42 protein-coding genes and 1 pseudogene (1 of these 43 running past the window's edge) are annotated in these 44062 nt (G+C 53.5%); 31 read left to right on the forward strand and 12 right to left on the reverse strand.

The annotated features are described in order from the left end of the window. Positions 1-213, reverse strand: the 5' portion of a protein-coding gene (locus tag ACLD11_RS08045) for a lysoplasmalogenase (protein ID WP_411014765.1). 414 nt of this gene lie to the left of the window's left edge; only the first 213 of its 627 coding nucleotides appear in the window; its start codon is at positions 211-213; the stop codon falls past the left edge of the window. 141 nt (positions 214-354) lie between these two features. Here ACLD11_RS08045 and ACLD11_RS08050 point away from each other — a divergent pair, with 141 nt between their 5' ends. Further along, positions 355-726, forward strand: a complete 372-nt coding sequence (locus tag ACLD11_RS08050; RefSeq protein WP_411011595.1) for a DUF2500 domain-containing protein — start codon at positions 355-357, stop codon at positions 724-726. A gap of 21 nt (positions 727-747) precedes the next feature. Here ACLD11_RS08050 and ACLD11_RS08055 read toward each other — a convergent pair whose 3' ends face one another. Together ACLD11_RS08055 and rsmD are read right to left on the reverse strand one after the other, a co-directional pair. Further along, positions 748-1017 (reverse strand): DUF1145 family protein, encoded by a 270-nt coding sequence (locus ACLD11_RS08055; protein ID WP_000906759.1) that lies wholly within the window; start codon positions 1015-1017, stop codon positions 748-750. Further along, positions 1007-1603, reverse strand: a complete 597-nt coding sequence (gene rsmD, locus ACLD11_RS08060) for a 16S rRNA (guanine(966)-N(2))-methyltransferase (protein ID WP_183059681.1) — start codon at positions 1601-1603, stop codon at positions 1007-1009. The genes ACLD11_RS08055 and rsmD overlap by 11 nt, the downstream gene beginning before the upstream one ends. A gap of 125 nt (positions 1604-1728) precedes the next feature. Between rsmD and ftsY the strand changes: the two genes are divergently transcribed. The 5 genes from ftsY (at position 1729) to livJ (ending at position 7448) form a co-directional block, all read left to right on the forward strand. Then, a complete protein-coding gene (gene ftsY, locus ACLD11_RS08065; protein ID WP_001118686.1) occupies positions 1729-3204 on the forward strand; it encodes a signal recognition particle-docking protein FtsY in 1476 nt (491 codons plus the stop codon). 2 nt (positions 3205-3206) lie between these two features. Further along, the gene (gene ftsE / locus ACLD11_RS08070) at positions 3207-3875 is read left to right on the forward strand and encodes a cell division ATP-binding protein FtsE (RefSeq protein ID WP_000617729.1); all 669 of its coding nucleotides are present in this window, start codon (positions 3207-3209) and stop codon (positions 3873-3875) included. Further along, complete coding sequence (gene ftsX / locus ACLD11_RS08075; protein WP_001081707.1) at positions 3868-4923, forward strand: permease-like cell division protein FtsX; 1056 nt, start codon at positions 3868-3870, stop codon at positions 4921-4923. The genes ftsE and ftsX overlap by 8 nt, the downstream gene beginning before the upstream one ends. 245 nt (positions 4924-5168) lie before the next feature. Beyond that, complete coding sequence (gene rpoH, locus ACLD11_RS08080; RefSeq protein WP_000159621.1) at positions 5169-6023, forward strand: RNA polymerase sigma factor RpoH; 855 nt, start codon at positions 5169-5171, stop codon at positions 6021-6023. Between the two features lie 321 nt (positions 6024-6344). Continuing rightward, positions 6345-7448 carry a branched chain amino acid ABC transporter substrate-binding protein LivJ gene (gene livJ, locus ACLD11_RS08085; protein ID WP_411014766.1) on the forward strand — a complete coding sequence of 368 codons (1104 nt, stop codon included), beginning with the start codon at positions 6345-6347 and terminating at the stop codon, positions 7446-7448. Positions 7449-7531: 83 nt separating this feature from the next. On the opposite strand, the gene ACLD11_RS08090 is transcribed toward livJ, so the two are convergent. Next, entirely contained in the window at positions 7532-7663 is a 132-nt protein-coding gene (locus ACLD11_RS08090; RefSeq protein ID WP_411011598.1) for a hypothetical protein, read from the reverse strand. A gap of 73 nt (positions 7664-7736) precedes the next feature. On the opposite strand from ACLD11_RS08090, the gene ACLD11_RS08095 reads away from it, so the two are divergent. Together ACLD11_RS08095 and ACLD11_RS08100 are read left to right on the forward strand one after the other, a co-directional pair. After that, the gene (locus ACLD11_RS08095) at positions 7737-8006 is read left to right on the forward strand and encodes a DUF1778 domain-containing protein (protein WP_156010418.1); all 270 of its coding nucleotides are present in this window, start codon (positions 7737-7739) and stop codon (positions 8004-8006) included. Between the two features lie 3 nt (positions 8007-8009). Beyond that, positions 8010-8528 carry a GNAT family N-acetyltransferase gene (locus ACLD11_RS08100; RefSeq protein ID WP_000369560.1) on the forward strand — a complete coding sequence of 173 codons (519 nt, stop codon included), beginning with the start codon at positions 8010-8012 and terminating at the stop codon, positions 8526-8528. Here ACLD11_RS08100 and panM read toward each other — a convergent pair. Beyond that, positions 8525-8908 (reverse strand): aspartate 1-decarboxylase autocleavage activator PanM, encoded by a 384-nt coding sequence (panM, locus tag ACLD11_RS08105; protein ID WP_000778873.1) that lies wholly within the window; start codon positions 8906-8908, stop codon positions 8525-8527. The two genes, ACLD11_RS08100 and panM, sit on opposite strands and share 4 nt — an antisense overlap. A 421-nt stretch (positions 8909-9329) precedes the next feature. Here panM and livK point away from each other — a divergent pair, with 421 nt between their 5' ends. From livK to ugpQ, 11 genes are all read left to right on the forward strand, one after another. Then, a complete protein-coding gene (gene livK, locus ACLD11_RS08110) occupies positions 9330-10439 on the forward strand; it encodes a high-affinity branched-chain amino acid ABC transporter substrate-binding protein LivK (protein ID WP_000822968.1) in 1110 nt (369 codons plus the stop codon). Between the two features lie 59 nt (positions 10440-10498). Further along, positions 10499-11425, forward strand: coding sequence for a high-affinity branched-chain amino acid ABC transporter permease LivH (livH, locus tag ACLD11_RS08115; protein WP_000003007.1), 927 nt, complete (start codon positions 10499-10501; stop codon positions 11423-11425). Continuing rightward, the gene (livM, locus tag ACLD11_RS08120; protein WP_000803766.1) at positions 11422-12699 is read left to right on the forward strand and encodes a branched chain amino acid ABC transporter permease LivM; all 1278 of its coding nucleotides are present in this window, start codon (positions 11422-11424) and stop codon (positions 12697-12699) included. Before livH ends, livM begins: the two co-directional genes overlap by 4 nt. Next, entirely contained in the window at positions 12696-13463 is a 768-nt protein-coding gene (gene livG / locus ACLD11_RS08125; protein WP_000082083.1) for a high-affinity branched-chain amino acid ABC transporter ATP-binding protein LivG, read from the forward strand. The genes livM and livG overlap by 4 nt, the downstream gene beginning before the upstream one ends. A gap of 1 nt (position 13464) precedes the next feature. After that, positions 13465-14178, forward strand: coding sequence for a high-affinity branched-chain amino acid ABC transporter ATP-binding protein LivF (livF, locus tag ACLD11_RS08130; RefSeq protein ID WP_000416114.1), 714 nt, complete (start codon positions 13465-13467; stop codon positions 14176-14178). Between the two features lie 163 nt (positions 14179-14341). Further along, the gene (locus ACLD11_RS08135) at positions 14342-14620 is read left to right on the forward strand and encodes a hypothetical protein (RefSeq protein ID WP_000621260.1); all 279 of its coding nucleotides are present in this window, start codon (positions 14342-14344) and stop codon (positions 14618-14620) included. A gap of 232 nt (positions 14621-14852) precedes the next feature. After that, positions 14853-16169, forward strand: a complete 1317-nt coding sequence (gene ugpB / locus ACLD11_RS08140; RefSeq protein ID WP_000624747.1) for a sn-glycerol-3-phosphate ABC transporter substrate-binding protein UgpB — start codon at positions 14853-14855, stop codon at positions 16167-16169. Positions 16170-16279: 110 nt separating this feature from the next. Further along, the gene (gene ugpA, locus ACLD11_RS08145; RefSeq protein ID WP_000099303.1) at positions 16280-17167 is read left to right on the forward strand and encodes a sn-glycerol-3-phosphate ABC transporter permease UgpA; all 888 of its coding nucleotides are present in this window, start codon (positions 16280-16282) and stop codon (positions 17165-17167) included. Beyond that, positions 17164-18009 carry a sn-glycerol-3-phosphate ABC transporter permease UgpE gene (ugpE, locus tag ACLD11_RS08150; protein WP_000572196.1) on the forward strand — a complete coding sequence of 282 codons (846 nt, stop codon included), beginning with the start codon at positions 17164-17166 and terminating at the stop codon, positions 18007-18009. The genes ugpA and ugpE overlap by 4 nt, the downstream gene beginning before the upstream one ends. A 268-nt stretch (positions 18010-18277) precedes the next feature. Further along, positions 18278-19348 (forward strand): sn-glycerol-3-phosphate import ATP-binding protein UgpC, encoded by a 1071-nt coding sequence (locus ACLD11_RS08155; protein ID WP_001646570.1) that lies wholly within the window; start codon positions 18278-18280, stop codon positions 19346-19348. After that, entirely contained in the window at positions 19345-20085 is a 741-nt protein-coding gene (gene ugpQ, locus ACLD11_RS08160; protein WP_411014767.1) for a glycerophosphodiester phosphodiesterase, read from the forward strand. The genes ACLD11_RS08155 and ugpQ overlap by 4 nt, the downstream gene beginning before the upstream one ends. A gap of 12 nt (positions 20086-20097) precedes the next feature. Here ugpQ and ACLD11_RS08165 read toward each other — a convergent pair whose 3' ends face one another. Then, positions 20098-20514 carry a DUF2756 family protein gene (locus tag ACLD11_RS08165; protein WP_000826042.1) on the reverse strand — a complete coding sequence of 139 codons (417 nt, stop codon included), beginning with the start codon at positions 20512-20514 and terminating at the stop codon, positions 20098-20100. A gap of 125 nt (positions 20515-20639) precedes the next feature. On the opposite strand from ACLD11_RS08165, the gene ggt reads away from it, so the two are divergent. Next, the gene (gene ggt / locus ACLD11_RS08170) at positions 20640-22382 is read left to right on the forward strand and encodes a gamma-glutamyltransferase (RefSeq protein WP_411014768.1); all 1743 of its coding nucleotides are present in this window, start codon (positions 20640-20642) and stop codon (positions 22380-22382) included. A 44-nt stretch (positions 22383-22426) separates the two neighbouring features. Here ggt and ACLD11_RS08175 read toward each other — a convergent pair whose 3' ends face one another. The 5 genes from ACLD11_RS08175 to yhhY form a co-directional block, all read right to left on the reverse strand. Then, complete coding sequence (locus ACLD11_RS08175) at positions 22427-23461, reverse strand: phosphotriesterase (RefSeq protein WP_000675710.1); 1035 nt, start codon at positions 23459-23461, stop codon at positions 22427-22429. Next, on the reverse strand, positions 23458-24429 hold the full coding sequence (locus ACLD11_RS08180; protein ID WP_411014769.1) for a DMT family transporter: 972 nt from the start codon (positions 24427-24429) through the stop codon (positions 23458-23460). The genes ACLD11_RS08175 and ACLD11_RS08180 overlap by 4 nt, the downstream gene beginning before the upstream one ends. A 53-nt stretch (positions 24430-24482) precedes the next feature. Then, positions 24483-25244, reverse strand: coding sequence for a glutamine amidotransferase (locus tag ACLD11_RS08185; RefSeq protein ID WP_001066509.1), 762 nt, complete (start codon positions 25242-25244; stop codon positions 24483-24485). Between the two features lie 15 nt (positions 25245-25259). Continuing rightward, entirely contained in the window at positions 25260-26474 is a 1215-nt protein-coding gene (locus tag ACLD11_RS08190) for a PfkB family carbohydrate kinase (protein ID WP_000667440.1), read from the reverse strand. A gap of 264 nt (positions 26475-26738) precedes the next feature. Then, entirely contained in the window at positions 26739-27227 is a 489-nt protein-coding gene (yhhY, locus tag ACLD11_RS08195) for an N-acetyltransferase (RefSeq protein ID WP_411014770.1), read from the reverse strand. 467 nt (positions 27228-27694) lie between these two features. On the opposite strand from yhhY, the gene ACLD11_RS08200 reads away from it, so the two are divergent. The 5 genes from ACLD11_RS08200 to gntU all read left to right on the forward strand — a co-directional run bounded on the left by ACLD11_RS08200 (position 27695) and on the right by gntU (position 32685). Then, positions 27695-28732 carry an oxidoreductase gene (locus ACLD11_RS08200; protein WP_411014771.1) on the forward strand — a complete coding sequence of 346 codons (1038 nt, stop codon included), beginning with the start codon at positions 27695-27697 and terminating at the stop codon, positions 28730-28732. 123 nt (positions 28733-28855) lie between these two features. Continuing rightward, the gene (locus tag ACLD11_RS08205; RefSeq protein WP_000639789.1) at positions 28856-29551 is read left to right on the forward strand and encodes a pirin family protein; all 696 of its coding nucleotides are present in this window, start codon (positions 28856-28858) and stop codon (positions 29549-29551) included. A gap of 129 nt (positions 29552-29680) precedes the next feature. Then, positions 29681-30676 (forward strand): gluconate operon transcriptional repressor GntR, encoded by a 996-nt coding sequence (gntR, locus tag ACLD11_RS08210; RefSeq protein WP_183059674.1) that lies wholly within the window; start codon positions 29681-29683, stop codon positions 30674-30676. A gap of 138 nt (positions 30677-30814) precedes the next feature. Further along, entirely contained in the window at positions 30815-31348 is a 534-nt protein-coding gene (gntK, locus tag ACLD11_RS08215; protein WP_411014772.1) for a gluconokinase, read from the forward strand. After that, complete coding sequence (gntU, locus tag ACLD11_RS08220) at positions 31345-32685, forward strand: gluconate transporter (RefSeq protein WP_411014773.1); 1341 nt, start codon at positions 31345-31347, stop codon at positions 32683-32685. Before gntK ends, gntU begins: the two co-directional genes overlap by 4 nt. Before the next feature lie 114 nt (positions 32686-32799). On the opposite strand, the pseudogene ACLD11_RS08225 reads toward gntU, so the two are convergent. Further along, positions 32800-32874: pseudogene (locus ACLD11_RS08225) on the reverse strand (MarC family protein); the annotation flags it as partial. A 234-nt stretch (positions 32875-33108) separates the two neighbouring features. Here ACLD11_RS08225 and asd point away from each other — a divergent pair. The 6 genes from asd (at position 33109) to glgP (ending at position 43962) form a co-directional block, all read left to right on the forward strand. Further along, positions 33109-34215, forward strand: a complete 1107-nt coding sequence (asd, locus tag ACLD11_RS08230) for an aspartate-semialdehyde dehydrogenase (RefSeq protein ID WP_000799939.1) — start codon at positions 33109-33111, stop codon at positions 34213-34215. A gap of 377 nt (positions 34216-34592) precedes the next feature. After that, the gene (gene glgB, locus ACLD11_RS08235) at positions 34593-36779 is read left to right on the forward strand and encodes a 1,4-alpha-glucan branching enzyme (protein ID WP_000098543.1); all 2187 of its coding nucleotides are present in this window, start codon (positions 34593-34595) and stop codon (positions 36777-36779) included. Beyond that, entirely contained in the window at positions 36776-38752 is a 1977-nt protein-coding gene (gene glgX / locus ACLD11_RS08240) for a glycogen debranching protein GlgX (RefSeq protein ID WP_411014774.1), read from the forward strand. Before glgB ends, glgX begins: the two co-directional genes overlap by 4 nt. Positions 38753-38766: 14 nt before the next feature. After that, complete coding sequence (gene glgC / locus ACLD11_RS08245) at positions 38767-40062, forward strand: glucose-1-phosphate adenylyltransferase (protein ID WP_411012409.1); 1296 nt, start codon at positions 38767-38769, stop codon at positions 40060-40062. Next, positions 40062-41495, forward strand: coding sequence for a glycogen synthase GlgA (glgA, locus tag ACLD11_RS08250; protein ID WP_411012408.1), 1434 nt, complete (start codon positions 40062-40064; stop codon positions 41493-41495). Before glgC ends, glgA begins: the two co-directional genes overlap by 1 nt. A gap of 19 nt (positions 41496-41514) precedes the next feature. Then, positions 41515-43962, forward strand: a complete 2448-nt coding sequence (gene glgP / locus ACLD11_RS08255; RefSeq protein ID WP_411014775.1) for a glycogen phosphorylase — start codon at positions 41515-41517, stop codon at positions 43960-43962. Positions 43963-44062: the final 100 nt, after the last annotated feature.

Raw genomic sequence — 44062 nt, forward strand, 5'->3', positions numbered from 1 at the left:
TAAGAGCGTTAACGCATCGCCGACCAGCGAGGCGCACAGCCCGGCCAACACAAGATAACTGATGGCGTCAAACATCGGCGCTTGCCAGGCCAGCAATAGCAACAGTAATAGCGTGACGGGCTTAAAAACCCAGCGTTGCCAGGCTGGCCCGCGATAGGAGGCGTCCACATACAGCCATGCGGACAGGCAGACAGCGATAAACGACCAAAGCATCTTAATTCCTTGAATTCGTTATTTTTTCGCAAACGGTATGCTTGCGGCTCTATTATTCAGTGTAGAGGCCGTGACGGTCAGATGACAACACTATAACGGGCAGGGTATGCTTATTTCCGCATTTTCTGACAGGTTAACATTATGAGTAAGCCACCGCTTTTCTTCATTATAATCATTGCATTAATCGTGGTTGCCGCGTCGTTTCGCTTCGTTCAGCAACGGCGGGAAAAAGCCGCTAATGAGGCGGCGCCGTTACAGCAAAAGCTGGTCGTGGTCAGCAATAAACGGGAGAAGCCGGTTAACGACCGACGCTCTCGCCAGCAGGAAGTGAGCCCGGCAGGAACCAGTATGCGCTATGAGGTCAGTTTTAAGCCGCTCAATGGCGGTCTGGAAAAAACGTTCCGTTTACAAGCGCAGCAGTACCACGCTTTGACGGTGGGCGATAAAGGTACGCTGAGCTATAAGGGAACGCGGTTCGTCGGGTTTGTTAGCCGTACCCCGGATAACGAATAAACCGTCATCCGGCAGCAAACGTTATTTTTTGTTCTTAAACTTCTTCTGCCAGACCAGCAGCTCAAACACGCCGAACAGGAAAATGCGGATTTTTTCTCCCGTCGTCATCTGCGGACCCTCTTTCGGTATCGTTGATTTCAGCAACGCCAACTGCATACCGTGCATCAGCGCCATGAACACCAACGCCACGTTGACGAAGATATTGAGCGGGCGCGGGAAGGGATGCACCAGATTAAGAATCAAAAATGCCCACACGAAGAGCATTAATAAGCGGCCCAGATTAATCAACATCATTTTCTCCTTGCGTGTCGCGCTGATACAGACGATAAGCGACCTGTCCGGCCACCTTTTCTCTATACAATGCCCAGTTCGCCGGAACGGGCGGCAGACCGTTTTCCACCTCGCTTTCTACGTAGATTAGCGCGTCGTCGGCCAGCCATCCCTGGGTTTCCAGCAATTGTAACGTCTCTTCCAGCAGCCCTTTACGAAACGGCGGGTCGACAAAGACGACGTGATGCGGCGTTCCCGGCTGGCTGAGGAAGGCCAGCGTATTGGTATTGACGACGCGAGCATTGTTGGCTTTCAGCGTTGCCAGATTTTTTTGCAACTGCTGCGATACGGCGCGATCCATTTCCAGTAACGTTGCCTGGGCCGCATAACGTGATAGCGCTTCCAGGCCCAGAGCGCCGCTGCCGGCAAAGCAATCCAGACAATGGGCGTCTACCATTACCGGAGCCAGCCAGTTAAATAACGTTTCGCGCACGCGATCGGTGGTGGGACGCAGACCCGGGCTGTCCGGAACCGGTAATTTACGGCCACGCCATTGCCCGCCAATAATGCGGATTTGGCCGCTGCCAGAGTGAGTCGGTTTTTTCATTTCTCTTGCTCGAACCGCCTGTTGCAAGTTATTCCAGGCGGTGATGTGAATTAAGTTAAGTGATAGACTATTTCATCATTTTTTTAGCTTCCATGTATATAGCGCCGCGAGGGGTGTAGTCGCAGATGGCAAAACAGAAAAAACGTGGCTTCTTTTCCTGGTTGGGCTTCGGTGATAAAGAGCAGAAGCAGGAACAGACCGAAGAACAGCAGATTGTTGAGGAACAACGACCGGTTGAGCCCCCTGTTGAAACGGCGGCAGACGTAGACGCGCAAACGCCCGCGCACAGCAAAGCAGAAACCGAAGCCTTTGCGGAAGAGGTGGTGGACGTTACTGAGAAAGTTCAGGAGAGCGAAAAACCGCAGCCGGTAGAGCCGGAGCCCGCGGCGGCCATTGAGACGGCAGCGCCGCAGATCGCGGTGGAACGCGAGGAATTGCCGCTGCCGGAAGAGGTCAAAGACGAGGCTATCTCGCCGGAAGAGTGGCAGGCCGAAGCGGAAACCGTAGAGGTCATTGCCGCGGTAGAAGAAGAGGGTGAAAACGCGGCGAAATTCACCGACGAAGAGCTGGAAGCGCAGGCGCTGGCTGCTCAGGCGGCGGAAGAGGCGGTGATGGTTGTTCCGCCAGCGGAAGAAGACGCGCCGGTGGAAGCGATCGTTCAGGAGCAGGAAAAACCGACTAAAGAAGGTTTCTTTGCCCGCCTGAAACGCAGCCTGCTGAAAACCAAAGAAAATCTCGGTTCCGGATTTATCAGTCTGTTCCGCGGCAAGAAAATCGACGATGATTTGTTCGAGGAGCTGGAAGAGCAGTTGCTCATCGCTGATGTCGGGGTGGAAACCACGCGTAAGATTATTGCTAATCTGACGGAAGGCGCCAGCCGCAAACAGCTTAAAGATGCCGAGGCGCTGTATGGTCTGTTGAAAGACGAGATGGGCGAGATTCTGGCGAAGGTAGACGAACCGCTTAATATTGAAGGTAAAACGCCTTTTGTTATTCTGATGGTTGGCGTGAACGGCGTGGGTAAAACCACCACTATCGGTAAACTGGCGCGCCAGTTTGAGCAGCAGGGTAAATCAGTGATGCTGGCGGCGGGGGATACTTTCCGCGCGGCGGCGGTCGAACAGCTACAGGTCTGGGGACAGCGTAACAACATTCCGGTTATCGCCCAGCATACCGGTGCGGACTCCGCCTCGGTGATTTTTGACGCAATCCAGGCCGCGAAGGCGCGTAATGTGGATGTGTTAATTGCCGATACGGCAGGGCGTCTGCAGAACAAGTCGCACCTGATGGAAGAGCTGAAAAAAATCGTTCGCGTCATGAAAAAGCTGGACGAAGAAGCGCCACATGAAGTTATGCTGACCATTGACGCCAGCACCGGACAGAACGCGGTAAGCCAGGCCAAACTGTTCCATGAAGCGGTAGGCTTAACCGGTATTACCCTGACCAAGCTGGACGGTACGGCGAAAGGCGGGGTGATTTTCTCGGTAGCTGACCAGTTTGGCATTCCTATCCGTTACATTGGCGTGGGCGAACGTATCGAGGATTTGCGTCCGTTTAAGGCGGACGATTTTATTGAGGCACTTTTTGCCCGAGAGGATTAACAATGATTCGCTTTGAACATGTCAGCAAGGCCTATCTCGGCGGGAGACAAGCGCTGCAGGGAGTGACATTCCATATGCGGCCAGGCGAGATGGCGTTTCTGACCGGCCACTCCGGCGCGGGGAAAAGTACCCTGCTGAAGCTAATCTGTGGGATTGAGCGGCCCAGCGCCGGCAAAATCTTCTTCAGCGGGCATGATATTACGCGCCTGAAAAACCGCGAAGTGCCGTTTTTGCGCCGCCAGATTGGGATGATTTTCCAGGATCACCATCTGCTGATGGATCGCACGGTCTATGACAATGTGGCGATACCGTTAATCATTGCCGGTGCCAGCGGCGATGATATCCGTCGTCGTGTGTCGGCGGCGCTGGATAAGGTTGGACTACTGGACAAAGCGAGAAACTTCCCGATTCAACTCTCCGGAGGCGAACAACAGCGCGTGGGCATCGCCCGCGCGGTGGTCAATAAGCCAGCGGTATTGCTGGCGGATGAACCGACCGGGAACCTGGACGACGCGTTGTCGGAAGGGATTTTACGTCTGTTTGAAGAGTTTAACCGCGTAGGGGTGACGGTACTGATGGCGACGCACGATATTGGACTTATCTCCCGTCGTTCCTATAGGCAGCTCGTCCTGAGCGATGGACATCTGCATGGAGGGCTGGCCAATGAATAGGCGCGACGCGATTAACCAAATCAGGCAGTTCGGCGGACGGCTGGATCGACTGCGTAAGTCTCGCGGCGGAACAGGCGGCGGGCGCAACGCGCCAGGACGCCAGAAGCCGACGCCGAAACCGAACTCACGTAAAACAAATGTCTTTAATGAACAGGTGCGCTATGCCTGGCACGGCGCGCTGCAGGATCTGAAAAGCAAACCGCTGGCGACGTTTCTGACGGTGATGGTGATCGCCATCTCCCTGACGCTGCCCAGCGTCTGTTACATGGTCTATAAGAACGTCAACCAGGCGGCGACTCAGTATTATCCGTCGCCGCAGATCACCGTTTATCTGCAAAAAACGCTGGATGATGACGCGGCGGCACGGGTTGTTGGGCAGCTTCAGGCCGAGCAGGGCGTTGAGAAGGTCAACTACCTGTCCCGTGAGGACGCGCTGGGAGAATTCCGCAACTGGTCGGGTTTTGGCGGCGCGCTGGACATGCTGGAAGAGAACCCGCTACCGGCGGTGGCGGTGGTGATCCCCAAGCTGGACTTCCAGAGTACCGCCTCGCTTAATACGCTGCGCGACCGTATCTCGCAGATTAACGGCATTGACGAAGTCCGCATGGATGATAGCTGGTTTGCGCGCCTGGCGGCGCTCACCGGACTGGTGGGCCGCGTGTCGGCGATGATTGGCGTGCTGATGGTCGCGGCGGTCTTCCTCGTTATCGGCAACAGCGTGCGCCTGAGCATTTTTGCCCGTCGCGACACCATTAACGTGCAAAAGCTGATTGGCGCGACCGATGGCTTTATCCTGCGTCCGTTCCTCTACGGCGGCGCGTTGCTCGGTTTTTCCGGCGCGTTTCTTTCACTGATATTGTCTGAAATTTTGGTGATGCGTTTATCATCGGCGGTGACTGAAGTGGCGCAGGTCTTCGGCACGAAGTTTGATCTCAATGGCTTATCGTTCGATGAGTGCCTGTTGCTGCTGCTGGTCTGTTCCATGATTGGCTGGATCGCCGCTTGGCTGGCCACGGTGCAACATTTACGTCACTTTACTCCCGATTGATAAAATCGTGGTATAATCTTTCCCTGCAATGGGCTTCCGTTCGCAGGGAAAGAGTCTCTGTTGTCTCTTCCCCGCGCGTCATCTTTATGTCACAAGATTTGTGCAAATTATGCACATTGTTACATTGAACTTGTGGATAAAATCACTGTCTGATAAAAGAGTGGATGATATTCTCGTTGCTCATCGGCTTTGGCACGGTTGTTGCTCGCTGACGGTGCCAGGCAATACTGATTGAGAGGATTTGAATGACCAAAGAAATGCAAAATTTAGCTTTAGCCCCTGTTGGCAACCTGGAATCTTATATCCGGGCGGCGAACGCGTGGCCGATGTTATCGGCTGACGAGGAGCGGGCATTGGCTGAAAGGCTGCATTACCAGGGCGATCTGGAAGCAGCTAAAACGCTGATCCTGTCTCACCTGCGCTTTGTTGTTCATATTGCTCGTAACTATGCGGGCTATGGTCTGCCGCAGGCGGATTTGATCCAGGAAGGCAACATCGGCCTGATGAAAGCCGTACGCCGTTTTAACCCGGAAGTAGGCGTGCGCCTGGTCTCCTTCGCCGTACACTGGATTAAAGCAGAAATTCACGAATACGTGCTGCGTAACTGGCGTATCGTTAAAGTCGCAACCACGAAAGCGCAGCGTAAGCTGTTCTTTAATCTGCGTAAAACCAAGCAGCGTCTGGGCTGGTTTAATCAGGATGAGGTTGAAATGGTGGCGCGCGAACTGGGTGTTTCCAGTAAAGATGTGCGTGAGATGGAGTCGCGTATGGCGGCGCAGGACATGACGTTTGACATGTCTTCGGACGATGAGTCCGACAGCCAGCCAATGGCGCCGGTGCTGTATCTGCAGGATAAATCGTCTAACTTTGCCGACGGCATTGAAGACGATAACTGGGAAGAGCAGGCCGCCAACCGACTGACCGATGCGATGCAGGGGCTCGACGAGCGTAGCCAGGATATTATCCGCGCTCGCTGGCTGGACGAAGACAATAAGTCTACGTTGCAGGAGCTGGCCGATCGTTACGGCGTCTCCGCTGAGCGTGTGCGCCAGCTTGAAAAGAACGCCATGAAAAAGCTTCGCGCTGCGATCGAAGCGTAATCTTCGCGAATTGCCAATGAACCCTCGAATGTGAATTCGGGGGTTTTGTTTTTTATAGGCCGGATAAGGCGTTTACGCTGCCATCCGGCAACACGTAGTCCCGATGGCGCTTCGCTTATCGGGCCTACGGGCCCTTCCTCTCCCCCACCGACACAAATCTGTTATCTGGATGTAAATTTAGCTATTCCAAAATAATAAAAATCGGGTATGTTTTAGCAGAGTATGCTGCTAAAGCACGGGTAGCTAGCCAATAATCGAAATAAAGTGCTGAACAATAACACCACAACATACGTAACAACCAGAATAATGGGGATTATCAGGATGAATATGAAGGGTAAAACGTTATTGGCAGGATGTATCGCCCTGTCATTAAGCCATATGGCATTCGCCGACAACATTAAAGTCGCGGTTGTCGGCGCGATGTCCGGTCCGGTGGCGCAGTATGGCGACCAGGAATTTACCGGTGCGGAGCAGGCAATTGCCGATATCAATGCGAAAGGCGGTATTAAAGGCGATAAGCTCGTCGCGGTGAAATATGACGACGCCTGTGACCCGAAACAGGCGGTAGCTGTCGCTAACAAAGTGGTGAACGACGGCATCAGGTATGTTATCGGTCACTTATGCTCCTCTTCCACACAGCCAGCGTCTGATATCTACGAAGACGAAGGTATCCTGATGATAACCCCGGCGGCGACCGCGCCGGAGCTGACCGCGCGCGGCTATAACCTGATTTTGCGCACGACCGGTCTGGACTCTGACCAGGGGCCAACGGCGGCAAAATATATTCTGGAGAAGGTAAAACCGCAGCGCATCGCAATTATCCACGATAAGCAGCAGTATGGCGAAGGGCTGGCGCGCGCAGTGCAGGACGGTCTGAAGAAAGGCGGCGCTAACGTTGTATTCTTTGACGGCATTACCGCCGGCGAAAAAGATTTCTCCACTCTGGTAGCGCGTCTGAAAAAAGAGAATATCGACTTTGTCTACTACGGCGGTTATCACCCGGAAATGGGGCAGATTTTGCGCCAGTCCCGCGCCGCAGGGCTGAAAACCCAGTTTATGGGGCCGGAAGGGGTGGCGAACGTCTCGCTGTCTAACATCGCCGGAGAGTCGGCGGAAGGCTTACTGGTCACCAAACCGAAGAACTACGATCAGGTCCCGGCGAACAAACCGATTGTGGATGCTATCAAGGCCAAGAAACAAGATCCTAGCGGCGCATTCGTGTGGACCACCTACGCCGCGCTGCAATCGTTGCAGGCGGGCCTGAACCAGTCTGACGATCCGGCGGAAATTGCCAAATACCTGAAAGGCGCCACGGTCGACACCGTAATGGGACCGCTGTCGTGGGATGAGAAGGGCGATCTGAAAGGATTTGAGTTCGGCGTGTTTGACTGGCATGCGAACGGTACGGCGACAGACGCTAAGTAATTTTCCTGGCGTCTTTCGCGCTGCAGGTGCGTTGGCTACGTTATTCAACCCCGGTCACTTACTTATGTAAGCTCCCGGGGATTTCATAACTTGCCGCCTGCCTGCAACGCGAAATTCTTGGAAAATTGCGAGGTGGTTTTTATCTTTGCTCCCGGCATGTAGGCCGGATAAGCGTCAGCGCCATCCGGCTTTCTTACGCCTGTAATCCGCCCGATGTTGAAAAAAATATCACGACGAAATACACTGTATGTACGGTGTATTACCGTACATTATCCAGGAGTCTCTTTCATGTCAGCCCTAAAAAAACAGCGTATCGATCTGCGGCTCACAGACGGCGATAAAAGCATGATTGAAGAAGCGGCCGCCATTACTAATCAATCAATCACGCAATTTATGTTGAATAGCGCAGCGGAGCGAGCCGCAGAAGTGCTTGAACAGCACCGTCGGGTTATCCTTAATGAAGCATCCTGGGCGCGAGTCATGGATGCGCTTAGTCATCCTCCTGCCCCCAATGAGAAATTAAAACGCGCGGCGCAACGTCTACAAGACATGGAGTGAACCGTGGACAACCTGACAATAGAGATTCTGGCTGATAACGCAGAATACAACTGGCGGCAGTTCGACTGCGGTGAGGCATCATTAAACCTTTTTTTAACGCAGCATCTTCAGCGCCAGCATAACAACAAAATCTTGCGCGGCTATGTACTCAGAACCACTACGCCAGAACGGCGAGTGTTAGGGTATTACACCCTGTCAGGAAGCTGCTTTGAACGCGCGTCGTTGCCTTCCAGAACCCAGCAAAAGCGCATCCCTTACCAGAATATCCCCAGCGTTACGCTGGGCCGTTTAGCGGTCGATCTCTCATTACAGGGAAAAGGGTGGGGAGCCATATTGGTCACGCATGCGATGAAAGTGGTGTGGTCGGCATCACTGGCCGTTGGGATTCATGGCATCTTTGTGGAAGCGTTAAACGAAAAAGCCCAGGCCTTTTATCAGCGGCTGGGCTTTATTTCTTTATCCGGAGAAAACGAGCACGCGCTGTTTTACCCGACAAAGTCGATTGAGCAACTTTTTGGCTAGCGCTTCTCCCAGCCGTCATGCTGGGCGGTAAAGCCTAACGCCTGCATAAACGCGGCCATCACGCTGCGGTCTTCAACACCGACATCTGCCATCCACCACGACGAGACGTTGGGATTATCGCGGATGACTTCTTCTACCAGGTATTGTCCGACGCCGCGACGACGGGTGATTTCACGCACGCGTAAGGAATCCAGCGCGCCCTGCGTTCCGCTCAGCGTCACTCTTACGGCACCCAACAAACGCTCGTTAAACCGCGCGGCATAAATCCGGTGCGTTTCATCTACGCTTAATGAGGAGGCGGAATATTCCGGCCAGATTTTGCCCAGATCGATCTGATCCTGAGCGCTAAAGTGTTCTAAACGAAGAATGGTCAGCTTCATCGACGGCTTGTCCCGATTTCAAAAGATGCGATCAGTGTACCGAAACAGGCAGGCCAGATGCTTTCTCTTTTTTGTGTCATTTACCAGGTTATTAATTTTTTAACAACGATAATTATAGTTTGAAGCATTAGAGAATGGAAAACAGGCAGCATAATTCCCTGAATGCTAGTGAATTATTCCGCTTAATATGCCGTTATTTTATGCTGACAAGTGTGCTTTTTTTTGTTTATCTATAGCGAAAAGCAGAATATTATCTTTTCTTAATAGACTGAAAAATAGAGATTTTAATCTTATTATGCTTTAAATGCTGCGCTAACTCATTAATGAGTCAGTAAAAAGCGCATCATTTATAAAAAGTACAGTCTGCTTTTTAACCAGCAAAAAACAAAACATATAACATCACGAATGGGGATACAGGCACATGAAACGGAAAGCGAAAACAATAATCGCAGGGATTGTTGCATTAGCAGCCTCGCAGGGGGCAATGGCAGATGATATTAAAGTCGCCATAGTCGGGGCGATGTCCGGCCCGGTAGCGCAATGGGGCGATATGGAATTTAACGGCGCGCGCCAGGCCATTAAAGACATCAACGCTAAAGGCGGGATTAAAGGCGATAAGCTGGTCGGCGTAGAGTACGATGATGCCTGCGATCCAAAACAGGCGGTGGCGGTGGCCAACAAAATCGTTAACGACGGTATTCAATACGTTATTGGTCACTTGTGTTCTTCTTCTACTCAGCCAGCATCCGATATCTATGAAGATGAAGGTATTCTGATGATCTCCCCGGGGGCGACTAACCCGGAGCTGACCCAGCGCGGCTATCAGTACATTATGCGTACCGCCGGCCTGGACTCCTCCCAGGGGCCAACGGCCGCGAAATACATCCTGGAAACGGTGAAACCGCAGCGCATCGCTATCATTCACGATAAACAGCAATACGGCGAAGGACTGGCGCGCTCCGTGCAGGATGGCCTGAAGCAGGGCAATGCCAATATTGTCTTTTTTGATGGTATTACCGCCGGCGAAAAAGATTTCTCCGCCCTGATTGCCCGCTTGCAAAAAGAGAATATCGACTTTGTGTATTACGGCGGCTACTACCCGGAAATGGGGCAGATGCTGCGCCAGGCGCGGGCTAATGGCCTGAAAACGCAATTTATGGGGCCGGAAGGCGTGGGTAACGCGTCGCTGTCCAATATTGCGGGCGGTGCGGCGGAAGGCATGTTGGTGACGATGCCAAAACGTTATGACCAGGACCCGGCGAATAAAGCGATTGTTGAGGCGCTGAAAGCCGACAAGAAAGATCCCAGCGGTCCGTATGTCTGGATCACCTACGCCGCCGTCCAGTCGCTGGCGACCGCAATGACGCGTAGCGCCAGCCATGCTCCGCTGGATCTGGTGAAAGATCTTAAAGCTAACGGGGCTGATACCGTTATTGGGCCGCTGAAATGGGATGAAAAAGGCGATCTTAAGGGATTTGAATTTGGCGTCTTCCAGTGGCACGCCGACGGCTCGTCAACCGTCGCGAAGTAATGCCAGAAGATAAGTTATCCCACCGCCCGCACGCCGGGCGGGTTTAAAAAGGTTACCTTATGTCCGAGCAGTTTCTCTATTTCTTGCAGCAGATGTTTAACGGCGTCACGCTGGGGAGCACCTACGCGCTGATTGCTATCGGTTATACGATGGTGTACGGCATTATCGGCATGATCAACTTCGCTCATGGCGAGGTGTATATGATCGGCAGCTACGTCTCTTTTATGATCATCGCCGCGCTAATGATGATGGGAATAGACACCAGTTGGCTACTGGTGGCCGCCGGATTTATCGGCGCGATTATTATTGCCAGCGCCTACGGCTGGAGTATCGAGCGAGTCGCTTACCGGCCTGTGCGCAACTCCAAGCGCCTGATCGCCCTGATTTCCGCCATCGGGATGTCCATCTTCCTGCAAAACTACGTCAGCCTGACGGAAGGTTCGCGCGACGTGGCGTTACCCAGCCTGTTTAACGGCCAGTGGATTGTGGGCAGCAGCGAAAACTTTTCCGCGTCCATCACCACCATGCAGGCGGTTATCTGGATAGTCACCTTTCTGGCTATGCTGGCGCTCACCATTTTCATTCGCTACTCCCGGATGGGCCGCGCCTGCCGCGCCTGCGCGGAGGATCTGAAAATGGCCAGCCTGCTCGGCATTAATACCGACCGCGTCATTGCGCTAACGTTTGTTATCGGCGCGGCAATGGCGGCGGTGGCGGGCGTGCTGCTCGGTCAGTTCTATGGCGTAATTAACCCCTACATCGGTTTTATGGCCGGGATGAAAGCGTTCACCGCGGCGGTGCTGGGCGGTATTGGCAGCATTCCGGGCGCGATGATCGGCGGTCTGATTTTGGGCGTCGCCGAAGCGCTCTCGTCTGCATATTTAAGTACCGAATATAAAGATGTCGTATCGTTCGCTCTGCTGATTCTGGTACTGCTGGTGATGCCGACCGGTATCCTGGGGCGTCCGGAGGTAGAGAAAGTATGAAACCGATGCATATTGCGATGGCGCTATTCTCTGCGGCGATGTTCTTCGTTCTGGCTGGCGTCTTCATGGGCGTACAACTGGAGCTGGACGGCACTAAACTGGTGGTGGATACCGCCGCCGACATCCGCTGGCAGTGGATCTTTATCGGTACGGCAGTGGTTTTTTTCTTTCAGTTGCTGCGTCCGATGTTCCAGAAAGCGGTGAAGCACGTCTCCGGACCGAAGTTTATTCTGCCGGCGATCGATGGCTCTACCGTTAAGCAAAAGCTGTTTCTGATGGCGCTACTGGTTATCGCCGTGGCGTGGCCGTTTATGGTGTCGCGCGGTAGCGTCGATATCGCCACTATGACCATGATTTATATCATCCTCGGTCTGGGGCTGAACGTGGTGGTGGGGCTGTCCGGCCTGCTGGTATTGGGCTACGGCGGCTTTTACGCCATCGGCGCTTATACCTTTGCGCTGCTCAACCACTATTACGGTTTGGGTTTCTGGACCTGCCTGCCGCTGGCGGGACTGGTCTCCGCCGCCGCCGGTTTCCTGCTCGGCTTCCCGGTACTGCGCCTGCGCGGCGACTATCTGGCGATTGTGACGCTCGGCTTCGGCGAAATCGTCCGTATCCTGTTGCTCAACAACACTGAAATTACCGGCGGCCCGAACGGCATCAGTCAGATACCCAAACCGACGCTGTTTGGTCTGGAGTTTAGCCGCAGTACCCGCGAAGGCGGCTGGGATACCTTCAGCAATTTCTTTGGCGTGAAGTACGACCCATCCGACCGGGTCATTTTCCTCTATCTGGTGGCCCTGTTGCTGGTGGTCTTGTCGCTGTTTGTCATTAACCGCCTGCTGCGTATGCCGCTGGGCCGGGCGTGGGAAGCGTTGCGTGAAGATGAGATCGCCTGTCGCTCATTAGGTTTAAGCCCGACGCGCATCAAGCTAACCGCTTTTACTATCAGCGCCGCGTTTGCCGGTTTCGCCGGGACGTTGTTTGCCGCCCGCCAGGGCTTTGTCAGCCCGGAATCCTTCACCTTCGCCGAATCCGCTTTCGTGCTGGCGATTGTGGTGCTGGGCGGAATGGGCTCGCAGTTTGCGGTGATCCTGGCGGCGGTTCTGCTGGTGGTGTCGCGCGAGTTGATGCGCGATTTCAACGAATACAGCATGTTGATGCTCGGCGGTTTGATGGTGTTGATGATGATCTGGCGCCCGCAGGGATTGCTGCCGATGACGCGTCCGCAGTTGAAGCTGAAAAGTGGTCAGGCGAAAGGAGAGCAGGCATGAGTCAGCCATTATTAGCGGTTAACGGCCTGATGATGCGCTTTGGCGGTTTGCTGGCGGTCAACAATGTATCGCTGGAATTGCGTGAGCGGGAAATTGTGTCGCTGATTGGCCCTAACGGCGCGGGTAAAACGACGGTGTTTAACTGCCTGACCGGTTTTTATAAGCCGACAGGCGGTACGATCACGTTGCGCGAGCGGCATCTGGAAGGGTTACCGGGCCAGCAGATCGCCCGCATGGGCGTGGTACGCACTTTCCAGCATGTGCGCCTGTTTCGCGAAATGACGGTGATTGAAAACCTGCTGGTGGCGCAGCACCAGCAACTGAAAACGGGCCTCTTTTCCGGCCTGTTGAAAACGCCCGCTTTCCGCCGCGCGCAAAGTGAAGCGCTGGACCGCGCGGCGACCTGGCTTGAGCGCATTGGCCTGCTGGAACATGCCAACCGCCAGGCCAGTAATCTGGCCTACGGCGACCAGCGCCGGCTGGAGATTGCCCGCTGCATGGTGACGCAGCCAGAAATTCTGATGCTCGACGAACCGGCGGCTGGCCTTAACCCGAAAGAGACCAAAGAGCTGGATGAGCTGATTGCCGAACTACGTAACCATCACAACACCACCATATTACTGATTGAACACGATATGAAGCTGGTGATGGGCATTTCCGATCGCATTTACGTGGTGAACCAGGGCACGCCGCTGGCGAACGGCACGCCGGAAGAGATCCGCAACAACCCGGACGTCATCCGCGCTTATCTGGGTGAGGCATAAGATGGAAAAAACGATGTTAACGTTTGAAAAAGTCAGCGCCCACTACGGCAAGATTCAGGCGCTGCACGACGTCAGTCTGCACATCAACCAGGGGGAAATCGTTACCCTGATTGGCGCTAACGGCGCGGGGAAAACGACGCTGCTTGGCACCTTGTGCGGCGATCCGCGCGCCTCCAGCGGACGGGTGGTGTTTGACGGTAAAGACATCACCGACTGGCAGACGGCGAAAATCATGCGTGAAGCGGTGGCGATAGTGCCGGAAGGGCGGCGCGTCTTCTCGCGGATGACGGTGGAAGAGAACCTGGCGATGGGCGGTTTTTTTGCTGAGCGCGATCGGTTTCAGGAGCGTATCAAATGGGTGTACGAGCTGTTTCCGCGCCTGCATGAACGCCGTATCCAGCGAGCGGGCACCATGTCCGGCGGTGAACAGCAGATGCTGGCGATTGGCCGCGCGCTGATGAGCCAGCCGAGGCTATTGCTGCTGGATGAACCGTCGCTGGGGCTGGCGCCGATCATCATCCAGCAGATCTTCGACACCATTGAGCAGTTGCGCGAGCAGGGTATGACCATCTTCCTTGTCGAGCAAAACGCTAACCAGGCGCTGAAGCTCGCCGACCGCGGTTATGTGCTGGAAAACGGCCACGTGGTGCTATCCGATACCGGTGATGCACTGCTGGCGAACGAAGCGGTGCGCAGCGCCTATCTGGGCGGATAAGGCGCAGTTTACAGCTGCCATCTGGCAAACGCGCCCGGTGGCGCTACCGCTTACCGGACCTGGCGGATTACTCGGCATTCGGCAAATCAGTAGAACATTTTTCGTACCAATATGTTATAGTTGAGAATAGTTATCAACTATAACCACCAAAGAAGGAGCAAGGATGATACGTTCAGGCGCCTGCATAATGGGAACGCTGTTGTTCGCGGCTTCGTTCAGTGTTAACGCCTTAACCTCAAACGATTTTGATCCCCGCGATCCTGCTATCTGGCAAGAAGAAACCGCAACGCCTTATCCACTGGCCGCAACGACCTGCGAAGTGCGTCATCATCCGGATTGTGCAACGTGGGAGGATGAAAAATCCGACATTCAGCGTGAACGCGAGCGGCGAGATCAGCGGCGCTTACAAAATCTGTACAAAAAGTATTCTCATCGTGATTAACTGCTGACGCCAGCCAAATAACGCATGTCTGGTCAGCATTACGCTGTCAGACGTGCCGTAGCTCCCACTTTTCTTTTCCGGCGCTTTCACTGCCTTGCCATCTCTCTGTCGCCTTACTATCTTTTTTTTGTAATAAAAAAGTTATTTTTCTGTCATTCGAGCATGTCATGTTACCCCCGCGAACATAAAACGCGTGATATCGCGCATCCCGGCACAAAAAGAGAGATAACCGATGATATCGTTACGACATACAGCTTTAGGACTGGCGCTGAGTCTGGCATTTACGGGTCAGGCGTTGGCCGTCACCACTATTCCATTCTGGCATTCAATGGAAGGGGAGTTAGGCAAAGAAGTTGATTCACTGGCGCAACGTTTCAACCAGGCCAATCCGGATTACAAAATCGTTCCGGTCTATAAGGGGAACTATGAACAGAACCTGAGCGCCGGGATCGCGGCATTCCGTACCGGCAACGCGCCGGCAATATTGCAGGTTTATGAGGTTGGGACAGCGACCATGATGGCCTCGAAAGCCATTAAGCCGGTTTATGAAGTGTTTAAAGACGCCGGTATTAACTTTGACGAGTCCCAGTTTGTACCGACCGTTGCAGGCTACTACACCGATGCTAAAAGCGGGCATCTGCTCTCCCAGCCCTTTAACAGCTCCACGCCGGTACTGTACTACAACAAAGACGCCTTTAAGAAAGCCGGTTTAGATCCGGAACAGCCGCCGAAAACCTGGCAGGAGCTGGCTGACTATACCGCGAAACTGAGAGCGGCAGGCATGAAATGCGGTTACGCCAGCGGCTGGCAAGGTTGGATCCAACTGGAAAACTTCAGCGCCTGGAACGGTCTCCCCTTCGCCAGTAAAAACAATGGCTTTGACGGTACAGATGCGGTGCTGGAGTTTAATAAGCCAGAGCAGGTGAAACATATCGCGCTGCTGGAAGAGATGAATAAAAAAGGCGATTTTAGCTATGTTGGGCGTAAGGACGAGTCTACCGAGAAGTTTTATAACGGTGACTGCGCGATGACAACCGCGTCCTCCGGTTCGCTCGCCAATATCCGCCAGTATGCCAAATTTAACTATGGCGTGGGTATGATGCCGTACGACGCTGATATCAAGGGCGCGCCGCAAAACGCCATTATCGGCGGAGCCAGCCTATGGGTCATGCAGGGTAAAGATAAAGAAACCTATACCGGCGTCGCCAAATTCCTCGACTTCCTGGCAAAGCCGGAAAACGCTGCTGAATGGCATCAAAAAACCGGCTACCTGCCGATTACCACTGCCGCCTACGAGCTGACCCGCGAGCAGGGTTATTACGATAAAAACCCCGGTGCGGATATCGCCACTCGGCAGATGTTGAATAAGCCGCCGTTACCCTTCACCAAAGGCTTGCGTCTGGGCAATATGCCGCAGATTCGTACCATCGTGGACGAAGAGCTGGAAAGCGTCTGGACCGGGAAGAAAACCCCACAACAGGCGTTGGATACCGCGGTGGATCGCGGGAATCAGTTGCTGCGTCGTTTTGAGAAAGCGAGCAAATCTTAAGTGTATAAGTGCCTGATAGCGCTGCGCTTATCAGGCCTACAAGTTCGTAGTTTGTAGGCCTGATAAGGTGCTTGCACCGCCATCCGGCGCCTTCCAGGAAAAGAATCTTCATGTCATCATCCCGTCCGGTGTTCCGCTCGCGCTGGCTGCCGTATTTACTGGTTGCCCCGCAGTTGGTTATCACCGTTATTTTCTTTATCTGGCCTGCGGGCGAAGCGCTGTGGTATTCGCTGCAAAGCGTCGATCCGTTTGGTTTTTCCAGCCAATTTGTCGGGCTGGAGAATTTCGTCGCGCTTTTTCACGACAGTTATTATCTCGACGCCTTCTGGACGACGATTAAATTCAGCGCGCTGGTCACGTTTAGCGGCCTGCTGGTCTCGCTGTTTTTCGCCGCCCTGGTGGATTACGTGGTGCGCGGCAGCCGTTTTTATCAGACGCTGATGCTGCTGCCTTATGCCGTCGCGCCCGCCGTCGCCGCCGTATTGTGGATTTTCCTGTTTAACCCGGGGCGGGGATTAATCACCCATTTCCTCGGCGAATTCGGCTATGACTGGAACCACGCGCAAAACAGCGGTCAGGCGATGTTCCTGGTGGTATTTGCGTCAGTCTGGAAGCAGATTAGTTACAACTTTTTATTCTTCTTTGCCGCGCTGCAATCCATTCCCCGCTCGCTGGTGGAAGCGGCGGCCATTGACGGCGCCGGGCCGATTCGTCGTTTCTTCCGGCTTTCTTTGCCGCTTATTGCGCCGGTCAGTTTCTTCCTGCTGGTGGTCAACCTGGTGTATGCCTTTTTCGACACCTTCCCGGTGATCGACGCCGCGACCGCCGGCGGGCCGGTACAAGCCACTACGACGCTGATTTATAAGATTTATCGCGAAGGGTTTACCGGCCTGGATCTCTCGGCGTCCGCCGCGCAGTCGGTGGTGTTGATGTTCCTCGTCATCATTCTGACGGTGGTGCAGTTCCGCTATGTGGAAAGTAAGGTGCGTTACCAATGATAGAGAATCGTCGCGGGCTGACAATATTCAGCCATACCATGCTGATTCTGGGGATCGCGGTCATTTTGTTTCCGCTGTATGTCGCGTTTGTCGCGGCGACGCTGGACGACCGCGCGGTGTTTGAGACGCCGATGACGCTGCTTCCCGGCACGCAGTTACTGGAGAATATCAAAACTATTTGGGTCAACGGCGTCGGTGTTAATAGCGCGCCATTCTGGCTGATGATGCTTAACAGTTTCATTATGGCGTTCAGCATTACGGTAGGCAAAATCACGGTATCTATGCTTTCCGCATTCGCCATCGTCTGGTTTCGTTTTCCCCTGCGTAACCTGTTCTTCTGGATGATTTTTATCACCCTGATGCTGCCGGTTGAAGTGCGTATCTTCCCGACGGTGGAAGTGATCGCCAACCTGAAAATGCTCGACAGCTATGCCGGTCTGACGCTACCGCTGATGGCGTCCGCTACCGCCACTTTCCTGTTTCGTCAGTTCTTCATGACGCTTCCGGATGAACTGGTGGAGGCGGCCCGTATTGACGGCGCGTCGCCGATGCGCTTTTTCCGCGACATCGTGTTGCCGCTGTCAAAAACCAACCTGGCGGCGTTATTCGTCATCACCTTTATCTACGGCTGGAACCAGTATCTGTGGCCGCTGTTGATTATCACCGACGTGAATCTTGGCACTGCCGTAGCGGGTATCAAAGGGATGATCGCCACTGGCGAAGGTACCACGCAATGGAACCAGGTGATGGCGGCAATGCTGCTGACCCTTATCCCTCCGGTTGTCATCGTTTTAGCCATGCAGCGCGCGTTTGTGCGTGGTTTAGTGGACAGTGAGAAGTAGGTTGTATCCCTTGATTATTCGTGACGTCGACGCTGAGCCGAAATCGCGTAATCAAGGCGGAGGATGATGGACATAGTGGGCCTATGTCCAAATCCGACAACGCAGAGTACGCGATTTCGGCACGCGTCCCAAAGGGCTGGGGCTATTTTTGCCCAGTGCCGCGTTACTCGCGTCTAATTTGGGCCCACCAAACTTCGTCGCTCGCGCCTTGCCCTGGGCAAAAATAGCCGCCAGCGACGTTCATGAATAATCAAGGGATGCAACCTCTATGGCTGGTTTAAAACTACAGGCAGTAACCAAAAGCTGGGACGGCAAAACCCAGGTCATTCAACCGTTAACGCTGGACGTGGCGGATGGCGAATTTATCGTGATGGTCGGGCCATCCGGCTGCGGCAAATCAACGCTGCTGCGGATGGTGGCTGGTCTGGAACGCGTGACCAGCGGCGATATCTGGATTGATCGCAAACGGGTCACCGAGATGGAGCCCAAAGATCGCGGCATCGCGATGGTATTTCAGAACTATGCTCTCTATCCCCATATGAGCGTAGAGGAGAATATGGCGTGGGGACTAAAAATTCGCGGTATGAGCAAAGCGCATATTGAAGAACGCGTGCGGGAGGCGGCGCGCATTCTGGAGCTGGACGGCCTGCTTAAACGCCGTCCACGCGAGCTTTCCGGCGGTCAACGGCAGCGCGTGGCAATGGGGCGCGCGATCGTCCGCGAGCCGGCAGTCTTCTTATTCGACGAACCGCTCTCTAACCTCGACGCCAAGCTGCGCGTGCAGATGCGTCTGGAGTTACAACATCTGCATCGTCGCCTTCGTACCACCTCGCTCTATGTTACTCACGATCAGGTAGAGGCGATGACGCTGGCCCAGCGGGTGATGGTGATGAATAAAGGCGTCGCAGAACAGATTGGCACGCCGGTAGAGGTGTATGAAAAACCGGCCAGTCGCTTTGTGGCGAGCTTTATTGGCAGCCCGGCGATGAATCTGTTAGATGGCGTTATCAGCGCTTCCGGCGACCGTTTCGAATTGCCTGGCGGTCTGGCGTTGCCGATTGGTGCGGGCTATCGGGGTCATGCTGGACGTAACATGACGCTGGGTATCCGCCCGGAGCATATTGCGTTAAGCTCGCAGGCGGAAGGCGGCGTGCCGTTAACGGTAGACACGCTGGAGATTCTGGGCGCGGATAATCTGGCGCATGGGCGCTGGGGCGATCAGAAACTGGTGGTGCGGTTGGCGCATCAGCAGCGCCCGGCGGCGGGCAGTACGCTATGGCTGCATCTGCCGGAACATCAGCGGCATCTTTTTGATGGCGAAACAGGACAACGTGTATGAGTAACTGGCCTTATCCCCACATTGTCGCCCATCGCGGCGGTGGTAAACTGGCGCCGGAAAACACTCTGGCGGCGATTGACGTGGGCGCGCGATACGGGCACACCATGATTGAGTTTGATGCCAGGCTGTCGAAAGACGGCGAAATTTTCCTGCTGCATGACGATAACCTGGAGCGTACCAGCAACGGTTGGGGCGTGGCGGGCGAGTTGAACTGGCAGGATTTATTGCGTGTGGACGCTGGCGGTTGGTTTAGCGGCGAATTTAAAGGCGAGCCGCTGCCGTTGCTTTCGCAGGTGGCGGAGCGCTGCCGTAAACACGGCATGATGGCGAATATTGAGATCAAACCGACAACGGGGAGCGAAAGGCTAACAGGACGCGTCGTGGCGTCGGCCGCCCGCGAACTGTGGACCGGGATGACGCCGCCGCTGCTTTCTTCCTTTGAGATAGAGGCGCTGGAAGCGGCGCAGGCGGCAGCACCTGAACTGCCGCGTGGGTTACTACTGGATAAATGGCGTGAAGACTGGCGTGAACTGACGACCCGTCTGGGCTGTGTTTCCCTCCATCTCAACCATAAATTACTCGATGAGACGCGAGTGCAAGAGATTAAGGCCGCGGGTCTGCGGATTCTGGTGTATACCGTCAATCAGCCCCAGCGGGCGGCAGAGCTGCTGCGCTGGGGCGTGGATTGTATCTGCACCGATCGCATTGATGACATCGGCCCTCACTTTCAGTTTTAAGGGCTGTCAGTTTTAAGGGCTGATGGTTTTCAGCGGGATGTCAGGCTGCGGCGTTCCGCTGCCCTGCTGCAACATTGGCTGGGAATGGTTTAACATCCGGTCCGGATTTCCGCTGCCGCTGAGCATTCCGCCCTGCGTATTGGGCAGCGTTTGCTGACCGAGCATACCGTTGCCCGGCTGTCCCTGCTGAACCCGCTGCGTATTGGCATTCAACTGCGACTGTAGATTTTGCTGCTGGCTGCGCGCCTGCGTTTGCATCTGTTGTTTCAACATACCCTGCTGCTGAATCTGCTGCGTTTGCATCTGCGTCTGCATACGCTGCTGGCTGGGGATCTGATAACCTGGCTGATTAGGATTATTCATAGTGTTAATTGGCTGGGCCAATACAGCAAAGGGTAACAAAGCCGTAATAAGTAGTAAGCGTTTCATTGTCGTCTCCTCCCGATGAGGCCTCTTTTTAAGTGTACCTCTATTTCGCCATGATGATGATTTTTTAAGCGTTGTGGACCAGGATTAAACGGGACATACACCCATTTATCTGGAGAAAAACAACGATGAAACCAACGTTTATGCGCTGGGTGGCGATCGCCGCTCTGCTGGCCGGGGGGACGTTTAGCGCGGTGGCCAATCCTCCCGTCGCGCCGCCAGTCTCCTATGGTGTTGAAGAAGATGTCTTTCATCCTGTGCGGGCGACGCAAGGGATGGTGGCCTCGGTGGATGCAATGGCGACGCAGGTTGGCGTGGATATCTTAAAGCAGGGCGGTAATGCCGTGGATGCCGCCGTCGCCGTGGGCTATGCGCTGGCTGTCACGCATCCGCAAGCCGGGAATCTGGGCGGCGGAGGATTTATGCTGCTGCGCACTAAAGATGGCGCTACCACGGCGATTGATTTTCGTGAAATGGCGCCTGCTGCCGCGACCCGTGATATGTTCCTTGACGATCAGGGTAACGCCGATGCGAAAAAGTCGCTGACGTCGCATCTGGCATCCGGTTCGCCGGGTACCGTGGCGGGGTTCTCGCTGGCGCTGGAGAAATACGGTACGATGCCGCTGAATAAAGTGGTGCGTCCGGCGATGAAGCTGGCGGAAGAGGGTTTTGTGGTTAACGATGCGCTGGCCGACGACTTAAAAACTTACGGCAGCGAAGTGATCCCTAATCATGAGAACAGCAAAGCCATTTTCTGGAAAGACGGCGAGCCGCTGAAAAAAGGCGATAAGCTGGTTCAGAAGAATCTGGCGAAAAGCCTGGAAATGATTGCCGAAAATGGCCCGGATGCGTTTTATAAAGGGGCGATTGCCGACCAGATTGCCGGGGAAATGCAGAAGAACGGCGGTCTGATGACCAAAGAGGATTTAGCCAGCTATAAAGCCGTTGAGCGTACGCCAATCAGCGGTGACTATCGCGGGTATCAGGTCTTCTCCATGCCGCCGCCGTCCTCGGGCGGTATTCACATCGTGCAAATCCTCAATATTCTTGAAAACTTCGACATGAAGAAGTACGGCTTTGGCAGCGCCGATGCCATGCAAATCATGGCGGAAGCGGAAAAATACGCCTATGCCGACCGCTCAGAGTATCTGGGCGATCCGGACTTTGTGAAAGTGCCGTGGCAGGCGCTGACCACCAAAGCCTATGCGAAAACGCTGGCCGATCAAATTGATATCAACAAGGCCAAACCTTCCAGCCAGATAAAACCTGGCAAGCTCGCCCCGTATGAAAGCAACCAGACCACCCACTTCTCGGTGGTGGATAAAGACGGCAATGCCGTGGCGGTGACCTATACCCTGAACACCACCTTCGGCACAGGAATTGTGGCGGGAAATACCGGTATTCTGCTGAATAATCAAATGGATGATTTTTCTGCTAAACCCGGTGTACCTAATATTTATGGCCTGGTGGGCGGCGATGCTAACGCGGTCGGTCCGAAGAAGCGTCCGCTGTCGTCGATGTCGCCCACTATTGTGGTAAAAGATGGCAAAACTTGGCTGGTGACCGGCAGTCCTGGCGGGAGTCGAATCATCACTACCGTGCTGCAAATGGTAGTGAACAGCATTGATTTCGGAATGAACGTCGCCGAAGCGACCAACGCGCCGCGCTTCCATCATCAATGGTTGCCGGACGAACTGCGGGTAGAAAAGGGCTTCAGTCCCGATACGCTGAAGTTGCTGGAACAGAAAGGGCAGAAAGTCGCGCTGAAAGAAGCGATGGGCAGCACCCAAAGTATTATGATTGGACCGAATGGCGAACTGTATGGCGCATCCGACCCGCGTTCGGTGGATGATTTAACGGCGGGATACTGATTTTTAATTCCAGGCCCGGTGTCAGACACTGGGCTATTTGCAGATTATGCCGTGAGTAATCGGGCTGGATTATCAATACAAAGCTTGCGCAGAGTATCGTTGTCTACTCCGCGAGCAGCCAGATAGGCGAGGAAGACATTCGGGACAAACCCCCAGCCATTTCCGCCATTTTTCGCCCACATCTGTTTGAGAAAAACATCATGGCTTAAAACGATTTGGTCGGCGTAACCCAGTGCAATCAGATTCGCTACTGCATCTGCGGTCTCCTGAACGCCCGGCGCGACACCTTCTTTTGGAAAGGTGATGTCCAGACCAATCATGTCAAATTCAAGCCATACGCCGCGGTCGAGCATTTTACGTTGATAGACGACATCTTTTCCTGAAGGGTCCGAATGCGCCAGCGAGACTTTTGCCGGAGAGACGTTCATTTCTTCCAGCACGATATCCAGCACTTCATCCCCCAGCCGCAGCCACCCTGGCATATGGATATTCATCGCCGTGTGGGGGTTGTTACATTGTGCCAGAGACGCTGCCCGCAGGCTGTTACGCTCCGCTTGGGTAAACGCGGGGGATACGCCGATTTCACCGATCATGCCAGCGCGAATATCCGTCTCGCCAATACCCTGATTCAGTTCTTTATCAATGAGTGAGGCTAACAGCTCAACAGGTTTATGGATTCGGGTGCTTTCAAATTTCTCCAGATAAGGCCCGGATGACGCAACGATATTCAAACCCGTTTTTAAGGCAACTTCTCGTAGCGCTGAGGCGTCCCGTCCAATGGATTCTGAACCGGTGGCGTCGACAATCGTCCTGCCGCCCAAAGACATAAAGTTATTGATTTCGAAGATAACATCATCAATCTCTTTTCTGTCCATGTTATCGGCGCAGCAGTATGGGTCGTGTTTCAGCCCCCACTGCAGGTCAGCACTGACTTTCTTTCCCACCAGTTGCTGTGAAAAAGCATAATGTGGCTCGTCTACGACCGAAGACAGATCGTTAAACAGATGTTCATGCGGTAGCGTCAGCCCCATATCCGTATGCGCCACCGGGCCTGTTACGGTTTGCAGGAAACCTTTCATTCTGACACCTCCATTCTTTGCGCCATTTTGGATGCTCTGTATTCAGGGATGGTGGTCACAATCGCACCGACTAACGCGAACAGCGTACCGATGATGGTGACCAGGTAGACCGTATTGCCTAATGAAGGGATCAATTCATCAATTAGCACTGAGCCAAGCAGTTGGCCTGCTGTTGACGCTACGCCCAGCATCAATAGCCCTAAGCCTCTCACCAGAATCGCCATTAGCCCGATGGACAGCAGACCCAGCGGACCACCGAGATACATCCACCATGTATCGGGTAACTGGATGGTGACATGGCCTAATGCGATACGTATCGCCAGCGCCGCGCCCAGGACACAAAAGCCGACGATGAAGTTCCATGTAATGGACACCAGCATGGAGCCCGTTACCTCGGCGACTTTAGCATTCCCCGCAGGCTGCCAGCCAGCGAGTAACCCTGCCAAAAAGGGGAGGATAGCGAGCAGGATAAACGAGGTTGAGTGCCACTGTGGCGACACGACAAAAATGGTGGCGATAACGGCGAACAATGCGCCAGTAATGCGCCATGGCGTAAAATATTTCTTCTCCTCCACACCGATGCCAAAACGGTCGCACAGCAGGCCGGAAAGGAGCAGGGCGGAAATTAATGCCGTTTGAAAGGTGGCAACGCCCAGCGCGCTGGCGGATGCGCCTTCGGAAAATACGACCATCGCCCCGCATAATCCTGCAAACCAATTCCATAGCGGGATTTTTCTCTTTTTAATCAGAGTAGGGATTGAGGCGAATTGCTGGCGTGTTTCTTTGCGCGCAATAATAATAAAAAACATGACGACCAGACCGCTGGCAAACGAGATTACTGCGCAAGCATTACCGTCTTGTAACCAATGTCCTAACTGCCCATTAACGGCAGACTGCATCGGGGAAAGCATACCGGCTAAGATGGTGGCAAGCATCAGTAAGGGGGTTGAGTACTTATTCTTGTTCATACATCAATCCTTATATTTTATAAAAGGAGTAACTTTCGTTACCCCATTATTTTTTATTTTCTGGCGATGAATTGAAGCGTGTTGACCCACAGGTCGGTATAAAATGGCCATGACATAAACTGCTGGGTTCCCCAGTGTGGGGAGCAGTCACTCATAAAGCAGGCGGTTTTACCCTGTTGGTATTCACCGAACACTAACAATGGGTCATTATTTATTGTTAATACGACATCGGCATCGTCTCTGGCGACGGCCTGGTTATATCCAAGAAATACCGGGTAATCTGAGAACCCGTTAACAACAGGATGTTCAGGTGAGACAGCCTCAGCACAAATACCCTCTGGCTTTTCTACCCGGTCATCGCCATCAAGCATAATAACTGGCAGAACCTCAGCAAGAACGGTGTTCTTATAATTGGCTTTTGCCTCAATACCCATAAATGACAGGTAACCACCAATCATGAGTAGTCCACCGCCATTTTTGACGTACTCTTTAATGGACTCCAGAGCGTTTGGTTTTATTTTTAGCTGATAAAATGTCTCGTTTTGCAACAGGAAGGTGTTACTACCAATGTCGCTAATAACAATCACATCGTAACGGTTTAATTCGTCAATACTCTCTGGAAAGGCAATTTGTACCGTGTGGGCAGGCATGTAATCAATATCAACGCCGCCTTTCCTCAAGCATTCCAGTAACCATGTAGCGCCTTCTTCATATTTACTGGAGGTGAAACTGTCATAACCTTTTGAATGAATCATATGAATATGCCAGGATTCTCCAATAAAGAGCACCTTTAGTTTTTTCTGCGTATTGTTCATAGTCTGCTCCTTGATTTAGTGAGTAGAGATAGTTTGTTTGTAATGTGAACCCTGAATACGATGAAGAACGGAGTCGTTTTCCGGCATATCAGAGGCATTAGGCGTTTCAACCGCAAGTGAGGCAAATGCGCTGGCGTAGCACAATGCGGATGCCAGTGACTTTCCTTTTGCAAGACCAGATGCGAGGGCGCCATTGAAAGCGTCACCCGCTCCCGCAGTATTTTTTACAACTGCCGGAAATGCCGGGGAATAGATGAATTGTGTGCCATCATAAGCAAGCGAACCTTTGCTACCTAATGTAATAATGGTATTTTTGACGCCTTTCTGATGAATAATTTTGGCCGCGCATTTGGCTGATTCGATATCATTAACCGCCATATTGGCCAGCAGGCCTGCTTCCGTTTCATTTGGCGTAATATAATCAATGTTATCAATGATGGTGTTAACCATGTCATTGTATGGCGCTGGATTGATGATGACCGGTATGTCATTTTTTTGTGCGAGACGAATTGTTTGCTGCAGCGCTTCGTAATTCGTCTCCAGTTGGACAAGAACAATATCTGAATGAACAATGGCTTCTTTCTGAATGGTGATTTCATCAGGGGAAATTGTCATGTTGGCGCCAGGGTAGATAGCGATGACGTTATCTCCGGTATCTCCATTCACCATGATAGTTGCTGTACCTGTTTGTGTTTCTTTGGTCTGGTAGATAACACTTTTATGGATTTTTGATGAGTTTATAAAATTAATGGCGTAATCACTAAAATGATCTGAGCCGACTTTAGTAATAAAATGCACATCAGAGTCGGCATAGCTTGCTGCTAATGCTTGATTACATCCCTTACCGCCGGGTGAAAAAATAAATTTATCGGCCAGCAATGATTCTCCCGTTGAGGGTAATCTCGGTAGATAACTGATAATATCAACATTGAACGAGCCAATAACACATACATTATTTTTCATGGCAGAGAGACCTTTTTTTATTTTCTGCGCTGATTCATATTTTTCCAGCACATAAGCAATTTCATTTTTTGCGACGTTATCAAGAGAATCAAGGGTAATAAATGCACCACCATGACAGCGAGTAAGATATCCCTGTCCGGCAAGTTCATTGAGATCTGAACGAATAGTTTCCTTTGTTACCTTGAGACTTTTCGCCAGATTTGAAACTTTTACAACTCCCGAAATACTGAGTTCCTTCAATATTCTATGATGGCGTTCAAATTTCATTTTTTACCTCACCGTGGTTAAATTAGTCCCGGGAGGAGTATATTGTTGTGATTGTCACCATAAAGTGATGGCAGAAACCAAAAAAAAACAAAAATGTAATATTGATATTGCTAAAATTACGGAAAAAACGGTGATAAAGCTTAAAGTGGTAATAACCATGAAATTCAGGTGGTTATTGTTTTGATATAGGGGAAGTAGGCTGCAATAACTGGAATGTGATGAAGGTTTGTGACGTTTCGCCCCACAGGGTGGGGCGGGGAAGCGCTATTTCACGCGCGCCATAAAGTACGCATCAACGTACTCACCGTTGCGCAGGCCGTATTTCTTACCGGTGCCTTCGATTTCAAAGCCGTACTTCTTATACACCGCCACGGCGGGCTCGTTATCAACAAACACCGTTAACTCGATACGCTCGACGCGCAGCCAGTTGTCGCACATGTCGATCATCGTGCGGATCAGCGCGCTGGCAACGCCGCGATTGTGCCACCGGGCATCCACGCAGATACCAAAATCGGCCACGTGGCTGCGGCGCGGACGTTGGGTGACCTGAATAGAAAGATGGCCAACGACGATATCATCAATGCAGGCAACCAGTTGTTTAACCCCGGCTTGCTCGGTTAGCCGCGCTTGCCACATTTCGAGGGAAGGATGAGGAACCTGTAGCGTGTTGTGGTACACCTCCGGCTGGGCGTGGATCTGACGAATGGCGTCGTAATCTTTCGGTTCAGCGTGGCGTATCACTATCTCACTCATTCCTTATCTCCTGCAGGGGTAATTGTGTATTTACACTCGCTGAGAAAGAAAATTCCGTCAACCGCATTTTTTTGCAAAAAGAAGTAGACAAGTGCGAATGAGAATGATTATTATTGCCTTGCATTCAGGGGAACCCCTGCGGAGAACCTGAAAGCACGACATTGCTCACATTGCTTCCAGTATTATTTTGGCCAGCTTTTGCTGGCTTTTTTTTTGGGGTTTGTTTCAGCCTGGCTTACTTGTCATTTTGTCCCCGGGAAGTGCTCGTGCTCCTCACGTACATTTAGTACGCTCCGGCCCCTGCGCGCTTGCCGTGAACAAACTGACCGCGACGCCGACGGCCGATCTTGAGGCATCTGCTTTTGTAGGCCCGAAAAGGCTTCTCCGCATCCGGCAAAGAATCCAACATTCAGTCTCCTCACGCTTTGCGCTATGGTGTAAACAATCATCTTCAAAAGGATCGTCTCATGACCTTACACTGCGCATTTATTGGATTCGGCAAAAGCACCACCCGTTACCATCTCCCCTACGTTCTGAATCGGAAAGATTCCTGGCATGTCGCGCATATTTTCCGTCGTCACACTAAACCGGAAGAGCAGGTGCCGCAGTATTCACATATTCACTTCACCAGCGATCTGGATGAGGTGTTGGGCGATCCGCAGGTAAAACTGGTGATCGTCTGTACGCATGCTGACAGCCATTTCGAATACGCTAAACGCGTGCTGGAAGCGGGTAAAAGCGTGCTGGTTGAGAAACCTTTCACGCCGACGCTGGCGGAGGCAAAAGTGTTGTTCGACCTGGCGCGAAGCAAAGGACTGACCGTCACGCCGTATCAGAATCGGCGTTTTGATTCCTGTTTTCTCACGGCTAAAAAAGCGATTGAGAGCGGGAAACTGGGCAAGATTGTCGAAATTGAAAGCCATTTCGATTATTACCGCCCGGTAGCAGAAACCAAACCGGGCCTGCCGCAGGACGGCGCATTCTATGGACTTGGCGTCCACACCATGGATCAAATTATTTCGCTATTTGGCCGCCCGGATCATGTCGCGTATGACATTCGTAGCCTGCGTAATAAAGCGAACCCGGATGACACCTTTGAAGCGCAACTGTTTTATGGCGATTTGAAGGCTATCGTTAAAACCAGCCATCTGGTGAAAATCGACTATCCGAAGTTTATTGTTCACGGCACCAAAGGTTCGTTTGTGAAATACGGTATCGATCAACAAGAAACCAGCCTGAAAGCGAACATTATGCCTGGCGAACCCGGTTTCGCCGCTGACGAATCCGTCGGTGTGCTGGAATATGTTAACGATGACGGCGTGACCGTGAAAGAAGAGGTGAAACCGGAAACGGGTGACTATGGTCGTGTTTATGATGCGCTGTACCAGACGTTGACCGTCGGTACGCCTAATTACGTCAAGGAATCTGAAGTTCTTACCAATCTGGAAATCCTCGAACGTGCTTTCGAACAGGCATCGCCTGCGACGATAACCCTCGCTAAATAGCCATTACAGACTCCTCTGCGCTTATTCATATTTTTTGAACAGAGGAGTCAATTTTCACCCTCTATGATCCCGGACGGAATGAGTCCACACTTATTCCATCGAAAACATCTGGGGGTGAATACAATGATCTACTTACGCAAAGCAAACGACCGCGGTCATGCGAATCATGGCTGGCTTGACTCCTGGCATACTTTTTCTTTTGCCGATTATTACGATCCGAACTTTATGGGGTTCTCGGCGCTGCGTGTGATTAACGACGATGTGATCGACGCAGGCCAGGGGTTCGGCACGCATCCGCATAAAGACATGGAAATTTTGACCTATGTACTGGAAGGCGCCGTAGAACACCAGGACAGTATGGGCAATAAAGAACAGGTTCCGGCAGGTGAATTCCAGATTATGAGCGCCGGGACCGGCGTTCGCCACTCCGAGTACAACCCGAGCAAAACGGATCGTCTGCGGCTGTACCAGATCTGGATCATTCCGCAAGAAACCGGCATCACGCCGCGCTACGAACAGCGTCGCTTCGACGCCGCGCAGGGCAAGCAACTGGTGCTTTCGCCAGATGCTCGCGATGGTTCGCTGAAGGTCCACCAGGATATGGAGCTGTACCGCTGGGCGCTGCTCAAAGATGAGCAGTCGGTGCATCAGATTGCCGCTGAGCGCCGCGTCTGGATCCAGGTGGTAAAAGGTAACGTGACCATTAACGGTACCAAAGCGACGACCAGCGACGGCCTTGCGATTTGGGATGAGCAGGCAATCTCGATTCATGCCGACAGCGACAGTGAAGTGTTGTTGTTTGACTTGCCGCCAGTCTAACGTGCTGTAACCTTTTGTAGGCCGGATAAGACGCGAAAGCGTTGCCATCCGGCTTTTCATCGTTTGTCATTAATTCCGCACGTCCGTGGTAAACTGGGCAAATCTATCCCTTTTATACCTTTCAGGACGATGAAAAAGAAAAGACCCGTACTTCAGGATGTGGCCGACCGTGTCGGCGTGACCAAAATGACGGTCAGCCGTTTTTTGCGTAATCCGGAGCAGGTTTCCGTCGCGCTGCGGGGTAAAATTGCGGCTGCGCTTGATGAGCTCGGGTACATTCCTAATCGCGCGCCTGACATTCTTTCCAACGCCACCAGCCGCGCTATTGGCGTTCTGCTGCCGTCTTTAACCAACCAGGTCTTTGCGGAAGTGTTACGCGGCATTGAGGCTGTCACCGACGCGCATGGTTATCAAACCATGCTGGCGCACTACGGCTATAAACCGGAGATGGAGCAGGAGCGCCTGGAATCGATGCTCTCCTGGAATATCGACGGCCTGATCCTCACTGAGCGTACCCATACGCCGCGCACCTTAAAAATGATCGAAGTCGCCGGGATTCCGGTGATGGAACTGATGGACAGCCAGTCGCCGTGTCTCGATATTGCCGTTGGTTTTGACAACTTCGAGGCCGCGCGCCAGATGACCGCCGCGATTATCGCGCGTGGTCATCGTCATATCGCCTATCTGGGGGCGCGCCTCGACGAACGTACTATCATCAAGCAGAAGGGCTATGAACAGGCGATGCGGGACGCAGGCCTGGTTCCTTACAGTGTGATGATGGAGCAATCTTCATCCTACTCTTCCGGTATCGAACTCATGCGCCAGGCGCGACGCGAATACCCACAGCTTGACGGTATTTTTTGCACCAACGATGACCTGGCGGTGGGGGCGGCCTTCGAATGCCAGCGCCTGGGGCTAAAAATCCCGGACGACATGGCGATCGCCGGGTTCCACGGTCATGACATCGGCCAGGTGATGGAACCGCGTCTGGCAAGCGTCCTGACGCCGCGCGAGCGAATGGGCAGCATTGGCGCGGAACGTCTGTTGGCCCGCATTCGCGGCGAAACGGTCACGCCGAAAATGTTAGATTTAGGTTTCACCTTGTCACCGGGCGGATCTATTTAGTCTGACAACTTTGAAGTAGCTCACACTTATTCACTTTTGGCACGAATGGTCATTGCGTCGTGAATGGTGCGGTTGGACAATGTTACCGATAACAGTTACCCGTAACAAATTTTGCAACTTGTAGAGTGGGGGCCCGCTTTGAACACGACTAATCATGATCACCACGTTTACGTTCTGATGGGCGTATCAGGCAGCGGTAAATCCGCTGTCGCAAGCGCCGTGGCGCATCAGCTTCATGCCGCGTTTCTGGACGGCGATTTTCTGCATCCGCGCTGCAATATTGAAAAAATGGCCTCCGGCGAGCCGTTGAATGATGATGACCGCAAACCGTGGTTGCAGGCGCTGAACGACGCCGCTTTCGCGATGCAGCGTACCAATAAAATCTCGCTGATTGTCTGTTCCGCACTGAAAAAACACTATCGCGACCTGTTGCGCGAGGGAAACCCTAACCTCTCCTTTATCTATCTGAAAGGTGATTTCGACGTCATTGAAAGCCGTCTGAAAGCGCGCAAAGGCCATTTCTTCAAAACCCAGATGCTGGTGACGCAGTTTGAAACGCTGCAAGAGCCGGGTGCCGACGAACGCGATGTTCTGGTGGTGGATATCGACCAGCCGCTGGAAGGCGTCGTGGCGAGCACCATTGAGGTCATCAATAAAGGCAGTACGCTGTGAGTACATTAACACTGGTTTTAACCGCCGTCGGTTCCGTCTTACTGCTGCTGTTTCTCGTGATGAAGGCGCGTATGCACGCCTTCGTCGCGTTAATGGTCGTCTCAATGGGCGCGGGGCTTTTTTCAGGGATGCCGCTTGATAAAATCGCCGCGACCATGGAAAAAGGGATGGGCGACACGCTGGGATTCCTGGCGATTGTGGTCGCGCTGGGGGCGATGTTCGGCAAGATTTTGCATGAGACCGGCGCGGTCGATCAGATAGCCGTGAAAATGCTTAAATCCTTTGGCCATAACCGCGCGCACTATGCGATTGGCCTGGCCGGCTTGATTTGCGCGCTGCCGCTGTTCTTTGAAGTGGCGATTGTGCTGCTGATAAGCGTGGCGTTCTCTATGGCGCGTCATACCGGCACAAACCTGGTGAAGCTGGTCATTCCGCTGTTTGCGGGCGTGGCGGCAGCCGCGGCGTTTTTGTTGCCTGGGCCTGCGCCGATGCTGCTGGCTTCCCAGATGCATGCTGATTTCGGCTGGATGATCCTGATTGGGCTGTGCGCCGCCATTCCTGGCATGATTATCGCCGGGCCGCTGTGGGGGAATTTTATCAGCCGTTACGTTGAGCTGCGTATTCCTGACGACATTACCGAGCCGCATCTGGGTGAAGGTAAAATGCCTTCTTTCGGCTTCAGCCTGTCGCTGATCCTGCTGCCGTTGGTGCTGGTAGGGCTGAAAACGATCGCCGCGCGTTTTGTGCCGGAAGGTTCCACCGCTTACGAATGGTTTGAGTTTATCGGCCACCCCTTCACTGCGATTCTGGTCGCTTGTCTGGTAGCGATTTACGGCCTGGCGATGCGTCAGGGGATGCCGAAAGACAAAGTGATGGAAATCTGCGGCCACGCGCTGCAACCGGCGGGCATTATCCTGCTGGTGATTGGCGCAGGCGGGGTGTTCAAACAGGTACTGGTTGACTCCGGCGTCGGCCCGGCGCTGGGCGAAGCGTTAACCGGTATGGGACTGCCGATTGCCATTACCTGCTTTGTGCTGGCGGCGGCGGTGCGCATCATTCAGGGTTCCGCGACCGTGGCGTGTTTAACCGCGGTCGGTCTGGTGATGCCGGTCATTGAGCAACTGAATTTCTCCGGCGCGCAGATGGCAGCGCTCTCTATCTGTATCGCCGGCGGTTCAATTGTGGTTTCTCATGTTAACGACGCCGGCTTCTGGCTGTTCGGTAAATTTACCGGCGCGACCGAAGCGCAGACGCTGAAGACCTGGACAATGATGGAAACTATCCTCGGCACCACAGGCGCGATTGTCGGGATGATTGCGTTTCAGTTGCTGAGCTGAGTCTTGTTGCCCGGTGGCGCTGTGCTTACCGGGCCTGAAAACGGGCACATATCGACACCGTAAGCCGGGTAAGGCGTAATCGCTACCCGGTTTTTTTATTGAGGTGTGCATGGCAATCGCCCAACGACGTTTTGCCTCGCCATGTTTCAGTACGCGCATAAATGCAGGCAAATTTCTACGCTGATCCATAATTAGGATCAATAAAACAGCGACGGAAATGATTCCCTTCCTAACGCAAATTCCCTGATAATCGCCACTGGACTTTCTGCTTGCGCGGTAAGGCAGGATAAGTCGCATTACTGATGGCTTCGCTATCATTGATTAATTTCACTTGCGACTTTGGCTGCTTTTTGTATGGTGAAGGATGCGCCACAGGATACTGGCGCGCATACACAGCACATCTCTTTGCAGGAAAAAAACGCTATGAAAAATGTTGGTTTTATCGGCTGGCGCGGAATGGTCGGCTCTGTTCTCATGCAACGCATGGTAGAGGAGCGCGATTTCGACGCTATTCGCCCTGTTTTCTTTTCTACCTCCCAGTTTGGACAGGCGGCGCCCACCTTCGGCGACACCTCCACCGGCACGCTACAGGACGCTTTTGATCTGGATGCGCTAAAAGCGCTCGATATCATCGTGACCTGCCAGGGCGGCGATTATACCAACGAAATTTATCCAAAGCTGCGCGAAAGCGGATGGCAGGGTTACTGGATTGATGCGGCTTCTACGCTGCGCATGAAAGATGATGCCATTATTATTCTCGACCCGGTCAACCAGGACGTGATTACCGACGGCCTGAACAATGGCGTGAAGACCTTTGTGGGCGGTAACTGTACCGTTAGCCTGATGTTGATGTCGCTGGGCGGTCTCTTTGCCCATAATCTCGTTGACTGGGTATCCGTCGCGACCTATCAGGCCGCCTCCGGCGGCGGCGCGCGCCATATGCGCGAGCTGTTAACCCAGATGGGTCAGTTGTATGGCCATGTCGCCGATGAACTGGCGACGCCGTCTTCCGCAATTCTTGATATTGAACGCAAAGTTACGGCATTGACCCGCAGCGGCGAGCTGCCGGTTGATAACTTTGGCGTACCGCTGGCGGGAAGTCTGATCCCCTGGATCGACAAACAGCTCGATAACGGCCAAAGCCGCGAAGAGTGGAAAGGCCAGGCGGAAACCAACAAGATTCTCAATACTGCCTCTGTGATCCCGGTTGATGGTTTGTGCGTGCGCGTCGGCGCGCTGCGCTGTCACAGCCAGGCGTTCACCATCAAGCTGAAAAAAGAGGTATCCATTGCGACGGTGGAAGAACTGCTGGCGGCACATAATCCGTGGGCGAAAGTGGTGCCGAACGATCGTGATATCACTATGCGCGAATTAACCCCGGCGGCGGTGACCGGCACGTTGACTACGCCGGTTGGTCGTCTGCGTAAGCTGAACATGGGGCCAGAGTTCTTATCGGCGTTTACCGTAGGCGACCAGTTGTTATGGGGCGCCGCCGAGCCGCTGCGTCGAATGCTGCGCCAGTTGGCGTAGTAGCTATTGCAGCGCTTATCGGGCCTGCGTGTGGTTCTGTAGGCCGGATAAGGCGCGTCAGCGCCGCCATCCGGCAATATCCGCCAGGTAAGGCGTAGTCGGCAAGCAGACGTCAGATTGATATGTAGGGTGCATTGTCACCCTTTTTTTTGCGTAATACAGGAGTAAACGCAGATGTTTCATTTTTATCAGGAGTTAAGCAGAGCATTGGCTATTCTTTAAGGGTAGCTTAATCCCACGGGTATTAAGCCTAACCTGAAGGTAGGACGACGCAGATAGGATGCACAGTGTGCTGCGCCGTTCAGGTCAAAGAAGTGTCACTACCTGATGTTGAATTCAGTGAGATGGAGTGACGCCACAAAACAGGATGACAAACCATGTCCAGTCGTATCGATAGAGACGTGATTAATGCGCTAATTGCAGGACATTTTGCGGACCCTTTTTCCGTACTCGGAATGCACCAGACCCAAGCCGGACTAGAAGTCCGCGCCCTATTACCTGACGCCACCGACGTATGGGTGATTGAACCCAAAACCGGACGTAAAGTCGGCAAACTGGAATGTCTCGACGCTCGCGGTTTTTTCTGCGGCGTTTTACCCCGACGTAAAAATTTCTTTCGCTATCAGCTCGCCGTGACCTGGCACGGACAGCAGAACCTCATCGACGATCCTTATCGTTTTGGTCCATTAATACAGGAAATGGATGCCTGGCTATTGTCGGAAGGCACCCACCTGCGTCCTTATGAAACGCTGGGCGCGCACGCCGATACGATGGATGGCGTCACTGGCACCCGTTTCTCCGTCTGGGCACCTAATGCTCGTCGCGTTTCGGTTGTCGGGCAATTCAACTATTGGGATGGGCGTCGCCACCCGATGCGTCTGCGCAAAGAGAGCGGTATTTGGGAGCTGTTTATCCCCGGCGCGCATAATGGACAACTGTATAAATTCGAGCTGCTTGATGCGAATGGTAATCTGCGCATTAAAGCCGATCCCTATGCTTTTGAGGCGCAGATGCGTCCGGAAACGGCGTCGATGATTTGCGGACTGCCGGAGAAAGTGACGCCAGGCGAAGAACGACAAAAAGCCAATCAGTTTGATGCGCCGATCTCGATTTATGAGGTGCATTTAGGTTCATGGCGCCGCCATACGGATAACAATTTCTGGCTGAGCTATCGTGAGCTGGCGGATCAGCTTGTGCCTTACGCCAAATGGATGGGCTTTACGCACCTTGAACTCTTGCCGGTCAACGAACATCCGTTTGACGGCAGTTGGGGCTACCAGCCGACCGGCCTCTACGCGCCGACCCGCCGCTTTGGTACGCGGGACGATTTCCGCTATTTCATCAATGCGGCCCATGCGGCGGGCCTTAACGTCATTCTCGACTGGGTGCCGGGCCATTTCCCGTCCGATGAATTTAGCCTCGCGGAGTTTGACGGCACCCACCTCTATGAGCACAGCGACCCGCGCGAGGGCTATCACCAGGACTGGAATACGCTGATCTACAACTATGGTCGTCGTGAAGTCAGTAATTATCTGGTGGGCAACGCCCTGTACTGGATGGAGCGTTTTGGGATTGATGCACTGCGTGTCGATGCGGTGGCCTCTATGATCTACCGCGACTACAGCCGCAAAGAGGGCGAGTGGATACCGAACGAGTTCGGCGGTCGTGAAAACCTGGAAGCCATTGAGTTTCTGCGTAATACCAACCGCATTATTGGCGAGCAGGTGCCCGGCGCGGTCAGCATGGCGGAAGAGTCGACAGACTTCTCTGGCGTGACGCGTCCACCGGAAACGGGCGGCCTGGGGTTCTGGTACAAGTGGAACCTGGGCTGGATGCACGACACGCTGGACTATATGAAGCTGGACCCGGTGTACCGCCAGTATCATCACGACAAGCTGACCTTTGGTATGTTGTACAACCATACCGAAAACTTTGTTCTGCCGCTGTCGCACGATGAGGTGGTTCACGGCAAGAAATCCATTCTCGATCGTATGCCGGGCGATGCGTGGCAAAAATTTGCCAACCTGCGCGCCTATTATGGCTGGATGTGGGCCTTCCCCGGCAAGAAACTGCTGTTTATGGGGAATGAGTTTGCCCAGGGACGCGAGTGGAACCATGACGCCAGCCTCGACTGGCACCTGCTGGAGGGGGGCGATAACTGGCACCACGGGGTTCAGCGTCTGGTACGCGATCTCAACCACACCTATCGCCACCATAAAGCGTTGCATGAGCTGGATTTTGATGCTTACGGCTTTGAGTGGCTGGTGGTCGATGACAATGAACGCTCGGTACTGATTTTTGTACGCCGTGATAAAGCTGGTAACGAGATCATCGTCGCCAGCAACTTTACGCCCGTTCCTCGCCACGACTACCGCTTTGGCATCAACCAGCCGGGACGCTGGCGTGAAATTCTCAATACTGATTCGATGCATTATCACGGTAGCAACACCGGCAACGGCGGCGTGGTGCACAGCGATGAGATCGAAAGCCATGGCCGTCAGCACTCTCTTAACCTGACGTTACCGCCGTTGGCGACGATCTGGCTGATGCGGGAGGGGGAATGACGCAGCTTGCGATCGGCGAAGCAACGCCGCATGGCGCAACGTATGACGGTCATGGCGTGAATTTCACGCTCTTTTCCGCCCATGCGGAGCGCGTAGAGCTGTGCGTTTTTGATTCCCGAGGGAATGAGCGTCGCTATGACCTGCCAGGACGTCGCGGCGATGTCTGGCATGGTTATCTGGCAGGTGCCAGGCCAGGTTTGCGCTATGGCTATCGCGTACATGGCCCGTGGCAACCAGCGCAGGGGCATCGGTTTAATCCGGCGAAGTTACTGCTTGATCCTTATGCGCGCCGGGTCGAGGGCGAACTAAAAGATCATCCGCTGTTGCACGGCGGACACGATGAACCGGACTACCGCGATAACGCGGCGGTGGCGCCGAAAAGCGTGGTAATCAGCGACCATTATGACTGGGAAGATGACGCCGCGCCGCGCACGCCGTGGGGAAAAACGGTCATCTATGAAGCGCATGTCAAAGGACTTACCTACCTGCATCCGGAACTCCCCCAGGAGATACGCGGCACCTATAAAGCGCTCGGTCATCCGGTCATGTTGGCGTACTTCAAACAGCTTGGCATTACGGCGCTGGAACTGTTGCCGGTGGCGCAGTTTGCCAGCGAGCCGCGCCTGCAACGTATGGGGCTGACCAATTATTGGGGTTATAACCCGATGGCGATGTTCGCGCTGCATCCCGCCTGGGCCAGTTCGCCCGAGACGGCGCTGGACGAGTTTCGCGATGCGGTGAAAGCGCTGCATCGCGCGGGGATTGAGGTCATTCTGGACATCGTATTAAACCATAGCGCCGAGCTGGATCTGGACGGTCCAACCTTCTCCCTGCGCGGAATTGATAACCGTAGCTATTATTGGATAAGGGACGATGGCGATTATCACAACTGGACGGGGTGCGGCAACACGCTCAATTTAAGCCATCCCGGCGTGGTGGAATACGCGTGCGAGTGTTTGCGCTATTGGGTGGAAACCTGTCATGTCGATGGTTTTCGTTTTGATTTGGCGTCCGTCATGGGGCGCACGCCGACGTTTCGCCAGGATGCGCCGCTGTTCGCCGCGATTAAAGCGTGTCCTGTGTTATCAACGGTCAAGCTGATTGCTGAACCGTGGGATATTGGCGAGGGCGGCTATCAGGTCGGGAATTTTCCGCCACCGTTTGCCGAGTGGAACGACCATTTTCGCGATGCGGCCCGCCGATTCTGGTTGCCGCGTAACCTGACGATCGGGGAGTTTGCCTGTCGTTTCGCCGCTTCCAGCGATGTGTTTAAACGCAATGGTCGCACGCCCGGCGTCTCGGTCAATCTGCTCACGGCGCATGATGGTTTTACGCTCCGGGACTGCGTCTGTTTCAATCAGAAACACAATGAGGCGAACGGTGAGGAAAATCGCGACGGCACCAACAACAATTACAGCGACAATCATGGTAAAGAAGGATTAGGCGGTCCGCTTGATTTAATGGAGCGGCGGCGCGACAGCATTCATGCCCTGCTGGCGACGCTACTGCTCTCTCAGGGAACGCCGATGCTGCTGGCAGGCGATGAACACGGCCATAGCCAGCACGGCAACAATAACGCCTACTGTCAGGATAATGCCTTAACCTGGCTGGACTGGCAGCAGGCAAACCGTGGGTTAACCACGTTTACCGCCGCGCTGATTCGTTTGCGTCAGCAGATACCGGCTTTAACCGACAATCGCTGGTGGGAAGAAGGTGATGGCAACGTGCGTTGGCTGAATAAAAACGCGCAACCCCTGAGTGCGGATGAGTGGCAAAACGGGCCTAAGCTGATGCAAATTCTGTTGTCGGACCGTTTTCTGATTGCGATAAATGCCACGCTTGAGGTGACAGATATCGTTTTACCTGAAGGGGAATGGCGCGCCGTTCCCCCATTCGCTGGAGAGGATAATCCGGTGATAACGGCGGTCTGGCAGGGACCTGCGCATGGACTGTGTGTGTTCCAGAGAGGATAAAAAAGGAGTTAATCATGGTGAGTTTAGAGAAGAACGATCGTGTAATGTTGGCGCGCCAGCTGCCACTGAAATCTGTTGCCCTAATCCTGGCCGGCGGCCGCGGCACGCGTCTAAAAGATTTAACGAACAAACGCGCCAAACCTGCCGTCCACTTTGGTGGGAAGTTCCGCATCATCGATTTCGCCTTATCGAATTGTCTGAACTCCGGGATTCGCCGTATCGGCGTGATCACTCAGTATCAGTCCCACACGCTGGTGCAACATATTCAGCGCGGCTGGTCACTGTTTAGCGAAGAGATGAACGAATTTGTCGATCTGCTGCCAGCCCAACAGCGAATGCAGGGCGAAAACTGGTATCGCGGTACGGCAGACGCGGTGACCCAGAACCTGGATATTATTCGTCGCTATAAAGCGGAATATGTCGTCATCCTGGCAGGCGATCATATCTACAAGCAGGACTACTCGCGTATGTTGATCGATCACGTTGAAAAGGGCGCGCGTTGCACGGTGGCCTGTATGCCGGTGCCGATCAAAGAAGCGACGGCGTTCGGCGTGATGGCGGTCGATGAAAGCGACAAGATTATTGATTTTGTCGAAAAACCGGCGAATCCCCCCGCAATGCCTGGTGACGCCAGCAAATCGCTGGCCAGTATGGGCATTTACGTTTTTGACGCCGATTACCTGTATGAATTGCTGGCGGCAGACGATAAAGATGACGCGTCCAGCCACGATTTCGGTAAAGACATTATCCCCAAAATCACCCGCGAAGGTATGGCTTACGCGCATCCTTTCCCGCTCTCCTGCGTGCAGTCCGATCCACAAGCCGAACCGTACTGGCGCGATGTAGGTACGCTGGAAGCTTACTGGAAGGCGAACCTGGATTTAGCCTCGGTGACGCCGGAGCTGGATATGTATGACCAGAACTGGCCTATCCGTACGCATATGGAATCGCTACCGCCTGCGAAATTCGTGCAGGACCGCTCCGGTAGCCACGGTATGACGCTGAACTCGCTGGTCTCCGGCGGCTGCATTATCTCCGGTTCGGTGGTGGTGCAATCTGTGCTCTTCCCACGGGTGAGAATAAATTCTTTTTGTAATATTGATTCGGCAGTGTTGTTACCTGAGGTTTGGGTAGGGCGCTCCTGCCGTTTACGTCGCTGTGTTATTGACCGTGCCTGTATTATCCCGGAAGGCATGGTGATTGGTGAGAATGCGGAAGAGGACGCTCGTCGTTTCTACCGTTCAGAAGAAGGTATTGTACTGGTCACGCGTGAAATGCTGCGCAAACTGCAGGTCAAACAGGAGCGATAATGCAGGTTTTACATGTATGTTCAGAGATGTTCCCCCTGCTGAAGACTGGGGGGCTGGCGGATGTGATAGGCGCGTTGCCTGCGGCACAAATTGCGAATGGTGTTGATGTTCGCGTTCTGCTTCCAGGGTTTCCCGATATCCGTCGGGGGATACCCGATGCGCATGTGGTGAGCCGCCGCGATACTTTCGCCGGTAAGATATCGCTGCTGTTCGGGCATTATAACGGCGTGGGCATTTATCTGATCGACGCGCCGCATCTATACGAGCGTCCAGGCAGTCCCTATCACGATACGAATTTATATGCCTATACCGATAACGTGCTGCGCTTTGCCCTGTTAGGGTGGGTCGGCTGTGAAATGGCCTGCGGACTTGATCCATTCTGGCGCCCCGACGTGGTGCATGCGCACGACTGGCACGCCGGGCTGGCGCCCGCCTATCTGGCGGCGCGCGGGCGGCCGGCGAAATCGGTCTTTACCGTACACAACCTGGCCTATCAAGGCATGTTTTATGCAAAGCATATGGATGACATCGAACTGCCGTGGTCATTCTTTAATATGCATGGGCTGGAGTTCAACGGACAACTCTCCTTTTTGAAGGCCGGTTTGTACTATGCCGACCATATTACGGCGGTGAGCCCGACCTATGCGCGTGAAATTACCGAACCGCAGTTTGCTTATGGTATGGAAGGCCTGCTGCGTCAGCGTCATCTGGAAGGGCGCTTGTCCGGCATACTGAACGGCGTGGATGAGAAGATCTGGAACCCGGAATCCGATCTGCTGCTGGCGTCGCGCTACACGCGCGATACCCTGGAAGAGAAGGCGGAAAACAAACGTCAGCTACAAATTGCGATGGGGTTGAAGGTTAACGACAAAGTGCCGCTGTTTGCCGTGGTAAGCCGTCTGACCAACCAGAAAGGTCTGGATCTGGTGCTGGAGGCGTTACCGGGGCTGCTGGAGCAAGGCGGGCAGTTGGCGCTACTCGGCGCAGGCGATCCGGTGCTTCAGGAAGGGTTCCTCGCGGCGGCGGCGGAACACCCAGGGCAGGTTGGCGTACAGATCGGCTATCACGAAGCTTTCTCGCATCGCATTATGGGCGGCGCGGACGTTATTCTGGTGCCCAGTCGTTTTGAACCGTGCGGCTTAACGCAGCTATATGGCTTAAAGTATGGCACGCTGCCTCTGGTACGGCGTACCGGGGGGTTGGCCGATACGGTCTCCGACAGTTCGCTGGAAAATCTGGCGGACGGTATCGCCAGCGGTTTTGTCTTCGAAGACAGTAACGCCTGGTCGTTACTACGCGCGATTCGGCGTGCTTTTGTGTTGTGGTCACGGCCTTCGCTTTGGCGGTTTGTACAACGGCAGGCGATGGCGATGGATTTTAGCTGGCAAGTTGCCGCGAAATCATACCGCGAGCTGTACTATCGCTTGAAATAGTCATCCAGGAATCATTTATATGAATGCTCCGTTTACTTATGCATCGCCCACTCTCAGCGTTGAGGCGCTTAAGCATTCTATTGCCTATAAGCTGATGTTTACGATTGGTAAAGACCCGGTCATTGCCAATAAACATGAATGGCTGAACGCCACATTGTTCGCGGTGCGCGATCGTCTGGTGGAGCGCTGGCTGCGTTCTAATCGAGCCCAATTATCGCAGGAAACCCGGCAGGTTTATTACCTGTCGATGGAGTTTTTGATTGGTCGTACCCTCTCTAACGCGCTGCTCTCGCTGGGCATTTATGATGACGTTAAAGGCGCGCTGGAGGCCATGGGCTTAGATCTCGAAGAGCTGATCGATGAAGAGAATGACCCAGGGCTTGGCAACGGCGGTTTAGGACGGCTGGCGGCTTGCTTCCTGGACTCGCTGGCGACGCTAGGATTACCGGGTCGCGGGTATGGCATTCGCTACGATTACGGCATGTTTAAGCAGAATATTGTCGACGGGCGGCAAAAAGAATCTCCGGATTACTGGCTGGAATATGGCAACCCGTGGGAGTTCAAGCGGCACAATACGCGCTATAAGGTGCTTTTTGGCGGGCGCATTCAGCAGGAAGGTAAAAAAGCGCGCTGGATTGAGACGGAAGAGATCCTGGCCGTCGCGTATGATCAGATCATCCCCGGTTACGACACTGACGCCACTAACACACTGCGGCTGTGGAATGCGCAGGCCAGTAGTGAAATCAACCTCGGTAAATTCAACCAGGGCGACTACTTTGCGGCGGTGGAAGATAAAAACCACTCTGAGAACGTTTCACGGGTGCTCTACCCGGACGATTCCACCTATTCCGGACGAGAGCTACGCCTGCGCCAGGAGTATTTTCTGGTCTCGGCGACAGTGCAGGATATCCTGCACCGTCATTATCAACTGCATAAAACCTATGAGAATCTGGCGGATAAAATCGCCATTCACCTCAATGATACGCATCCGGTGCTGTCAATTCCGGAGCTGATGCGCCTGCTGATTGATGAACATAAATTTAGCTGGGACGACGCGTTTGAGGTGTGCTGTCAGGTCTTCTCTTATACCAACCATACGTTGATGAGCGAGGCGCTGGAGACCTGGCCTGTCGATATGCTGGGGAAAATTCTGCCCCGTCACCTGCAGATTATCTTCGAGATTAACGACTATTTCCTGAAAACGTTGCAAGAGCAATATCCCAACGATACCAGCCTGCTTGGACGCGCGTCGATTATTGATGAGTCGAACGGCCGCCGGGTACGGATGGCCTGGCTGGCGGTGGTGGTCAGCCATAAAGTCAACGGCGTTTCTGAACTCCATTCCAACCTGATGGTGCAGTCGCTGTTCGCGGATTTTGCGAAGATTTTCCCGACCCGTTTTTGTAACGTCACTAACGGCGTTACGCCGCGCCGCTGGCTGGCGTTGGCAAACCCGCCGCTGTCTGACGTGCTGGATGAGAATATTGGTCGTACCTGGCGTACCGATCTTAGTCAGCTCAGCGAGCTGAAACAGCATTGTGATTATCCGCTGGTCAATCATGCTGTGCGTCAGGCGAAGCTGGAAAATAAAAAACGGCTGGCGGTAGTGATAGCGCAACAACTGAATGTGGTGGTAAACCCTAAAGCGTTATTTGACGTGCAGATTAAGCGTATTCACGAATACAAGCGGCAGTTGATGAACGTACTGCATGTCATTACCCGCTATAACCGTATTAAAGAAAATCCGGAGGCCGACTGGGTGCCGCGGGTGAATATTTTTGCCGGTAAGGCGGCTTCCGCCTATTACATGGCAAAACATATCATTCATCTGATCAACGACGTGGCGAAAGTGATTAACAACGATCCGCAGATTGGCGACAGGCTGAAAGTGGTGTTTATCCCGAACTACAGCGTCAGCCTGGCGCAGGTGATCATTCCCGCTGCCGACCTGTCTGAGCAGATTTCGCTGGCAGGGACAGAAGCTTCCGGCACCAGTAATATGAAATTTGCCCTGAACGGCGCGCTCACCATTGGTACGCTGGATGGCGCGAACGTAGAGATGCAGGAGCATGTCGGCGAGGAGAATATCTTTATCTTCGGTAATACTGCCGAAGAGGTGGAAGCGTTGCGCAGGCAGGGTTATAAGCCTCGCGACTATTATGAAAAAGATGAAGAGCTACATCAGGTACTGACGCAGATTGGTAGCGGCGTCTTTAATCCGGAAGAGCCAGGTCGTTACCGCGATCTGGTAGATTCGCTGATTAACTTTGGCGATCACTATCAGGTGCTGGCGGACTACCGCAGCTACGTGGACTGCCAGGATAAGGTGGATGAGTTGTATCGTCGCCCGGAAGAGTGGACGACAAAAGCGATGCTCAACATTGCCAATATGGGCTACTTCTCATCGGACAGAACCATCAAAGAGTATGCCGAAAATATCTGGCATATTGATCCGGTACGGTTGTAGGCGCGGGTTGATGTGACTTGATATCCATGTGTCAGGAATCGGGCAGCAGCAGATAATGTCGCTGCCTTTTTTATTGCTAACATCTTTCGGAAGTTGAGCA

Source organism: Salmonella sp. 741265116_PST, from assembly GCF_046567715.1.
In the GTDB taxonomy this organism is placed as follows: Bacteria; Pseudomonadota; Gammaproteobacteria; order Enterobacterales; family Enterobacteriaceae; genus Salmonella; species Salmonella enterica.

Coding starts and splice junctions, on each gene's coding strand:
- ACLD11_RS08050 (WP_411011595.1), top strand. CDS start 355: ATGAGTAAGCCACCGCTTTTCTTCATTATAATCATTGCATTAATCGTG.
- ACLD11_RS08055 (WP_000906759.1), bottom strand. CDS start 1,017: ATGTTGATTAATCTGGGCCGCTTATTAATGCTCTTCGTGTGGGCATTT.
- rsmD (WP_183059681.1), bottom strand. CDS start 1,603: ATGAAAAAACCGACTCACTCTGGCAGCGGCCAAATCCGCATTATTGGC.
- ftsY (WP_001118686.1), top strand. CDS start 1,729: ATGGCAAAACAGAAAAAACGTGGCTTCTTTTCCTGGTTGGGCTTCGGT.
- ftsE (WP_000617729.1), top strand. CDS start 3,207: ATGATTCGCTTTGAACATGTCAGCAAGGCCTATCTCGGCGGGAGACAA.
- ftsX (WP_001081707.1), top strand. CDS start 3,868: ATGAATAGGCGCGACGCGATTAACCAAATCAGGCAGTTCGGCGGACGG.
- rpoH (WP_000159621.1), top strand. CDS start 5,169: ATGACCAAAGAAATGCAAAATTTAGCTTTAGCCCCTGTTGGCAACCTG.
- livJ (WP_411014766.1), top strand. CDS start 6,345: ATGAATATGAAGGGTAAAACGTTATTGGCAGGATGTATCGCCCTGTCA.
- ACLD11_RS08095 (WP_156010418.1), top strand. CDS start 7,737: ATGTCAGCCCTAAAAAAACAGCGTATCGATCTGCGGCTCACAGACGGC.
- panM (WP_000778873.1), bottom strand. CDS start 8,908: ATGAAGCTGACCATTCTTCGTTTAGAACACTTTAGCGCTCAGGATCAG.
- livK (WP_000822968.1), top strand. CDS start 9,330: ATGAAACGGAAAGCGAAAACAATAATCGCAGGGATTGTTGCATTAGCA.
- livH (WP_000003007.1), top strand. CDS start 10,499: ATGTCCGAGCAGTTTCTCTATTTCTTGCAGCAGATGTTTAACGGCGTC.
- livM (WP_000803766.1), top strand. CDS start 11,422: ATGAAACCGATGCATATTGCGATGGCGCTATTCTCTGCGGCGATGTTC.
- livG (WP_000082083.1), top strand. CDS start 12,696: ATGAGTCAGCCATTATTAGCGGTTAACGGCCTGATGATGCGCTTTGGC.
- livF (WP_000416114.1), top strand. CDS start 13,465: ATGGAAAAAACGATGTTAACGTTTGAAAAAGTCAGCGCCCACTACGGC.
- ACLD11_RS08135 (WP_000621260.1), top strand. CDS start 14,342: ATGATACGTTCAGGCGCCTGCATAATGGGAACGCTGTTGTTCGCGGCT.
- ugpB (WP_000624747.1), top strand. CDS start 14,853: ATGATATCGTTACGACATACAGCTTTAGGACTGGCGCTGAGTCTGGCA.
- ugpA (WP_000099303.1), top strand. CDS start 16,280: ATGTCATCATCCCGTCCGGTGTTCCGCTCGCGCTGGCTGCCGTATTTA.
- ugpE (WP_000572196.1), top strand. CDS start 17,164: ATGATAGAGAATCGTCGCGGGCTGACAATATTCAGCCATACCATGCTG.
- ACLD11_RS08155 (WP_001646570.1), top strand. CDS start 18,278: ATGGCTGGTTTAAAACTACAGGCAGTAACCAAAAGCTGGGACGGCAAA.
- ugpQ (WP_411014767.1), top strand. CDS start 19,345: ATGAGTAACTGGCCTTATCCCCACATTGTCGCCCATCGCGGCGGTGGT.
- ACLD11_RS08165 (WP_000826042.1), bottom strand. CDS start 20,514: ATGAAACGCTTACTACTTATTACGGCTTTGTTACCCTTTGCTGTATTG.
- ggt (WP_411014768.1), top strand. CDS start 20,640: ATGAAACCAACGTTTATGCGCTGGGTGGCGATCGCCGCTCTGCTGGCC.
- ACLD11_RS08175 (WP_000675710.1), bottom strand. CDS start 23,461: ATGAAAGGTTTCCTGCAAACCGTAACAGGCCCGGTGGCGCATACGGAT.
- ACLD11_RS08180 (WP_411014769.1), bottom strand. CDS start 24,429: ATGAACAAGAATAAGTACTCAACCCCCTTACTGATGCTTGCCACCATC.
- ACLD11_RS08185 (WP_001066509.1), bottom strand. CDS start 25,244: ATGAACAATACGCAGAAAAAACTAAAGGTGCTCTTTATTGGAGAATCC.
- ACLD11_RS08190 (WP_000667440.1), bottom strand. CDS start 26,474: ATGAAATTTGAACGCCATCATAGAATATTGAAGGAACTCAGTATTTCG.
- yhhY (WP_411014770.1), bottom strand. CDS start 27,227: ATGAGTGAGATAGTGATACGCCACGCTGAACCGAAAGATTACGACGCC.
- ACLD11_RS08200 (WP_411014771.1), top strand. CDS start 27,695: ATGACCTTACACTGCGCATTTATTGGATTCGGCAAAAGCACCACCCGT.
- ACLD11_RS08205 (WP_000639789.1), top strand. CDS start 28,856: ATGATCTACTTACGCAAAGCAAACGACCGCGGTCATGCGAATCATGGC.
- gntR (WP_183059674.1), top strand. CDS start 29,681: ATGAAAAAGAAAAGACCCGTACTTCAGGATGTGGCCGACCGTGTCGGC.
- asd (WP_000799939.1), top strand. CDS start 33,109: ATGAAAAATGTTGGTTTTATCGGCTGGCGCGGAATGGTCGGCTCTGTT.
- glgB (WP_000098543.1), top strand. CDS start 34,593: ATGTCCAGTCGTATCGATAGAGACGTGATTAATGCGCTAATTGCAGGA.
- glgX (WP_411014774.1), top strand. CDS start 36,776: ATGACGCAGCTTGCGATCGGCGAAGCAACGCCGCATGGCGCAACGTAT.
- glgC (WP_411012409.1), top strand. CDS start 38,767: ATGGTGAGTTTAGAGAAGAACGATCGTGTAATGTTGGCGCGCCAGCTG.
- glgA (WP_411012408.1), top strand. CDS start 40,062: ATGCAGGTTTTACATGTATGTTCAGAGATGTTCCCCCTGCTGAAGACT.
- glgP (WP_411014775.1), top strand. CDS start 41,515: ATGAATGCTCCGTTTACTTATGCATCGCCCACTCTCAGCGTTGAGGCG.